Raw genomic sequence first — 57,671 nt, forward strand, 5'->3', positions numbered from 1 at the left:
AAAATAGCCAATTCATTATTAGGCAGTGACGACAACAAAAGAGATACGAAGCTTAAAATAAATTCATTAATTCGTGAAATTGATTACTGTATTGCACAGTTATCTGATTAAAACAGTATGAACGAAAAGCTTAAAATTAAAATATCGATTGCAGACCGCATCTATCCACTAACGGTAGATCCAAGTCAAGAGGAAGGATTGCAGAGTGCGTCAAAAAAAATCGATGTAATGATTAAGCAATTTGAACAAAATTATGCTGTTCGAGACAAGCAAGATGTATTGGCTATGTGTGCTTTACAATTTGCCTCTCAATTAGAGCAAAAACAAATCGAAAAAACGGAAGACAGTCAGGAATCATTAGAAAGACTGAAAACAATAAATGATTTATTAGCTACTTATCTAGAAAAATAAATACGTTCTTACATACTAATCAAGATACTGCCTACATTAGTTTCTATTTGATAAACTCAACACTAACAATTTAGAATGAGCAAATCGTCATTACTAAAGCATGCCTACCTTGTAGTAGGATCCTTGAACAATGCGTTAGCTCAAAACTTGTCCTTACGAGTTTATACAATCACCTAATGTAGGCTTTTTTTATATAATACCTTAACACAGAAAATGGAGATAAATATAATTGTTGGAATTATTGGCATCATAGCAGGATTTGCTACTGCAAAAATCATTGAGAAGAGCAATGTTTCAAACCTCATCAAAAATGCAAAAAAAGAGGCCGCAAACATTTTAAAAGATGCAAAAGTTGATTCTGAAAACCTAAAAAAAGACAAATTACTTCAAGCTAAAGAAAAGTTTTTAGAGTTAAAATCAGAGCATGAAAAAGAGATTTTATCAAAAGACAAAAGAATTGCAGAAGTTGAAAAAAGAACTCGAGATAAAGAATCGCAAGTTTCTAATGAATTAGCCAGAGCAAAGAAATCAGCCGATGAATTTGAAGCAAAAATTGCTGATTATGATAATCGTGTTGAACTATTAGATAAAAAACAAATTGAATTAGAAAAATTGCACAAAAGTCAAGTGCAACAACTGGAGGTTATTTCTGGTTTATCAGCAGAAGAAGCTAAAGAACAATTAGTGGAAAGCCTTAAAGCTGAAGCCAAAACAGAGGCCATGGCTCATATTCAAGACACTTTAGAAGAAGCAAAATTAACCGCTCAACAAGAAGCTAAAAAAGTAATTATTACCACTATTCAACGGGTGGGAACAGAAGAAGCAGTAGAAAATTGCGTCTCTGTTTTCAACATTGAATCAGATGATGTAAAAGGTCGAATTATTGGTCGAGAAGGTCGAAATATCCGTGCTTTAGAAGCAGCTACCGGCGTTGAGATTATTGTAGACGATACACCTGAAGCAATTATTCTTTCTTGTTTTGATCCGGTTCGACGAGAAATCGCTCGTTTATCCTTACATAAATTAGTAACAGACGGTCGTATTCACCCTGCCAGAATTGAAGAAGTAGTGGCCAAAACGACCAAACAAATTGACGACGAGATTATTGAAGTGGGTAAACGCACAGTAATCGATTTAGGAATTCACGGCTTACATCCTGAATTAATTAAAGTGGTTGGACGAATGAAATACCGTTCTTCTTACGGACAAAATTTATTACAACACTCGCGGGAAGTAGCAAAACTATGTGGTATTATGGCTGCCGAATTAGGATTGAATGTAAAATTAGCCAAACGTGCCGGATTACTTCATGATATTGGAAAAGTACCTGATGCAGAAAGTGAACTTCCTCACGCAATTTTAGGAATGCAATGGGCAGAAAAGTATGGTGAAAAAGAAGAAGTATGCAACGCCATTGGAGCTCACCATGATGAAATAGAAATGAAATATTTAATTTCGCCAATCATTCAAGTATGTGATGCCATTTCGGGAGCACGTCCGGGTGCGAGACGCCAAGTATTGGATTCGTATATTCAACGTTTAAAAGATTTAGAAGCCATTGCTTTTGGTTTTAACGGTGTAAAAAGTGCGTATGCTATTCAAGCAGGACGTGAATTACGTGTTATTGTAGAAAGTGAAAAAGTTTCTGATGATGAAGCAGCAAAGCTTTCGTTTGAAGTTTCTCAAAAAATTCAAACCGAAATGACTTATCCTGGTCAAGTAAAAATTACCGTGATTCGAGAAACAAGAGCAGTGAATATAGCGAAGTAGTTCCGTTTTCAGTCGCAGTTGACAGTAGCAATGTCAATAAAAATAAATGATAAAAAAGCAATTTCTAAATTAGAGTTGCTTTTTTTATTTTAACTCTAGGCTGTGACTGTAAACTGCGACTGTAAACTGAAACCTACTTCCTCGGATGAAATTGATTTACAATTTGAGTCAAATGTTGACGGTCTAAATGCACGTAAATCTCTGTAGTAGTGATTGATTCATGTCCGAGCATCAATTGGATAGAACGTAAATCGGCACCATTTTCTAGCAAATGTGTGGCAAATGAATGGCGAAAAGTATGTGGACTAATGGCTTTATTTAAATTTATTTTTTTAGCTAAGTCTTTGATTATGGTAAAAATCATCGCTCGTGTTAGTTGTCTTCCTCTTCTGTTTAAAAAAAGTGTATCTTCCTGTCCTTTCTGAATCGGAAGATGAGTTCGAATTTCCTTATGGTATAAATTAATATACTTTACGGTAGCCTTTCCAATTGGGACAAAACGTTGTTTATTCCCTTTTCCGGTAATTTTTATAAAACCCTCTTCAAAAAATAAATCAGAAATTTTGAGTGAAATTAATTCCGAAACTCGCAATCCACAACCGTATAAGGTTTCTAACATCGCTCGATTGCGTTCGCCTTCCGGTTTAGACAAATCAATCGCAGCAATTAAGGAATCAATCTCTTGAATAGAAAGTGTGTCGGGCAATTTTCGTCCAATTTTAGGCGTTTCAATCAACTCCATTGGGTTGTCCGTGCGATAATCTTCAAAAATTAAATAGGTAAAAAAACTTTTTAAGCCAGAAATGATTCGTGCCTGCGAACGGGGATTTACTTCTTTAGAAATGGAATAAATAAAAAGTTGAACTTCTTCTTCAGAAATAGTAATTGGATTTGTATCAATATTATTTTCCTCCAAAAACTGCGTTAATCGCTGTAAATCAAAGGTGTAATTTGCCAGTGTATTAGGGGATAATCCTCTTTCAATTTTTAAATACGATTGAAAACTTTTTATATAGGGTTGCCAATTCATCTTTCAAATATAATCTGTTTAAAAGACAAAAAAAACCTTTCTTAGTAAGAAAGGTTAAATATTTGAGTTTCTATTTTAATTTTTCTTCCATTTTCCACCACCAATATAAAAACCAAGATTTATGGCAAAATAGGAGTTTACAATAGTATCATCTGGAATTACACCGCCACCAGGAAAAGAGGTATAATATAGTCTTGATTCAGGCACAAAATTATACTCTACATTCATTCTGAATTTTCCCCATTCAAATCCGCCTCTTATTACACCACCAACACCAGTTTCAGGGTCTAAACCACTAATACTTTCATCGTCACTTGCTCTAACACTTAGTGCCGAAGCATATCCAATACCGGCTCCTACAAAAGGTACGAACGATTTTCCTGATGGAAAATAATAATCATATGTTCCAATATAAGAAGCAATTCCTGTAGCTGTTACAAAAGTTGTAGAACCAATCTCTTTAATATCTCGTGCAATTGCGGCCCCTCCTATTCGTAGTCCGACACTCATGTTTTCTTTTATATTGTATTTTGGCTCAATATCAAAAGAAACACCTACGCCACCACTGGCAGGAATTATTCCGAAATCCAAACCTACTCTAAAGCCACCTTCTCGTTGAGCTGTAGCCAAGTTAAAGGCAAACAGCATAAGGATTAACACCGTTAATTTTTTCATATTTATATATTAAATTGCATGCAATAATACTATAAAATTTCATGAAAATTATAGGTTTGAATATTTTTTTAAACTTAAATTTTAAACTGATTTGCTTTAAATAAAAAAGCTGCTCTATTTATTGTAAAATAAAGCAGCGGTAAATATTTATTTAGTTTAATTTAGAAAAAACAAGAATAATAAAGGAAAGATTAAACCGGCTAAGGCCAATTTCCAACCTCTTTGCTTAAAAGTTTGTTTGCCATGTTTAATCATCATAGTGCCCGTAACAGCAATAACAATTAGAGAAATTCCAAAAATATCAGAGAAATAAATCCACCAATTAGAGGTGCTTTTATGCAATTTCATCATTTGGCTAATTACTGGTGTTTTTATAAAAGTAACTACTTCGCCTTTTCCAGTTTCCAAATTGATGCTAACATCATTTTTTTCATAAGAAATTGTAAGTTCGCCTTTTTTTACTTTATGCCGTCTAAATTTATCCTCAATACCTAATTCTTGACCTATTTTTTGAGCTTTCTCCTCTGAAATTTCTTTACTTTCTAAACGTTTAATTTCGACAGCTTTTGTTTCAACCGTATATTTTTCTGGATGCCAAGCATCGCGATGATTCATTAATATCCCTGAAAACGCGAAGGTTATAATCAATCCTAAAAAGAAATAGCCTAAATCTCGGTGGAGGTCTCTCACTAATTTTTGTTTCATTTTTATACTATAAATAGATTCGAATTAAAACTTGTATCGTAACGAAGTCAATATTTGTCTTGGTGCGATTGGATTGACACTATAATTTTCATGAACTGTATAATTCAATTCGTTAGTAATATTTGATAATTTACACAGAATTGAAAATTTCTTCCATTCATATCCTGCAGATATATCAATTGTTGTATAGCTATCAAGCGGCACTTCACGGTCATAAATTCCGTTTGGTTTAGTAGGGTCAATTTGGTTATTCCATCCACCTACTCGATCTCCGATGTAATTTCCAAGAGCTCCAAAAGAAACATTTTTAAACATTCCGCTTTGTAAAGTATAGAAGAAACTTATGTTAGCCGTGTTTTGTGGCGTTCTCGTTAAACGATCTCCTTCAATATAACTCCCTTTTACTCCTGTTGTTTTGGTATAACGCATATCATTATAGCTATAACCGGCATTCATAGTAAAACCATTTACAGGTCTGTAACTAATGTCAATTTCTAATCCTTTACTAGTAGTTTCGCCACTTAGCTCTTTTATATTGGTATTTGTATTCACATTTCCATCTGCATCAAATTCGGCAGTTTGTGCTAAATTGCTATTGACAATATGGTAAAAAGTTAGGTTGGTTGACAATGTACCTTTTAAAAACTCATTTTTAATTCCCGCTTCATACTGATCGATGATTGATGGTTGCATCGCTTCGTTTGTAATGGTTACTCCTGAATTTGGTGTAAACGAGTTTGAATAACTAGAAAATAAAGTCAGCGTTTTTAACGGTTGATAAATCAATCCTAATTTTGGAGAAAAAGCTCTGTCATTTCTAATTTTTTCTACCACTTCTGTGTTTGCTATTTTATCATACGTCACTGGTTTTGCTTCTTGATACGTATAACGAAGGCCGACTAATGCTTTAATTTTTTCAGTAAATGAAATCAAATCTTGTGCATAAATTCCATATCGTCCCGTTTCTGTTTTCACAATTTTTGTTTCTTTTGAAGGTAAAACAAGCCCCTCATTTGCTTCTGCATATGATAAAGGATCAAAAATATTTACCATATCATAGGTGGCCACAAATTCTCCTGTAGTAGCATTATAAAATTTATATGTATAGGAATCGGCATCGGACAATTCTGTATCAATTCCAGTAAATAGTTGGTGTTTTATTTTTCCGGTTTTAAAATTTCCTTGAATGCTTATTTGATTGGCAATGATTTGTTCAACTGCTTTATTTCTTCCATAAGGACGATTCCAATCGCCATTTGCTGCAGGTTGAATACGCTCTGTAGCGGTAGAGATTCTATCATAATCTTGAAAAGAAGTATTAAAATTAAGTTTCCAAGCGGAATTAAACTCATGATTTACCAAGACGGAAGCGGAGGATTGCACGGTATTTCCCGTAGACCATTTTGCACCTAAGTAGGCGTTTCTTGGCACATCAGCAATCTCTTTCCCAATCATTCCTGTTCCAAAATCGGGTGTCCAATCATCATTTAAATAATCACCTTGAATAGTAATTTCTGTTTTATCACTAACTCTAACTAATAAGGAAGGATTAATATAATAGCGTTCTTTGGTCACATAATCTCGAAAACTTTCTGAGTTTTCATACGAGCCATTGAAGCGAAAGGCCACCGACTTGTTAAAAACTCCATAAACATCCACCGATGGTTTATAAAAACTATAACTTCCCGCTTGCATTATTAATTCACCACCCGTTTTAAAATTAGGGGTTTTAGTAACCATATTTAAAATACCACCTGGAGCAACATTTCCATATAATAAAGCGGTACTTCCTTTTAAGATTTCTACTTTTTCTAAAGAAGAAACTTCAGGAATAGAACCGCTAGAAAATCTAAACCCATTTTTAAACATATTGTTAGAGCTCATATCATAGCCCCTAGACCAAAATGATTCTTGGGCTCCACCACGTGCAGAACCAACATATACGCCGTTTGCATTTTTAATTACATCGCTTAAGCGAAGTGGTTGTTGTTGTTGTATCATTTCAACGCTAATTACTTGCACTGCTTGTGGCAAATCCATTGGTTTGATACCCGCTCTATTGACAGAAGATTTTGAAGGATTATTATCTGCTTCTAAAATAACTTCTTTCAATTTCTTAACGGTATCGTTTTCAATTTCATACTCGTCATACTGACTAAAATCTGATTCTTGGGCAAAAAGAAACGAAGAACTTAAAATAAACAAAGTAGCAAATACAATTTTTTTCATCTTTATTAAGAATTAATTAAAATAACGATGCAAAAATATTAAGCTAAATTAAATTTACAAAATTTATTTAGACTTATTTTAAATAAATATTTTAATTCGTTGTATAAGAAGGTTTTACAAGTATGAATTAAGTAAAATTTTAAAGAAAATTAGCTAGAAATAATATATCTAATTAGGTAAAAAAACTTAAATCTTTATAAATGAAAGCTTTAAGTAAACCGGTAATTATATCTTAAAGAACAAAATAAGCGACATTGAACTGAAGAATTCATAAATTGTACAAAGCTTTGTTTAAAAAAAAATCGAAGAGTGAATAATATCAAAAAAAAAACCATCCAATTGCATGGATGGTTTAGAAAAGTTTACATTATAATGATTACCATTTGTATAATAAACCAAATTGTGGTTGAGCAAAAATATTATTAAATAAATTCACTTCAACTTGTAAATCACTAGAGTTATCGCCATTTTCTGGACTAAAGCTATTATATTGTAAAATATTAGCTAAAGTAAATGTAGCAGCCCAATGATCTGTAAAGAAATAATTTAACCCAAGAGAAATAGTAGCATTCATGTTATTATCTGTAGATTTATCCATACCGTTTGGCTCAGTAGTAACAGCAGAATAACCGATTCCAGCTTCTCCAAAAGCGTTAAAGCTTTTATCTTCACCTAGCGTTAAGAAATAATAACGAGCAAACCCTGTAACGCCTAGCACAGATTGTTTGTCACCATCGTTATCTTTGTAACCACCAAAGTTCAAACGTCCACCAACTGCCCAATTCTCATCAAGCATATAGCCAATACTTGGATTGAATGCCCAACTGTCTACAACGTCTCCAGATCTGAAACTAAAGCTTCCTTCAGCAAACATATCTCCTTTTGAAAAACCCTCTCCTGAAGGAGTTTCTTCTTGTGCATTAGCTGTTCCAAAAGCGGCAACAGCCATAATTGTTAAAATAATTTTTTTCATGATATTTGTTTTAAAGTTTATTTAACAAATTTAACCACATTAAAGAAGCCTCGTTTTTAGGTCTCTTTGCAGTTGTTAACAAATTTATTAACACTTTTTATTTAAATTGTTAATAATTAAAACAAAAAAAGCCACACTTAAAAAGTATGGCTTTATAAAAACTTTTTTTATGATGTTAGAATCGGTACCCCAACCCTACTTGGAAAGCTGTTGTTCCTAAATCAAACATATCATTATCGCTGATATTTGCTAAACCTAAGTTATATCTAAGATCAAAAAATACACCAATAGGCAATTCATAAGCAGCTCCAAAACCTAAACCGTAATCTAATGATTTTGTGGCTTCATCCAAACCATCTTCACCACCAATTTTAAATCCTAACATTGGCCCAGCTTGTAAATTTAAGCCATCCATGACATAATACTTCGCCATTATTGGAATTCTAACAAAGTCTAATTCTGCATCTTTACCACCTTCCATCGAATATAATACTTCGGGTTGAACGTGAAACTTTTCAGAAACAGTAAAATCAGCTAAACCACCTATATAAAAACCTGTTCTTCCATCTACATCAGCATCACCAGTAAAATTTGAAAAGTTTGCTCCTGCTTTGACACCAAACTTAATGTCTTGAGCATTCGCTGTCCCAAATGCAGCAAACGCCATAATTGTTAAGATAATTTTTTTCATGATAATTGTTTTAATATTAATTAATCAAATATAAAACTTTATAAAAGCCTAACCCTTAATAGATTCAACAATTATTAACAAATTTATTAACACTTTTAGTTTAAATTGTTAATAATCAAAATTATGTAAATTAGACAAAATCTACTCCCAAAATTAGACACAAAATACTAATTAATTGACTACCTTCGTTATGTAGTAAACTTAACAACTACATAAAATAAAAAACTATGAAAAAATCAATTTTTACTACAGTTTTAGTGTGCTTGTTCTTTAGCAATACCAACGCACAATTTCTCCAATTAGGGGCTAAAGCAGGGATTAGCTTTTCAAATTTTGGAGGTGGAGATATTGAAGGGGTCGATTTTAAGACCCTTACGAATTATCATTTTGGTGTAGTTGCAGAACTAAAATTATTAGACAACTTAGCGTTACAACCTGAATTATTATATTCTACTCAAGGAGCTGAACTAGATGGTCTAGGAGTTCAATTCAAAAATGAATTAGGTTATATTGCTTTACCTGTTTTGATAAAATTTTATTTAACAGATAATAAACTAAGTTTAGAAGCGGGACCACAACTTTCCTTCTTAGTTAGCGAGAAAAATGAGGTTAATTTCGATGACTCTGAAACGTTTGATTTCGGATTTGCTGCTGGATTAAGTTATAAACTTACCAATAACATATTTGTGTCGGGGCGTTATATTGCTGGTTTAACAGAAGTAAAAAAAGACAGCGACATTAAAAATTCCGTTATTCAATTTTCTGTCGGAATCTTTCTATAAAAATATGCTGTCCATTTCTTTTAGCCCATTTCCAATTCTTGAATCAAAACGATTGCTTCTTCGAGCGGTTACCATAGAAGATGTGAATGAAGTTTTATCCTTAAGAGGAAATTCTGAAAACATGAAATTCATTCCACGTCCTTTAATAACTTCTAAAGAAATGGCGATGGAGCACATTGCGATGATTATTGAAAAAATTGAGCAAAATCTTGGTATTAATTGGGCAATCACCTTAAAAGGAAGTCCAAAAATGATTGGGATTATTGGTCATTATCGCATTCAGCCAGAAAATTATCGTTCAGAAATTGGATATATGCTTTTGCCCGAATTTCAAAATCAAGGCATAACCAGTGAAGCGATTTATTTAACGTTGGATTATGGTTTTAATCAATTGAATTTTCATTCGATTGAAGCAGTTGTAGATCCAGAAAATAGTATTTCTGCGAAAGTTTTAGAAAAAAATGGCTTTGTGAAAGAAGCTCATTTCTTGGAAAACGAATATTGGGATGGTAAATTTTGGGATTCAGTGGTTTATTCTATTCTAAAAAAGAATTTCAATAAATCAGGTTAATAAGTTTAGAAAAAAATTATTTAATCAATTACACAGTAGCTAAAATTAATTTTTTAGCTACTTTCGTTTATATATCTTTACAAAAAAAATAACTATGGATTTTTCTGCAAAAATGCTTCGTGACAATGCCTTAGAAGGCAAAGTAATTGTTGTAACAGGTGGTGGTAGTGGCTTAGGAAAAGCGATGACCAATTATTTTCTTGAATTAGGAGCAAAAGTAGCTATTACCTCACGAGATTTAGAAAAATTAAAAAACACTGCAGCCGAATTAGAAGCTAAAACAGGCGGTACTTGTTTACCAGTAGCTTGTGATGTTCGTTATTATGAACAAGTAGAAGCGATGCTACAAGAAGTTATTCAAAAATTTGGAAAAGTAGATGTTTTATTAAATAATGCGGCGGGCAACTTCATCTCCCCTACCGAACGTTTATCTGCTAATGCTTTTGATACCATTATCGATATCGTCTTAAAAGGTTCTAAAAACTGCACCTTAGCTTTTGGAAAACATTGGATTGATGCCAAAGAAGAAAATAAAGTTATTTTAAATATTGTGACCACTTATGCTTGGACAGGTTCGGCTTATGTAGTGCCAAGTGCCACTGCTAAAGCGGGTGTTTTGGCGATGACCAGAAGTTTGGCTGTAGAATGGGCAAAATATGGAATTCGAAGTAATGCCATCGCACCAGGACCTTTCCCAACCAAAGGAGCATGGGACCGATTATTACCCGGTGATTTGGCTGAAAAGTTTGATATGGCTAAAAAAGTACCGCTCAACCGAGTAGGCGACCATCAAGAATTAGCCAACTTAGCAGCGTATTTAGTTTCTGATTTTTCTGCTTATGTTAATGGTGAAGTCATTACGATTGATGGCGGAGAATGGTTAAAAGGTGCTGGTCAGTTCAATTTATTAGAAGCCATTCCAGAGGAAATGTGGGACATGTTAGAAGCAATGATTAAAGCTAAGAAAAACAAGTAAATTTGATTTTCATCTTGCCATTTTTTTTCACTTTTCACAACTGAAAAAGGTAAACAATTGACAACCATCACTATTAACATTTGTTAACAACTTGAAGTTGAAAAACCCACAAATTATCGTAATTTTACGGCACTAAATTTTTAAATTCAATGGGCAAAATAATTGCAATCGCAAATCAAAAAGGGGGCGTTGGAAAAACCACGACTACCGTTAATTTAGCAGCTTCTTTAGGTGTTTTAGAAAAAAAAGTACTGCTAATTGATGCCGACCCGCAAGCGAATGCTAGTTCGGGTTTAGGAGTTGATGTAGACTCGGTTTCTATTGGATCCTATCAGGTTTTAGAACACAGCTATTCCGCTAAGGAAGCAATCATACAATGCTCCGCCCCAAACGTAGACATTATTCCAGCTCACATTGATTTAGTTGCCATTGAAATTGAATTGGTTGACAAAGAAAATCGGGAATACATGCTCAAAGAAGCATTGGCACCGATAAAAGATCAGTATGATTATATTTTAATTGACTGTGCTCCTTCTCTAGGATTACTCACGTTAAATGCATTAACCGCAGCGGATAGTGTGATTATTCCTATTCAATGTGAATATTTTGCTTTGGAAGGATTAGGGAAATTATTAAACACAATAAAAAGCATTCAACGCCTTCACAATCCAGATTTAGATATTGAAGGATTATTATTGACTATGTTTGATTCGCGATTACGTTTATCAAATCAAGTGGTAGAAGAAGTACAAAAACATTTTAACGACATGGTTTTCAAAACCATTATTCAACGAAATGTAAAATTAAGTGAAGCTCCAAGTTTTGGAGAAAGTATTATTAATTTTGATGCGACAAGTAAAGGAGCAAATAATTATTTGAGTTTAGCAGAAGAAATTATCAAAAAAAATAGTTAGTATTTTATGGCACAAGCTATCAAAAAACAGGCTTTAGGAAGAGGATTATCCGCTTTGCTAAAAGATCCAGAAAACGACATCAAATCGGTTACGGATAAAAATGCAGACAAAGTCGTTGGCAATATCATTGAATTGGAATTGGATGTTATTGAAATCAATCCTTTTCAACCCAGAAGTAATTTCAATGAAGAAACATTACAAGAATTAGCAACATCCATCAAACAACTTGGTGTAATTCAACCCATTACTGTTCGGAAATTAGATTTTAACAAATACCAATTAATTTCAGGTGAACGCCGTCTTCGTGCTGCTAAAATTGCAGGTTTAAACGTTATTCCATCGTACATTCGAATTGCGGACGACAACGAATCATTAGTAATGGCTTTAGTTGAGAATATTCAACGGCACGATTTAGACCCAATAGAAATAGCTCTTTCTTATCAACGATTAATTGACGAAATTCAATTAACGCAAGAACAAATGAGCGACCGCGTAGGTAAAAAAAGATCAACGATTGCAAATTATTTACGCTTATTGAAGTTAGATCCCATTATTCAAACAGGAATACGAGATGGTTTCATTTCAATGGGACATGGTCGTGCTTTGATTTCAATTGAAGATGAAGATGTGCAAACTGCCATTTATCAAAAAATTGTAAGCCAAAATCTTTCCGTTCGAGAAACAGAATCCTTGGTAAAAACACATCAAGAAGGATTGAAACCAAAAGTTGGAAAAACGAGTAAATCACCTTCCCCCTTTTCAGTTTCAGAATCCGATAAAAAAGAAATTGCAACTACTTTAGGAGCAAAAATTGATGTTAAAATTGAAGCAAACGGAAAAGGGAAAATCACTATCCCTTTTAAATCAGAAGCGGACTTTCAACGTATTTTAGCCTTAATTAAAGGATAGTGCAAAGCGGTAGATTCATACTATATTTTATTTTCCTTTTGGGAACATTTTTTGGTACAGCCCAAATTCAAATTGAGGAAGCAGAAACTATCTTGGATACTACTCATTACAAACCAATTGATCCGTTGGCTCCTTCTAAAGCCGCATTTTATTCGGCTATCTTGCCTGGTTTAGGCCAAGCTTACAATAAAAAATATTGGAAAATTCCAATTGTTTATGGTGGATTAGCCGCAGGTTTTTATTTTTATAACGACAATAATAAATCGTATCATGAATTTCGCGATATTTACAAAAGACGATTAGAAGGTTATACCGAAGCTAAATATTTTGGTATTTATTCGAACGATGTGATTATTAATGCCCAACGAACTTATCAAAGAAATCGTGATATATCGATGATGATCATGCTTGGTGTTTATGCTTTAAATATTATCGATGCTAATGTAGACGCTCATTTATTGCAATTTAATGTAAATGAGAAACTATCTTTAAAACCTGATTTATATATCAACGACTTCAATAATAAACATAACATCGGACTCGTTTTAAATTATTCTTTCTAATGAAAATAGCTCTCTTAGGATACGGAAAAATGGGAAAAGCGATTGAACGAATTGCTTTAGAACGCGGTCATGAAATTGTAGTTCGCCGATCAGCTGATGGTCCTTTTCAAGGAATGGAACAAGCAGATGTAGCCATAGACTTTAGTATCCCAGAAGCGGCCGTAGAAAATATTTCTTACTGTTTAGAAAATAAAATTCCAATTGTATCTGGAACAACCGGTTGGTTAGAAAATTATCATAAAATGGTTACCCTTTGCGAAGCTAATCAAGCAGCATTTATTTATGGTTCTAATTTTAGTTTAGGTGTTAATTTGTTTTTTGAATTAAACGATTATTTAGCAAAAATGATGGCCAAATTCAAGGAGTATAATGTTGAAATGGAAGAAATTCATCATACACAAAAATTAGACAAACCAAGTGGAACTGCGATTTCATTGGCAAATTCTATCATCAATCATACGCAAAAAAATAGCTGGTCAATAGAAAACCCAGCAAAAGAAGATTTATTTATTGACGTCAAGCGGATAGATGCTGTGCCCGGAACTCATTCCGTTTTTTATTCTTCGGCAGTTGATACAATTGAAATTAAACATACCGCACATAGTCGTGATGGTTTTGCTTTTGGAGCAATTATAGCCGCTGAATGGATTATTGGAAAAACAGGTGTTTTTACAATGAAAGATGTCTTAGATTTAAAAAATTAAAAACATAATTAAACGTTAAAGCAGTAACAAATCTCTTTTTCGAGTAACTTATTACTGATAAAGCACAAAAATAGTATAAACTAAAATAGCGTACCATGACATTATATCAGTGGTTTCTTTTTTTCTTAGTCATTCAAATCGTTCATTATTTAGGAACATGGAAATTATATCAAAAAGCAGGTCGCCAAGCTTGGGAAGCGGCCATTCCGGTTTATAATGCCGTTATTTTAATGAAAATAATTAATCGCCCTTGGTGGTGGACTTTTTTATTATTCATTCCGATTATTAATTTGATTATGTTTCCGGTTATTTGGGTGGAGACGCTACGCAGCTTCGGTAAAAACTCACAACTTGATACTTTTTTAGGAATAATCACTCTTGGATTATACGTTTATTACGTCAATTATACACAAGATGTGCAGCACATTAAAGACCGTTCGTTGCATCCTAAAAATGCCACAGCCGATTTTGTGAGTTCTATTTTATTTGCCATCGTAGTGGCCACCACCGTGCATACTTATGTCATGCAACCCTTTACCATTCCGACTTCTTCCTTAGAAAAATCGTTATTGATTGGTGATTTCCTTTTTGTAAGCAAATTTCATTACGGAGCCAGAACACCAACTACTGCAGTTGCTTTACCAATGGTGCATGACAGTATCCCTTTTGTAAAATCCAAATCCTATTTAAGTTGGCCACAATTGCCTTCGTTCCGTTTACCGGGACTAGAAAATGTAGAAAGAAATGATATTGTAGTATTCAATTGGCCAAAAGATACTGTTTATAAATTCTTTGACCGTTCTGGCAGAAGAGCTGATAAACCTTTAGATAAGAAATCAAATTATGTTAAACGTTGTGTTGGAATTCCGGGTGATAGTTTACAAATTATAAAAGGTGATGTTTATGTAAATGGTAAAATGTTGCCACTTCATGATCGTCAGCGACTTCAATTTTCTTATGACGTTGAAACGGATGGCTCACAATTTAATGAAGAATATATTTTTAACGAATTACAAATCACAGATAGAATTCGTGTAAATTCTCAAAATTCATATACTTTTTCGGCCTTAACAGATGAAAACGTGGCTCGTTTACGCAACAATCCGATGGTCAAATCGGTAACGAAAGTCATTGATAACCAAGGAAATAAGTATGTGTTTCCGCATACAAAAGATTGGAACGCCGATAATTATGGTCCTATTTATATTCCGCAAGCGGGAAAAACGGTGGCGTTAACAAAAGAAACACTTCCGTTTTACAAAGAAATCATCACCGACTATGAAAAGAAAAATCTGCAAGTTAATGGAGATGAAATTAGAATAAATGGACAAGTAGCCAATTCGTATACCTTTGAAATGGATTATTACTGGATGATGGGTGATAATCGCCACAATTCTGAAGACAGCCGTTATTGGGGTTATGTTCCTGCTGATCACATTGTTGGAAAACCGGTATTTATCTGGATGAGTTTAGACCAAAATGTACCTTGGGGTAAAGCAATCGATAAAATACGATGGGAAAGAATGTTTACTACTGTTGGTGGTAGCGGAGAGCCTGTTTCCTACTTTATTTATTTTGTGATAGCTGTTGCGGCTTGGTTTGGTTTTGATATTTACAGAAAAAGAAAGAAAAAAACAGAAGAATAAGGTTTTTTAGCATGAACGCACTACTTTATCCCACGTATTTTCCATCGATTAGTCATTATGCGGCTATGGTTCAGGCGGAACAAGTAACTTTTGAAATGGAAGATCATTTTCAGAAGCAAACCAATCGGAACAGAACCTATATTTATAGTCCGAATGGGATTCAGTTATTGAATATTCCGATTGTACATTCCAAACAAAATCGTCAAAAAACGAGAGATGTTCAAATAGAATCGGCTTTTAATTGGCAAAAACAACATTTCAAATCATTGGAAGCAGGTTATCGATCTTCTCCATTTTTTGAATATTTTGAAGATGATATTCAACCGCTTTTTCAGCAAAATCATAACTATTTAATGGATTTGAATTTGGCGGTTTTTGAACTTGTCAATAACTGTTTAGGCATAGCCATTTCAGCAGAAAAAACAACAGAATATTTTCATGAAAACCTAGCATTTGTCGACTTTAGAGAGTTGGCCAATGGCAAAAAAGACATGACCGTTTGCGAACCTTATACGCAGGTTTTTGGAGAAAAACATGGATTTATTAATAATTTGAGTATATTGGATTTGCTTTTTAATGAAGGACGTTATGCCTTGGATTATTTAAAAAAAGTTCAATTATAATTTATTCTTTTGTTTTATAAGCCAAACGAGTCACGACAGGAAAATGGTCTGAATTAATAAAATCCGAAAATGTATAAAACTGCTTTACCGCAAATATTTTATCGGTGAAAATATAATCAATTCGACCAGGATAATACTTAAAATCATACGATTTTCCGAAGCCTGAACCTGCTTCTTCAAACGCATCTTTTAAATCACCTTTTATATTTCGGTAAACATAAGAAAACGCACTATTATTTAAATCGCCACAAATAATAACGGGATAGTTACAATCTAATTTGTGTTTTTTAATAATTTCTGCTTGTTGTTGTTGCGTTTTAAATGAAGCTGTCATTCTTCTTAAAATTCGTTTCGATTGCATTTGTGTCACACCCTGAATATTTTCATCAATTTCATGTACGTCTGGCGTAATTTTAATCGACTGTAAATGAATACTATAAACTCTTAGCGTATCTTTTCCTCTTTTGATATCGGCAAATACGGCATTGTTTGTAGAATTTGGAAATTTAATATTCCCTTCATCAACTATGGGATATTTTGAAAAAATAGCTTGACCAAGTTTCGTGTTTTTCCCTTCCACAAAAATGTATTTATACTTATATATTCTAAAATCGACTTCATTATTTTTAGAATATTCTTGAATACAAAGAATATCTGGATTTTGTTCTTTAATAAAAGTAGAAATTTCACTACTGATGTTGTCTCGTTTTATCCAATCATATAAATTGAAGAGTCGAACATTATAACTCATCACCACAAAATCCTGTTCTTCAATAGGTAAGTTAGTTTCAGAAAACTTATAGAATTTATTGACAAAAGTAATTCCCAACAATAAAACCAAGCCAGAAAGCAACATTTGTCTTTTAAATTGAATTACCCAATAGATAAAAAACAATAAATTTAAAATTAACATGAGCGGCAAAACCAATGTTAAAACCGAAAGTAAAGGAAATAATTTTGGAGCCAGAAAAGGTAAAACATAAGCAACAAAGGTCAATACAGTCAAAACTATATTAAGAAAAAACATTGCTTTATTAAACCAATTTAGGTTTTTCATTTCCGTTTATGTACTAAAATTTTAATTTTTTACAACTAATTTTTTCCTGCTTTAAATAAAAACTCTTTTTCCTCTTTCGTTAAGCTATCATAACCCGATTGGCTAATTTTATCTAAAATTTCGTCAATTTGCTGTTGTGATTTATCTTTTACGGCATGTTTTTGCTGTGTATAAGAGTTATTTTTATGAACTTTTTTGAACGGTGTCTTATGGTTTTGTTGAAATAAATTAACAACCCAATCCATAAACGAGGAAAAACCTTTGGTTAAATCATTTCCTTTCTGAAGTTGGCTCGCGTATAAATAACCAAATAACGCTCCACCAAGATGAGCAATATGACCTCCAACATTAGAAAACGAAAGACTTATCAAATCCACAACTACATAAAATACGGCAATATGCCAAAGTCGAATATTTCCGATAAGCAATAAACGAACCTGCATTTGTGGAGCATAAGTAGCAACTCCAAACAAAACAGCCATAATCGCACCAGAAGCTCCAATTAATGTGACTACTTGATTGGCCAAAGCTGGAAAAAACAAATAACTTAAAATATAAATTAAACCCGCAAAAATTAAGCCCATAAAATACAAACTCAATAATTGTTTTTGGGTGAAGAACGTTAAAAACAACCTTCCTACAAAGTTGAGAATGATTAAATTAAAAAGAATATGAAAAATATCCGCATGAAAAAAAGCGTAAGTAAATATAGACCAAGGCTTCCAAAGCAAATCAGTTGGATTGGACGATAAACTCACATAGTTCATGAATCCCAACTGAATTCCAAACAATGATAAAATACCCGTTAAGATCCATGGAATAGCAAAAAGGGTCACATTCCAATAAATTAGCTTTTCGGTTACACCACCAAGACGGTATTGTTGTTTTATTTCATCTAGAAAATTCATGTACTCTTTTAAATTAATTCCAACGTTTATCGTTAAATTGATTTTTTTTCCAAATCCACATCATAATTAAACCCGTCACTGCTCCACCAACGTGAGCAAAATGGGCAATTCCGCCTCCACCAAAAATTGAATCGCCTTTTAATCCCATAAATAAATCGCCTAAAACCAAAACGGGAACAAAGTATTTTGCTTTGATAGGAATTGGTAAAAACAGCAACATTAATTCGGCATTCGGAAACATGAAGGCAAAGGCCACGATAATTCCATAAAGAGCTCCAGAAGCACCCACTGCCCTACCATCGGCAATCACAGCGGCATCGAATAGAGCTTTGAAATTAGTATCGTTTAATAAATTATATTTTCCTAAAGGCTCTAAAATAGGTTTAATATTTTCGGCTAATTTCTGACCAGAATACATATTTCCATCCCGAAAAGGGACATTAATAATTTGGTGAATCGTTTCGTCTGACAATTGCAAATCGGCAGTTGCTTCTAGAATTTTTTGAAACGCAAAATACTCCATTCCCATGTGAATCAAGGCCGCTCCGAGTCCGCACGAGATATAAAAAAACAAAAACTTTTTCCATCCCCAAAAATGTTCTAAAGCAGAGCCGAACATGATTAATCCAAACATATTAAAGAAAATATGCATCAAATTAGGCATTTCTGCATGCATAAACATGTGCGTTAAAGGCTGCCACCAATGAAAACTATCGCTTAATGGAAAATGAATGGCTAATAAATCATTCGCGGCAATTGCAATGGTATTGGAAGCAATATAAAAAAGCACATTAATGATCACTAATTGCTTCACCGTATCGGTCATTCGCATCATATCATGAAATTTTTATCAATATCCTCCACACTAATGGTGATGAAAGTTGGTTTATTAAAAGGTGAAACGTTTGGGTCTTTACAAGCAAAGAGCCCGTTTACGATATTTTCTTGTTCTTTTTCAGTTAAATAAGTTCCCGTTTGAATAGCCAAACTCCGAGCCATTGATTTGGCAATGGTATCATTTTGACTAAAACCACTATCGGGAATTCCAAATTGCAAATCATGAATTAATTGGTCTAAAAGAATGGCAATTTCACTATCTTTTACTTGAATAGGTTTTCCAGAAATGCTGATTTTATCTTCTCCAATAGCATCAAAAATAAAACCTGTATGTTCTAACGCGACTTGTAATTCTTGAATCAATTGGATTTCATTGGTTGAAAAATATAATTCTAAAGGAAAAAGTAAATGTTGACTAGAAGCTTGCTGAACGGTAATATTATTGAGATACCGTTCGTACAAAATTCGTTGATGAGCCCGTTGTTGATCAACAATCATCATCCCCGACTTAATCGAACTGACAATGTATTTTTTATGAATTTGATATGTTCTGTTTTTAACTTCTTCTATATCAGAATATTGAAACAACGAACTAGTGACCGCTTCTTGTTCAAAAGTAATCGTATCTAGTTCTGCGGTATCGTTTTTTAGTCCAACGTATAAACTTTCCCAACTTGCTGTTTCTGGTTTTCGGTCACGATAAGTGGTCGAATCCCAAGAACTTTTAGTTTGTTTTTCTTCCGAAAACGGATTAAAACCGGAGTTCATTTGAATTAACGGTGAAGCTGCCTCTTTTCGCAAATAATCATAAGGTGTGTCTAAATTCGGGTCGCGTTCAAAATCTAAAACCGGAGCGACATTAAACTGCCCTAAACTGTGTTTAACGGTAGCACGAAGTATTGCATATAAAGCTTGTTCATCATCAAATTTGATTTCGGTTTTAGTTGGATGAATATTAATATCGATGGAGTTTGCGGGAACATCTAAAAAAATAAAATAAGCAGGTTGCATTCCCTCTTTAAGCAATCCTTCGTAGGCGGCCATAATTGCATGGTGCAAATAACCGCTTTTAATAAAACGATTATTTACAAAAAAGAACTGCTCACTCCTACTCTTTTTTGAAAATTCTGGTTTAGAAGCAAATCCATGAATCGTAACAATTTCTGTTTCTTCTGCAACGGGAACTAATTTTTCATTTGTTTTGCCAGAAAAAATAGCTACGATGCGTTGTCTTAAATTGGAAGATGGCAAATTATACAATTCACTTCCGTTGTGAATAAACGTAAAATGAATGTTTGGATGAGCCAATGCCACTCGTTGAAATTCGTCTAAAATATGACGGTGTTCTACGGTTTCCGACTTGAGAAAATTGCGACGAGCAGGAATATTAAAAAATAAATTTTTAACTGCAAAAGAAGTTCCTTTGGGTAAAACCGCAGGATCTTGAGCGATAAATTTACTTCCTTCAATGATGATGTGCGTTCCTAATTCTTCCTCCTCTTGACGGGTTTTGAGTTCCACATGTGCAATAGCGGCGATGGAGGCCAACGCTTCCCCGCGAAAACCTTTAGTTTGAATGATAAATAAATCTTCTGCTTGACGAATTTTAGAAGTCGCATGGCGTTCAAAACACATGCGAGCATCGGTAACGCTCATGCCGTTTCCGTTATCTATGACTTGAACCAGTGCTTTTCCGGCATCTTTTATAATTAATTTAATGTCGGTTGCTTTAGCGTCTACGGCATTCTCCAACAATTCTTTGACTACAGAAGCAGGTCGTTGAACGACTTCTCCAGCAGCAATTTGATTCGCAACATGATCAGGAAGTAATTGGATGATACTCGACATTATTTTTGGCTAAAAATGGAAAGATCGAAATCGATGATTACTAAAAATATAAAAATTAACACGAGTACAATGGCGAGTAATCGAAAATTAATAAGCCGATTTCCTCTGTGTCTGCTCTCATTTCGAGCATCCGACCAATGAGCTCGAAAATCATTGTAGTTTACTGTTTCGCGATTTTTATGAAACTTCGAATCAAAATCATAGATATTGCCTTGCTCCTTGCCTTCATAATAGCGTGGAGTATAATTGAAACTTTTGTTTCGTGGCAAATTAAATAGTGATTTCTTTATCATTGTTCCATACATTTAACGTTCAAAGTTAAGGAATTCTCAACGGACTATAAAATTTGATTGTGTGAAAGTTTTGTTAGTTTTCAACACCAAAAAGTATCAAAAAAGAGAATGGTTTTATCTTTTTAAGGAAAAATGACCTTTTACTGTTCGTCCATCAGCCATTTCTAATACAAACCAGTAGTCATCAGAGGGCAAAGCACTGCCATTAAAAGTACCATCCCAACTTTTCAAACTCGGTTTAAACTGATAAATTAATTTTCCGTAACGGTCGAAAACAGAAAGTTTAGAATCAACTTGATAAGCTGGTGAAATGCCGCGAATACTCCAAACATCATTGAATCCATCGCCATTTGGCGTAAAAAAAGTTTGAATTCCCAAAACTTGAATTTGTGCAGGTAAAACTCCACATTGATGTAAATCTTTGATATAAACTGTTAAAATACCTGGTTCTACATCATAAAAAACATTTGATTCTTGGTAATAGAAATCATCTAAACTATATACATAATTTCCAACACCAGCGACTAAGATGACCACTGAATTATCAGCTATTAAATCATTAATTTGTATATTTTCTAAGATTGCAATTTCAGAATCCACTACTTGTATCGTTCGGGTTTTGAGACAATCTTCGTCAGAAGTTACTTCAACCGTATAAATTCCCGATTGATTTGTAGTTATCGTATAATTTGTTTCGTTTTCTAAAGCTGTTTGATTTAAAAACCATTGATAAGAAAAGTCAGCTATCGTATTTTCATTCAGCAAACCAGCAGAAAGTGTCACCGTATGGGTTGAATCGTTTTTACAAACATAATGCAACGCATCATCCAATTGAATTTTTGGTGTTTCAAATACCATAAAAGGAAGTTGAACTGTAGCAAAACATGTTGTATTGTTAGGATTAATCACTTTGGCAGTAATGACTTGCGAAGTTGTTTCAAACGGATTAGGCAACGGACTAGACAATAGCAAATTATTTTCATCTCGATATTCTACAAGCATTCCCGTTTGGGTTCCTAAAATGGTTGTTTGAAATCCAGTCGTATTAAAAGCTAAAACTCCATCTTGAAAAAGCGGATCAACTTCATCATCACAAAGCTGAATTAATTCAATTGGAACCCCAATTGCTTTAGGTAAAACATCAACCACAAACTTAATTGTTGTTTGATATGAACAGGCCAAAGTCGTATTATTTGTAACAGTAGCTTGAATAATTTGTGATGTGGATAAGAAAGGATTAGGTAACGGGCTTGGTAAAACCACATTGTTTTCATCGAGATAAATAACTGAAACATTAGCTAGTCCGTTCAATAAATCACTTTCAATCGTCGAGGTATCAAAACTAAACAAACCATCATCATTATCATCACAAACGATAATTTCTATCGGATTAACAATTGGAATCGGTTCAACTAGTAAATCAATATGATGTCCTAAGCCTACGCATGCATTATTTAAATCACTTTCAATTCTAACAAAAATAGGCTGCCTAAAAGGTGAAAACGTATTGGTAAAATTAGTTGGGTCTTGAATGGCATTACTTTCGGATAAAGCGTCTTCAATCGAAGAATAATAACTCACTGTCAATTGTTGTCCAACAGGAAACAAAGTAAGAATATCTGTTGTAAAACCACTAAAATCAAAGGTTGCTATTCCGTCTTGGTTAGACCCCGAAGCTAAATCATCACATGCAATATAATTTTGCAATAACGTTAAAGGAATTAAAGTTGTGGTGACAATTAAATCTAATTTTTCAATTTTAAAACAACCAAATGTATTAGTGATTCGCACAAAAACTTGATCTAATCCTGCAATTTGATTCGTGTATTGTGTTGGATTGGTTATTACATTATTTTCTTGTTCAGCAGCTAGCAGTGTAGGATAATATTTAAACGTAAAACCCAACGGATTTGACATCAGCAAGGAATTTGCTTCCGTTAAATTAAAAGCACTGAGTCCATCTAAGTCATCATCACATTGTTTTAAACTAACATTTGTATTTACAATTGGTCTAGCTTTTACCTCAATTGTTAAAGAGGCTATCGAAAAACAATCACCATAAGTCACTCGAATACCAAATTCATGTAAACCAAGCGGTAAAATTGCAGTTGTATTGTTAATTTCATTCGTTAGGTTTTCAGCATCTAATACAGATGGAAAATAAGTAAAACTAACCGTTTGGCTTCCTTGATAAATTTGTGATTCATAATTGGTTAAATTAACGGTCGCTTCTAACGTAGGGTTGTTTTCACAAACCAAAATAATGACATTATTGACTTCAATTTCGCCCAAAATCACTTCAACAGTTCTTGTTTCAAAGCAAACCGTAAGCGTGTTAGTAATTCGAGCATAGTAAGTACCGTTGCTTACAGGAACCAATCCCGTTAATGGTAAATTATTAAAAACAGCATCTTCTTGAGTTTGATGATACGTGATTGTAAATTCGCCATTTGTACTCGCTAAATAATTGGCAGACAAAGTTGAAAAATCAAATAATTCACTATTATCATTTCCGTTATCACAAATTTCTACATCCTCAAAATCATCAAAAACATAATTTTGAAATGGATTTTGGATAATTGCAGTTCCTGTCCAATTTAACGTAAATGGTGAATTCCCAATAGGCCGATCAATTACAATAAAATAACTACTTCCGGTGGCTGCAGAAATGCTTCGAACAAAACTATCGCCATCTTCACCTGGTCCTTCAAAAAGATCTGAAGAAGAATTTTTTAACCCCGTATGATTATTCGCTTGCCCAGCTGCTGCTGGATTTGTTGTTGAACATCTAATGGGAGAGCCTAAATTACCACAAGTTACATTAGGACCAAAAATCCAAAAATCATAATCTTCTTCAATATCATCACTTTCCGGAATTATCTCAAAACTCAAAACACCAAACTGTTCAATATTGACCCGAAACCAAATAGAATTATTTTCTTGTGCGTCACAGGAGGGCGGAATTATTTCTTGAATTCCATAACCTGAAACATTGTAAGCAATGCTTTGATTATCGCAAACCTGAATATAATTGACACAATCGTTTGGTAAATTTTGACTAAAACTTACCATTGTGAGCAAAAACAAGTGGATATAAAGTATTTTTTTAATCAAAATAAATCAGTTGAATAATAAAATGAAAAGTTTACTTTCCGTTTTAGAAAGAATATATAAATGTAGGAAAATAAAAAGTTTGAATTAAGAAAACAACTGTTAAAATTGAGTCATTTTAATTGCAGCAACGGCAGCTTCCACGCCTTTGTTTCCGTGCTTTCCACCACTTCTATCTAATGATTGTTGCCTATTATTATCGGTTAGCACACAAAAAACAACAGGTATTTTACCTAAAACGTTTAAGTCTTTGATACCATGCGTCACGCCTTCACAAACAAAATCGAAATGTTTGGTTTCGCCTTGAATCACACTTCCAATAGCAATGATTCCAGATAAATGAGGGAATTTATCCATCATTTTTTTACAGCCATAGATGAGTTCAAAACTACCTGGAACATTCCAACGGAGGATATTTTGGGAATTTACATCGCAATCTAATAAAGTATCAATTGCTCCTTGATAAAGTCCTTCGGTAATGACATCATTCCATTCTGAAACAACAATCCCAAACGAAAGTTGACTAACGTTTGGGAGACTGTTTTTATCGTATTGAGATAAATTCTTATTTTCAGTAGCCATAGCTATTTATTGTGCCATTCCGATTAAGCCATCAATATTTTGAGCTTCTGGAGCCGTATCGTAATTATCTTTAATTTCATTAAAATATTTCAATGCATCTGCTTTATTCCCTAAAGTCAAAGCCGTTTGTCCAGCTTTTAGTAAATAAATAGGCGTTGTCATATCGTTCACGTTCATATTCGCTGCTTTTACATAATATTCTAATGCTTCTTTCAATTGATTTTTCTGAGCAAAAGCATCTCCGATTAAGCCCACCGCTTGGGTGCTTAAAATCATATCATCCGATTTGAATTTATCTAAATATTCAATCGCTTTGGTATTATCTCCCGTATTTAAAAAAGAAACACCTGCATAAAAATTAGCTAAGTTTCCTGCATCAGTTCCAGAATATTCATCTGCAATTTTGATGAAACCAAATTTTCCGTCTACTCCATTTAATGCTGCTTTAAACAAACTATCTTGAGCGGTAGTTCCATCTACTGCTTTTTGAAAATTTTGTTGAGCCGTAAACATTTCTTCTGCGGCATCATTTTCTTTTGGTTCAGTTACAAATTTTTGAAACATCAAATAACCAATCGTGATTAATGCAATTGCACCAACGATTCCAAAAATATACTTTTGATTTTGAACAACCCATTCTTCTGTTCTAGAAGCACCTTCGTCTAATGTATTAAAAACACCTGCTGTGGTACTGTCTTTTGCATCCACATCAATGTTTGCTTCAATATCTTCTACGTCTTTCGGTTTTGGTGCTTTAAAGCCTCTCTTGTTATAAGTTGCCATTTATATTAAATTTATTGAGCCGCAAAAATAAAATTTTTATTCCTATTTAAAAGGAATTTAGGAGATATTTTTGAATATTTTGAAAAGACACTATTTAAATCTCGTAAATCGAGTTACTTTTGTATTCTATTTTCTATCAATATTACAACACCAACAAATACGACACACCTTGTTTTTAAAGCGAATTTCACTTTTTAATTATAAAAATTTTTCTGAAACACAATTTGAATTTGATTCTAAAATCAATTGTTTTGTGGGAAGAAATGGCGTGGGAAAAACCAATGTTTTAGATGCCATTTATCATTTAGCTTACGGAAAAAGCTATTTTAATCCGTTGGCAATTCAAAATATCAAACATGGTGAAGATTTTTTTGTAGTAGAAGGCGACTTTGAAAAAAATGAACGGGAAGAGCAAATTGTATGCAGTTTAAAAAAAGGATTTAAGAAAATGTTGAAACGCAACGGTAAAGCGTATGATAAGTTTTCTGAACATTTAGGACTGATTCCGCTTGTAATTATTTCTCCTGCCGATAACGATTTAATTATTGAAGGAAGTGAAACCAGACGTAAATTTATGGATAGTGTTATTTCTCAATTGGATTTAACCTATTTAAATTTCCTTATTAAATATCAAAAAATTATTATTCAACGCAATGCCTTATTGAAATATTTTGCGTTAAATCAAACGTTTGATAATGATACCTTACAGATTTATAATGAGCAATTACAGGAGATAGGACAAACAATTTTTGAAAAAAGAAAAGAGTTTATTGAAGCTTTTTTACCTATTTTTAACAAGCACCATCATGCCATTACAAATTCGGCAGAACAAGTGAATTTAATTTACCAAAGTCAGCTGTTCGACAAACCTTTAATTGACCTTTTTGAGGATAATCTGGCAAAAGACAAAGCCCTGCAATACACCTCTGTGGGAATTCACAAAGATGATTTATCTTTTGAAATCGATGCGTTTCCCATCAAAAAATTTGGTTCACAAGGACAACAAAAGTCTTTTTTAATTGCTTTAAAATTAGCTCAATTCGAATTTTTAAAGAAAAAAAGTGGCCAGAAACCCGTTTTGCTTTTTGATGATATTTTTGATAAATTAGATGAATTTCGCGTAAGCAAAATTGTAGAAATGGTTAACCACGAAGAGTTTGGCCAACTTTTTATTTCGGATACTCATCCAGAAAGAACAGAACAAATTGTGAAATCGACTCACCAGAGTTACAAAATATTTAAATTATGATGCAAGTCAAAACACTTCATTTTTTAGAAGAGTTAAAAAATAACAATCAAAAAGAGTGGTTTCATGAGCACAAAAAAGAGTATGACCTTTTCAAAAAAGAATACCATGGTTTAATAGCTGCTTTGCTACAAGAAATGAAAGCACTTGACCATTCACTCGAACCTTTAGAAATAAAACATTGCACTTTTCGAATCAACCGCGACATTCGCTTTTCTAAAGACAAATCGCCATATAAAACCAATATGGGCATTTGGTTGTCGACCGATAAAAACAAAAAAAATGCTCCGGGTTATTATCTTCATTATGAAAAAGGAAAAAGCTTTATTGCCGGTGGCGTTTATTGTCCTGAAACGGAAGATTTGAAAAAAATTCGCAAAGAAATTGCTTTTTTTCAAGAAGATTTAGAAGAAATATTAGAAAATACAATATTCAAAAAAGTGTATGGCGAATTAGATCGGGAAGCACAGAATGTATTGAAAAAAGCACCCAAAGATTATGAGCCTACTCATCCTGCTATTGAACATTTAAAATTAAAAAGTTTTACGGCTACGCATGCGATAGAAGACACTATTTTTACCGATACCGATTTTGCAAAAAAAATAGCACAAAAATTAATCCTCTTAAAACCATTGAACGTATTTTTGAACCGTGCAATGGAAACAATTGACTAACGACATAAATCTCATGGAAATTCTAGAAAATTTTTCATTAAAAAACTACAATACGTTTGGTATAGAAGCAAAAGCGAAAGCCTTTGTTGCTGTTCAAACAGAAGCAGAATTGGTAGCTGTGTTAAAAAAATACGCTCAAAAAGAGAAATTCATTTTGGGCGGAGGCAGCAACATGTTACTCACACAAGACCTCAACGCTTTAGTAATTCATATTGATTTAAAAGGAAAAAAAATTATCGCTCAAAATGACGATTTTACTTGGGTGCAAAGTCAAGCTGGAGAAAATTGGCATGAATTTGTTTTATGGACATTGGAGCAAAATCTAGGTGGTTTAGAAAATTTATCCTTAATTCCAGGAAATGTTGGCACCACACCAATCCAAAATATTGGTGCGTATGGCGTAGAAATCAAAGATACTTTTGAATCTTGTGAAGCAATTGAAATTGAAACACAAGAAAAAGTAAAATTCACTAATCCAGAATGTCAATTTGCTTACCGCGAAAGTGTTTTTAAAAACGAAGTGAAAGACCAATTTGTCATTACCTCAGTGACTTTTAAATTGACCAACAGGAATCACAAACTCACGACTTCTTACGGAGCAATTGAAGCCGAATTAGCTTTGCAACAAATTACAAACCCAACTGTAAAAAACGTGAGCGATGCGGTGATTGCCATCCGACAAAGTAAATTGCCAGATCCTAAAGAGTTAGGAAATAGTGGAAGTTTTTTTAAAAATCCAATAATTTCAAAGCAAGATTTTGAAGGAATTCAACAAAAATTTCCATTAATGCCTTTTTATGAAATTTCGGAAACCGAAGTAAAAGTCCCAGCGGGATGGCTGATAGAGCAAGCGGGTTTTAAAGGAAAACGGTTTGGTGATGCGGGAATTCATAAAAACCAAGCTTTGGTTTTGGTTAATTATGGACAAGCAACTGGACAAGAAATTTTGGAAGTTGCGAAAACGATTCAAAAGACAATCACGGCACTTTATGGTATTTCGATAGAAACGGAAGTGAATATAATTTAATTTTGAATAACAAGACAAACTGTTAAATTTCATCTTAATAAGACTGCTTTAAATCAACTCTTTTTTGTACCTTTGCGTACTGAAAAATACATGCAAAAATGAAATTGATATTACTTACAATTGGACTTCTAGCAGTTGCATTTGCTGGAATTGCTATTAAAATTTGGCTTAAAAAGGACGGCAAGTTTTCGGGAACTTGTGCCAGTCAAAGTCCGTTTTTAAATAAAGATGGTGATAATTGTGGCTATTGTGGAAAAACCCCTGAGCAAATGAAAGATTGTTCAGAACCTACTCAATCCTAATTTAATTCATCACGATGTTCGACCTTTTATTTTATAGTTTGATTGGAGTAGTTTTCATTCAATTACTCTATTATGTAGCAGTTTTTGGTAATTTTTCTTTTTCAAAAGTGGTCAAAACCAATCCGAAAAGAATTCCAATTTCTGTGATTGTCTGTGCTAAAAATGAAGCAGAAAACATCAAAAAATTTGTTCCTCTTTTATTAGAACAAGATTATCCTGAATATGAAATTGTCTTGATTGACGACTCTTCCACCGATGAAACATTAGATTTATTAGAAGAATTTGAAAAGCAAAATTCTCGTATCAAATTAGTAAAAGTAGTTAATAATGAAGCCTTTTGGGGAAACAAAAAATTTGCTTTAACCCTTGGAATCAAAGCCGCCAAATACGAATATCTCTTATTTACGGATGCTGATTGTTATCCGAATTCCAACAATTGGATTAAAGAAATGAGCTCGCAATTTACCATGAAAAAATCCATCGTTTTAGGATACGGAGCTTATGAAAAAATACCCCATTCGTTTTTAAATAAACTCATTCGTTTTGAAACCTTATTGACTGCCACACAATATTTTGGATGGGCAAAAACCGGAAAACCGTATATGGGTGTTGGCCGAAATTTAGCCTACAAAAGAGAAGTGTTTTTTAATGTAAATGGTTTTATTGACCATATAAAATTGCGGTCGGGTGACGATGATTTATTTATTAATCAAGCCTCCAACAAAGAAAACACAACAATTTGTTTTTCAAAAGATAGTTTTACCTATTCGATGCCAAAAACCTCTTTTGCAGCTTGGTTTACACAAAAACGCCGTCATGTTTCTACCGCAACCTATTATAAGTCGTTTGATCGCATGCAACTAGGACTCTTTTTCCTATCGCAATTCACCTTTATCATGCTTTCCATTATTTTGTTAATTAGTCAATTTCAATGGCTTTTCGTGTTGGGAATCATCGCAGTTCGGTATGCATTTGCTTGGACATCGATGGGATTTGCTGCGAGTAAATTGAACGAAAAAGATACTATTTACTGGTTTCCAATTATGGAAATCGCATTGCTTTTCACGCATTTAAATGTGTTTTTCACTAATCTATTTTCAAAACCGGTGCATTGGAAGTAACTAAAATAATTGAAAAAGCCATTACAGGCGACCAAGTTGCCTTTACTTCTTTATTGGACAAGTATTGGAATGAGGTCTATGGATTTATGCTTAAACGTACTGAAAATGAAACCGATGCCGAAGACATTACCATTGAAACCTTTGCAAAAGCGTTTGACAAAATTGCGAGCTACAATCCAGAATATCAATTCAACACTTGGTTAATTGCTATTGCTAAAAACGTGCATATTGACATGCTTCGGAAAAAGAAAATTTCTTTTTTTGTCGAACTTAACGATGAAGAAAATCAACACGCCTATACCATTGCAGACACAACCCCTTCTGCAGAAGACAAACTCATCACCGAGCAAAATCTTTCGCGTTTGCTTCGCTACATCAAAGAATTAAAGCCACATTATCAAGAAGTGATACAGCTCCGTTATTTTCAAGAATTAACTTATCAAGAAATTGCAGAACAAGTCCATGAACCGCTGAGCAATGTAAAAATTAAGCTGCTTCGAGCAAAAAAATTATTAGCCGCCATTATTCAAGGCAAAAAATAATTTCTTTCTCGTTTTATACTGAAGTGCTCCTTTTGCCCTAATTTTTTTTTGATTTAATCAGTACGGCTGTTTCATTAATCTTTATTACCTTTGTTTTTCATAAAAATTGCACCATGAATACTGTTTTAGAAACCGTTCAACCGCCAATTGGAAAGCCAAAATGGTTACGTGTTAAACTACCAACCGGAAAAAAATATACTGAACTTCGCGGTTTGGTAGACAAATACAGTTTAAACACCATTTGCACTGCGGGCAGTTGCCCAAATATGGGCGAATGTTGGGGAGAAGGAACGGCAACCTTTATGATTTTAGGTAATATTTGTACGCGTTCTTGCGGTTTCTGTGGCGTAAAAACAGGACGTCCTGAAACGGTAGATTGGGATGAGCCTGAGAAAGTAGCTCGTTCTATCAAAATTATGAACATCAAACATGCCGTAATCACGAGTGTGGACCGGGATGATTTAAAAGACATGGGTTCTATCATTTGGATTGAAACCATTGAAGCGATTAGACGAATGAATCCAGAAACGACTTTGGAGACCTTAATTCCAGATTTTCAAGGAAACGAACGTAACATCGACCGAATTATTGAAGCTAATCCTGAAGTGGTTTCGCATAATATTGAAACCGTGCGTCGACTAACGCGTGAAGTCCGCATTCAGGCAAAATACGATAGAAGTTTAGAAGTCTTGCGTTACTTAAAAGCACAAGGCATTAAACGAACCAAATCAGGAATCATGCTTGGCTTAGGTGAAACCGAAGACGAAGTGATGGAAACGATGCGAGAACTCCGTGCTGTAAATGTGGATATTGTGACCATTGGTCAATACTTGCAACCGAGCAAGAAACATTTGCCCGTGAAAGAGTTTATTACGCCTGAACAGTTTAAGAAATATGAAGTATTCGGCAAAGAACTTGGTTTTAGACACGTGGAAAGTGGTGCCTTAGTGCGTTCTTCTTATCATGCTCAAAAACATATTTTGTAGATTCACTATAAACAAATGGTAAAAGTAACAATCAATGGTTTTGGTCGCATCGGAAGAAATGTTTTCCGATTATTGTTAAATCATCCCACGATAGAAGTTGTGGCCATCAATGATTTATCGGATGCTAAAACGATGGCACACTTATTAAAATATGATAGCATTCACGGAATTTTACCTGAAACCGTTTCCTTTGATGATCATCATCTCATCGTAAACAAAAAAAAATACCGATTTTATTCTGAAAAAGCGATTGAAAATCTAGATTGGAATGGAATTGATTTTGTCATTGAAGCGACGGGAAAATTTAAAACCTACGAAGCGGCTAAGGCTCACCTTAAAGCGGGAGCAAAAAAAGTCATTTTATCTGCTCCACCCGAAGATGATAAAATTAAAACGGTGGTTTTGGGTGTCAACGAATCTATTTTAGACGGAACGGAATTGATTGTTTCCAATGCGAGTTGTACGACTAACAATGCGGCTCCAATGATAAAAATCATCGATGAACTTTGCGGCATAGAACAAGCTTATATTACGACGGTTCACTCCTATACCACTGACCAAAGTTTGCATGACCAACCACACAAAGATTTGCGAAGAGCTCGCGGTGCAGCACAATCTATCGTGCCTACGACAACTGGAGCGGCAAAAGCATTAACCAAAATTTTTCCGAATTTAGAAGGAAAATTAGGAGGAAGCGGAATTCGCGTTCCCGTTTCGAATGGTTCTTTAACCGATATTACATGTTATGTATCACGCGAAGCCTCGATTGAAAAAATAAATCAACGTTTTAAGTCAGCTGCCGAAAAAGAATTATACGGAATCTTAGCCTATACAGAAGATCCCATTGTTTCTGTTGATATTATTGGCAATTCAAATTCGTGTTTATTTGATGCTCAATTGACTTCTGTTATAGATAAAATGGTTAAGGTTGTAGGATGGTATGATAATGAAATTGGTTATTCTTCAAGAATTATCGACTTAATACGGTATATTTCAAATAAATAATTAAATTTATACTTTAATAAAAAGCGTCCCTTCTTTTATGAAGCAATTCCTTGTACTTTTTCTTTTTCTTTCTGTAGCAGTTCATGCTCAAAAAAAAACTAATGCGACTGAGCCATTAGACAGCACTAACTATTACATTGAACTGGCCAATTTTCATAAAAAAAACAACAACTTTAGAAGTTCACAAGATTACATCCAAAAAGCCATTGAATTTGCCGAAAAGAAACAAGATATTCAAGCACAGGCTGATGCTTATTCATTTTTAGGAAGCGTCTATTTTGAGCTTAAAAAAATTCAAGATGCCATACAAACCTATGACAAAAGCATTCAGTTGTATACCACGCAAAAACCGTCTTCCAATCAGGCGTATGCTTTATATAATCTAGGGGTTTGTTATGTAGAAATCAAAGATTATTCAAAAGCCGAATATTATTTTAAACAAGCCGAAGATATTTATGAAACGATTGAAATTGCAGAAGCTAAAGAATTAGTAAATCTTCAAAAAGGAATAGTTTATCGAGCAAAAGGCGAAAATCAATTGGCTTTATCCATCTTTAATACGATAGTTGTAAAACCAGATGAAGAAGACCATTTTAGAACTAAAGCACAAGCTTTATATCAGATTGGCCTAATTGAAGCAGAGGGAAATCGTAATAACCTGGCCTTAAACTACATGAATCGAGCAATGGATTTGAGTGTCAAAAACAAAAATTATGAACTTCAGGCCAATGTAGCTAAATCCATGAGTGAAGTGTATGAAAAAATGATTGACATTCCCAATTCATTTAAATACATCAAGCAGCATTTACGCATTCGCGACAGTATCAAAGAAATCAATAGTAAACGCGTTGGAACGGAAGACTTTTTAAGCTTTAAACAAGCCGAGCAATTAAAGTCGATAGACCAAATGAATCGGGAAAACAAGGAACAACAGCGTGCCAATAAATTCTCTAAACTAATTAGTATTTTGAGTATTGCCTTGATTTCAATCTTGTCTTTATTGAGTTTGTCGTTGTATAAAAACAACATTATTCGAAGTCAATCAAACAAACAACTGCAAGATAAAAATCAAGAATTACAAATTTCTAAAGACAAAGCAGAAAAAGCTTCTAAAGCAAGAGCTGAATTTTTATCGACCGTGAGTCATGAATTGCGAACACCTTTAAATGCCATTAATGGAATTACCCATTTATTGATAGAAGAAAATCCGAAAAAATCACAACTGCAATATTTAACGTCTTTAAAATTCTCTGGCGATTATTTATTAACTTTCATCAACGACATTTTAGAAATTAACCGTGTTGAAAGTGACAACATTGAAGTTGAACAAATCAACCTCAATATCAAACAGTTACTACAAGATATTTTTAATTCCTTTAAAGATTTAGCCAGAAAAAACAACAATGATTTTAATATTGAATTGAATGGTGAAATTCCAGAAAATTTAATTGGCGACCCAACCAAACTCTCTCAGATTTTTATTAACCTAATTAACAATGCTTTAAAATTCACAAAAGATGGCAAAGTAACAATTACAACTACGGTAATAAAAACAGAAAATGAAATTACTACGCTTCTTTTTGAAATTACGGATACCGGAATTGGTATTCCTCCTGAAAAACAACTCTCTATTTTTGAAAGTTTTGCACAAGGTTCGGTTGAAATTAATCGAAAATATGGCGGCACAGGTTTAGGCTTAGCCATTGTAAAAAGATTAGTGAGTTTATTGGGCGGAAAAATTAAACTAACGAGTTCAGAAGGAATTGGCTCTACTTTTTCATTTATTGTTGATTTTAAACTAGGTCAACAAACCATTGTGGACAATAAAAAACAATATGACGAATCGATTTTTGTGGGTAAAAAAGTTTTAGTAGTAGAAGACAACAAAATCAATCAAATGATTACCAAAAAAATGCTAGAAAATAAAGGTATGGTTTGCGAGTTGATTGATAATGGCGAAAACTCCATTGAAATGGTTCGAAGCACGCCGTATGACTTAATTTTGATGGATGTGCATTTACCTGGAATTAACGGAACAGTTGCAACACAAAGAATCAGGGAGTTTAATAAAGTTATTCCTGTAATTGCTTTAACGGCGATATCCTTAAATGAAAATAGAGAGATGTTACTTTCTTTTGGAATGAATGATGTCGTAACAAAACCATTTAATCCTGATAATTTCTATAAAGTAATTGCTAATCAATTGGCATAAAAAAACACTTGAAATTCAATCATCGCAAGTGTTTTTTATTCGTTTTTTTTTAAAAGCTTACTATAAATTCTTTTATCAATTTCCGAACATTTGGCTCGGCTTTTTTAGCTGCTTCAAGCACTTCCTCGTGACTAACTTCATCTATATTGTGTTCATCGCCCATGTCGGTAATTACCGATATCCCAAGACATTCTAGTTCCATGTGACGGGCTACAATAACTTCTGGCACGGTAGACATTCCCACACAATCGGCACCCACAATTTTAACCATTTTATATTCGGCCAAGGTTTCAAAAGTTGGCCCTTGTAAACCTAAATAGATGCCTTCTTTTAAATCAATTCCATGTTGCAAAGCAATTTCTTTTGCTTTTTTCTGTAGGATTCTTGAATAAGGCTCACTCATATTCACAAACCGCGGTCCAAAACGTTCGTCATTAGTTCCCCGCAAAGGATGGTCGGGAAACATATTAATGTGATCTTTTATTAATACCACGTCACCCACTTTGTAATTCGGATTAACACCGCCTGAAGCATTAGACACAATCATTGTATTAATCCCTAAATATTTCATCACACGAACAGGAAAAGTTACCGTTTTCATATCGTACCCTTCATAATAATGAAACCTTCCTTGCATGGCTACAACCTGTTTGTTCCCAATTTTACCAAAAACCAAAGCTCCTTGATGTCCTTTAACGGTAGAAACAGGGAAATTTGGAATGTCGGCATACAAAATCGTATGTTCTATAACCATATCATCAGTAAATGAACCTAGACCAGAACCCAAAATAACACCAAATTCAGGTGAATAATTCGTTACTTCTTTTAAAAACTTAGCTGTCTCTTGTACTTTCTCCCACATGACTAATTTCTTTTTAATTTTCAATAAATATTCAAACATTCGCACGCAAAATAAAAGCTCAAACTGATTTTACTCATTGAGCTTTATTTTTTGTTTTTCAAAACACTTAATTTTTCAAATGTAAAACAAATAATGAGAGTTATAGTCTTTTTAGTAAAAAAGAAAAAACACCATTAATCAGTTTTAAAAACTGAACAAATTAAAGCATTGTTTTTAAACCTTTTAATGGTGCTTCCCTGATTTTTAAAATGTTATTTTTTTTCGAAATTTCCTTCGTTAACGTCTTTTATAAATTTAATTAATCCTGTGAAATACGTTTTTGGATCATCATACAAAGCACAATGACTGCCATTTGGACAAAGCAAAAAAAGTCCGTTTTGAACTTCATTAACAACCCATTCCATGTGTTTTGGATCCATCGTATCATAGGTTGCTCCGATGACAAGCGTTGGTGTTTTAATGTTTTTTAGTTGTCCTGTTATGTCCCAATTTTTTAAAGTTGCTTTATCAGTCATTCCAAATTCACTGTGACCTTGCATATAAATATAAATTTTTGAGTTTAAATGAGTAAACATTCTAGTGGCTGGTTCTGGCCATTTTTCGAGTGGTATTCGCAGAATATGTTCGGTATAATAGTTTGTCATCAGTAATTCGCTATACCTTGGATTTGCATAATCATGTTTTGCTTCTAACTCTTTTATTTCTTTTAAAACTTCAGGTTTTAATTTTGGATCAAGAACTTCGTTAGCATATTTTCCATAAGCTGGAGCACTCATCATCATATTGGAAATGATTAATCCTTTTAGATTATCCTGATATTTCAACGCATATTCAGCCGCTAAGATTCCACCCCAAGAATGTCCTAGAAGATAAAAATTATCTTTCGTTAAGTTTAATGCTTTTCTAACTTGTTCTACTTCTTCTACAAAATGCTCAAGTGTCCAAAGTGTTGAATCGTTTGGTTTATCACTGTAATGGGAATCCAATTGGTCGTAATAAATATATTCAATCTTCATTGGGCAAATAGCCATCAAATGCTTCAAACGCTTCGTGTGTTCCACCTGGACCGCCGTGTAACAACAATACTCTCATTTTTGGGTTATTTCCAACTCGTTTTGTCCAAACTTTGAATGTTCCTTTTGGAGTTGTAATTGGAATCATTTTAATTCCGCCAGTTAGTTGGGTCGTCACTATTGTAATAATCAAAATAGGTTGATTTAGAAAACGTTTCTGTTTCTTTTTTCTCGTTACAGCTTATCAATAAATTTATTGAAATAAGCAAAAGGTAAATTGTATTTTTCATATCATACTATTTATTATTATTCTTTTTTAATTTCATATTCACCCGAACCATCTTTTTGTTTCATTGCTGTTACTTTGCCATCTTCTAGTACAAATTCTATGGTGAAATCGGCAAATTCTTTTATTTTAAAAACATTTGGTTTATAAGGTATTAACTCTAAATCTGGTGAACCTTGAATAAATAGTTGGTTTTTGTTTTTCAAAACAAGATTTATAATTGTTGTTCCTATTTTATATTTTCCGGTATATTTGGTCAAGATTTCTGGTGTGCTTAAACTTGAATCTGATTTTCTTGTAAAAGTTACTTCTCCTTCATCTAATGAAATTAAAAATTGGTCAATTTCACCTTGAGGATTGGTTTGATAATTTATTGAAAAAAATCCGGCTTCTTCATCATTTGTAGTATCAAAACGGTCGTAATGAAAATGATTTAATGGCAACTGAATAGCATTCAATTTAAAAAACATTTGATTTTCTTTTTGAGTAATACTTATTATTCCGTAAGCTTTGTCTTCAAATTCTCCCAAATAATCGCTTATAGGATGTGATGGTTTTGTGTCTTTTATTTGTCCTTGTTGTGCATTTTTTCTACCATCTTTTTCTATTTTTTTTCGAGCATCTCTATTTTTTAAACCTCTTTCGCTCCATGGAGTTATAGAAAGTCCTAATAAATGCTCATAAATATTATATGTAATTGAATTATACGAAAAACCATGATCGCCAATTACAAAAACAATTACGCCAATATTGTCTTGTGGCATATAGGATATTTGCGAGTGAATTCCGTCAAAATCTCCGCCATGCAATAGCAATTGATGTCCTCGATAAGAAGCAGTTTGTCTTCCCATACCATAAAAAGGATTAAGCACTTCGGTAAAACCTTGCTCTAACAATGAGTTATTTAAGGCAATTGATGGTGCTTTTGTAGCATTGACAACGGCTTCTGGAATTATTTGTTTTTCATCAAATTTTCCTTTATTCATTAATGCTATAAGCCAATTGGACAAATCATTAATATTTGAAATCATTGATCCGGCTGGACCTAAACCGTCAGTTTGTTCTAAATAAGGAATTTTATACAGTATATTGGTATCTCTTTTTTCATTAAATGGAACAAAAATGTCTTGTTGTTTTTTCATATCTGCAATGCTGAAAAACGTATTATTCATTTTTAACGGATTCAATATTTTTTCTTGCACATAAGTTTCCCATTTTTTTCCTTCAATTAAATCAATAATATGTCCAGAAGCTGCATACATTAAATTATTGTATAAAAAACCTTGACGTAATGGCTGAGCTGGTTCTAAATATTTTAATTTATCAAACAATTGGCTTCTGTTAAAATCTGATTTATACCATATTAAATCATGTCGAGTTACACCTGTTCTATGGGCAAGCATGTCTCTAACAGTAATGGTATTGTTTAATTCATTATTATAAAATTGAATAGATGGCACAAAAGTTTTTATTGGTTTATCCCAATCTAATTTTCCTTGATCAACTAAAAATCCTACTGCGGTAGCCGTAAACAATTTGGTATTAGAAGCTATTTGAAACAGCGTATTTCCTGTAATTGGTAATTTTTTTTCATAATCGCGATAGCCATATCCTTTCATAAAAACAAGTTTGCCGTTTTTAACGACTCCAACACCAACACCAGGCATATTCCAGTCTTTCATGACTTGCTCCATCTGTTTGTCGAAATTTTTCAACTTCTTTTGAACTTCAGCATCTTGAGCAAAACCAATGTTTATACTAACCAAATAAAGCAAAAGGCAAATTGTATTTTTCATAAATTAAATTGTTTTTGAATCATTAAATATACATTAGTGTAGTTTTCTAAAATAATTATCTAATTGTACAATTTTGCCGTTTTTTATTACAAAATCATTGACGGCATCAATAGAATCTGTAACTCCTTTTTCGTCTTTCCAACTTTCTCTGTAAAAAACAGTTACATAAGCTTTACTTTTATCTTTAGATTGAACCGACTTCCAATCTATCATGGAAATTTTAAATGTGCTATTCCAAATCTGACCGAAAAAAACTTTTAGTTGATCATTAGACATTTTCTGGTCCATTCCATCAAATCGTACTTGAATCGAATCTCCAAAATAACTTACTGCTTCGTCCATTTTACCAGTTTCCCAAGCTTTTAATGCCGTCAATGCCAATTGTGTATTTTCTTTACTACCAGTTTCCCAATTATCAGGTTTGTCAATCGTATAAGGATAATTTGCAACTGTTGTTTCAGTTGTTTTGTTTTCAACAGTTGTTTTGTTACTGTTATTACAACTGCTTAAAATCAGCAAAGTTGTGAAGAACGAAAAATATAAAAATTTTGTCATAATAAAATTATTTTTTAATTTATTTATAGAATTAAAAGAAATATAAAATTCTATTCATGTTTGTATTTACTTAAATGAGATTAATTTATTTTTTAACCTTATAACTCAAGTTGTCATTTGACCAACTATATAAAATTTCCTTTTTTGAAGCCATCATAAATAATTCATCTATAGATTTATTCACATCTTCTCCAACAATTTTGTCATTATCTTCATACATCTTACTAACATGAGCTTCATCTTTCCCACTCAATACAACTGCATAATATTCGTTAGGAGTTCCGATTCCACTTCGATAAATAGTAAAATTGGCAATAGCTCCTTTTTTAGTAAATGAATCTTTTATTGATTTAATTTTGTCATATACTTTTTTACCCTCACCTGGATTTATGTATAAAAAATATATTCTTGCAAAATCATGTCCTTCAAAAGTTTCTCCTTTAGGTCTATAACTCAAATCATCTTTGTAATGAAGAATAAATCTCGTGATATTATCTAAACATTTATCATGATCTTCACTCATTTTACTAAATTTAGCAACACCTACTTTTTCAGAAAATTCTTTGTATGGATTATTGTCTAAATCTGCGAAACTTTTAATTCGAGATAATGAGATTGAGCTACCGTCTGATAGAAAAGAAAAGCTTGAAGAATAGGGAAATTTATGCTTTTCAAATTCATTCAATATTGATTTTCTTGCCGTCATAAACTCATTTCTTTTAGAAGGTTTTACCCAATATTGTTCTACATAAATCAATGCATCTTGTGCAAAACTTACTGAAGTAGTAAACATAAATAACATCGCCAAAAGCAAAGTATTTTTAAATAATCGTTTTTTTGTTTTCATGATTTTGTTTTTTTTAGTTAATAGTTTTTGAATAAAAAATCTTTAAAATTTTGAATTAATAATTAATTTGCTTCTCGTTGAATTGTATTTATTTAGTATATATTATAATATTACTTGGTTAATGATTTAGTTTATAGAACTGATTTGTATAAATAGAATTATCAAAAATTCTATTTGCGTAATTTTTTCCAATAAATTATCGTATCAATTAAATAGATGAAAAGAAATTACGCATCTAAGTAATTGATAACTGCTATGAAAATAAAGTGAGTTAGGACGAAATAGACAAAATTGTGTCCGTAGAGTGCTTTTTATTTACCGAAGAAATTATGCAGACTTTTTAATTTTAAAGTCAAAAACTAATGTAGTTCCATTTCTGTTTTCTTCTTTCATGGTTCCATTTAACTGTTGGGTCAACAACGAAATCAACTGACCGCCAAAACCTGTTCCGTGTACTGTTGCAGATTTTCCTATACCGTTGTCGCTAACTCTTAATTGAAGTGTATTATGGTTTTGCTTTTGAAGTTGTATGGTTATCGTCCCGATTTCATTTTTCGGAAAAGCATATTTTACTGCGTTAGTAAGTAGCTCATTAACTATTAACCCTAAAGGAACAGCAGTATCAATGTCTAAATCTAGATTATCCATTGCTAATTTTAAATCAATTCTCTGTGATGCACCAAAAGTATCAAGAATATTTTCTCCTAAATTTAAAAAATAGTCTTTCATTTCTATCGCACCAAGATTAGTTCCTTGATAAAGTTTTTGATGTACAATTCCGATGGAATTAACTCTGTTTTGACCTTCAGTCATGGCTGCTTTAGTTTCTGTGTCGTCAATTTGTGCAGATTGCAATGCTAACAAACTCGATACAATTTCAAGATTATTTTTTACTCTATGATGAATTTCTCTAAGAAGAAGTTCGTTTTCTGCATTTTTCTGAGCTAAAAGTCGATTACTTTTACTTCTATTTTTATAACTTATATATGCAAAAATAAGCAATCCCAAAAGTAGCACTACAACTACAATTCCTAGGTATTGTACTAATTTTTGTTGTTCTATTTTAGATTCTTGAAATGAAATTGTTTCTTCTTTTTTTTGAGTTTCGTATTTAGTCAAAAGCTCCGACATTTTAGCATCACTTTCAATAGAATTTATACTATCTTTTAAATCATAAGCCTTTTGCTTGTAGGAAAGTGCGGATTCAAAATGATTTAAATTTTTATAAATTGTACTAAGGTGATTATAATTTTCAATTAAATTGGTAATATCATTATTGATTTCTTGCAATCGAATTGTTTCTAACTGATATTTAAGTGCTTCTTTATAATTACCAATTAACATATTAATTTCTCCTAAATTAGCTGTTACAGTATTAATACCATTTTGATAATTTGCTTCTCTTGCTATTTTTAAACAATTTGCATATAAACGAATAGCTTCCTCATATCTACCTAATTTTTTAAGTGCATTTCCCTGACTATTTCCAATATCTACTAAAGATACTTGTCCGAAATTTTGCTCTTTAGCAATGGCTTTAGCTTTAGTAAAATAATCTAATGCTAATTGATTTTTTTTCATTGCAATTGCAACTTCTCCAGCATTATTATAAACATAAAAAAACTCAGATACTAAGTTGTTATCCTCAGCCATTTTAATCGCTTTTTCAGCATAAATAAATGCTTCTTTCAATCTATTTTGCTTAGTTAAGTCCCAAGATACATTTGTCATTGCATTACAAATACCTGCCTTATCATCAATGCTTTCCATTAACTTTAATGCAGTAATGTCCTCTTTCATGGCTTTTTCATATTCGCCATTTTTTTTAAAAATCCACGCTAATTTGAAAGATGTAGTTGCTTGCCCTTTTACATTTTTTACAGCTTTATGACCTTTCATTGCTTTGTCAAAATACAAATTTGCTGAATCTAATTGAAGTAAGTTAGCGTGCATTGTTCCTTTTATTTCATAAAACTTTGGTTGCCAATTTTTCTCTTTTAAATCATCGGCTAACTTAGATCCTCTTTGAGCTAAAACTAATGCTTGTTCTAAGTCATTTTGAGAAACAACTTTAACCATTTCATAAAGAATTTCCAGTTTTTTAAGCTGATTTTTCTCTGATGATAGTCTTCTCTCTAAATCTGTTATCTTAGAGTTTTGACTATAAATAATAAAAGGTAGAAATAAAAATACAAGCAATTTTAATTTATTCATCTTCTTTTAAAATTATACTTTTTGGATGTGAAGTAATAATTGTTTTTTCAATTCAGCTGTAATAGGAATAGCTTTTTTCGCAATAACAATATGAGTAGAGGCAATTTCATCAATGTGTTGCATATTAATGATAAAAGATCTGTGAATTCTCATTAAGTTATTTACATTCAACTTTTCTTCTAAATCTTTTAATGTACTCACAATTAAATGTTGCTTTTCTTTGCAATGAATTTTAGAATAATTACGTTCTGCTTCTATAAAAAGAATGTCATTGATATTAATTTTAATCATTTTATCATGACTTCTTACGAATATCGAATCACTCATGACGAATGTTTCTGTTTCATGAAGATCCTGTTTTTTTTCTTCTTCTATACGAAGTATTACGAGTTCAATTGCCCTTTGCAAATCTATTTTTTTAAAAGGTTTGCTTAAAAAAGCATACGGATGGGTAAACTTTGCTCTATTGAAATGATGCTCATCAGAATTTGCAGTCAAGTAAATTATAGGAATATTGAATTCTTTTTGAATAAGATGTGCGAGCTCAATACCGTCTAAATCACCTTTTAAATTTATATCCAATAGGATAATTTTAGGCTGCTGCAATCTTATTTTAGGTAAAACCTCTTCACCTCTCGGAATGATTCCAATTACCTCATAACCAAGATTTGTAAGTTGCAATGAAATATTTGCTCCAATAATCATTTCGTCTTCAACCACTAGTATGGTAATATTATCATTCATTTGCAGAAATTTGTATACGGATAATCAATATCTAAAAAGTGTTTTTTATAAAAAAAAAAATACAACTTAATCTCAACAAATATAACCAATTAAATAACTTTTTAATAAAATAATTAACTATAAAAAGCAACTAATATTAAACTTTTTCATAAAGAAATTATACCACGATTATTTATTAAGTAAATTGAAAATGGTTGAATCAAAATCATCACCATTACCAACAAAAGAACTTTTTATAGGAAGATAAAAAAGTTGTTCTTTTGGTAGCATTCCGCTTAAACGCACAAAATCTTTTTCGGTAGTAATAATTATTTTATTTTGTACTTTACTTTTAATTTCAGCAATATCTGTTGATGAAAAATGATGATGATCTGGAAAAGTTAACACAATGTCGTTTTCTTTTTTTAAATAGTGATAAAAAGAAGCTGGTTTTGCAATTCCAGTAAGTAAAACTTTTGGCTCATTTTCAATAGCAGCAACTTTTAAAGTCAATTCCTCCGAGTAAACCGAATCATCATAAGCAATCGTACTAAAGTAAAGCTCTTGACTTTTATTTAAACGCAATTTTAATTGTAGTTGTAGCATTTCTTCTTTAGAAATAGTTGGCGGACATTTGGTCACCACCACTACGTGAGCTCTTTTTGCACCACTTCGAGCTTCTCTTAAGTTTCCAGTTGGAAGTAGATAATCATCAACATACAAATCATCGTAAGCTGTCAAAAGAATATATAAACCTGCTTTGACTTTTCGGTGTTGAAAAGCATCATCTAAAAGAATGACAGTTGGCTTATTTTTTTGAGCAAGCAAGTTTTCGATTCCGTTTTTCCGATTGGCATCCACAGCGACTTGAATTTTTGGAAATTTTTGGTAGATTTGAAAAGGTTCATCGCCTAAGGTTTCTGGCGTATCTTTTTTTGAAGCCAACAAAAAGCCTTTTGATTTACGTTTGTATCCTCTACTTAAGGTGGCAACTTGAAAGCTATCTTGAAGTAATCGAATTAAATATTCAATTTGCGGTGTTTTTCCAGTTCCGCCAACGCTTAAGTTTCCAACGGCAATAATTGGAATATCAAATACATCAGCTTTAAAAATACCACTATCATAACACCAATTTCGAATTGAAGTGATGAAACCATATAAAATAGCAAACGGAAATAGTATTTTTCGCAAGAAAATCATGTGACGAAAGTAGGGATTTTTTATCTTTGAAAGAAATATTACTATATTCGATTTTTAGAACCCACTATTTATGAAACTCAATACTATCTTAGAAGAACTTGAATTACTCGCTCCCTTAGCTTATGCCGAAGATTTTGATAATGTGGGATTATTAACAGGTAATATTGAGCAAGAAATAAACGGAATTCTCGTTTGCCACGATGTGTTAGAAAATGTAATTGACGAAGCTATCGAAAAAAAATGTAACCTCATTGTGTGCTTTCACCCTATTTTATTTAGTGGTTTAAAAAAAATTACGGGGAAAACGTATGTTGAACGTGTCATTATTAAAGCAATCCAAAATCACATAGCTATTTTTGCGGTGCATACGGCTTTGGACAACCATCAAAATGGGGTTAATAAAATTATTTGTAATCAATTGGGATTAAAAAACACACAAATTTTAGTTCCAAAAGAAAAGTATATTCGAAAATTAGTGACCTATACGATTTTAGAAAACCATGAACAACTGCGAAACGCTTTATTTGAAGCCGGAGCGGGAAACATCGGAAATTATGAAGATTGCAGTTTCAACTCGAAAGGTTTAGGAACGTATATGGGAAATGAAAATAGCAATCCAGAAATTGGACAACGTTTTGAATTTGTTGAAAATGAAGAGATTAAACTAGAAGTTACGTTTGAAAAACATTTAGAATCAAAAATTCTGAAAGCGATGTTTCAAGCCCATTGCTATGAAGAAGTGGCGTATGAAATTTATGAATTACAAAATCAACATCAAAATATTGGATTAGGAATGATTGGCGAATTAGAAACAGCACTTTCTGAACTCGATTTTCTGCAAATGGTCAAAGAAAAAATGCAGTGTGGAGCAATTCGTCACAGTGCTTTTTTGGCTAAAAACATCAAAAAAGTTGCTGTTTTAGGAGGTTCAGGAAGTTTTGCGATTAGTCAAGCTAAAAAAATGAAGGCCGATGCTTTTCTAACGGCCGATTTGAAATACCATCAATTTTATGAAGCTGATAATCAGCTACTTTTAGCAGATATTGGTCATTATGAAAGTGAACGATACACAAAAAACTATATTGTTGAATTTCTTATTAAAAAAATGCCTAATTTTGCAATCATTTTATCAGAACAAAATACAAATCCAGTTAAGTACTTTTAGATTATGACAAACGTAAAAGAAATGAGTGTAGAAGAAAAGTTAAGAGCACTCTATGACTTGCAGTTAATCGACTCAAGAATTGATGAAATCCGAAATGTAAGAGGAGAATTGCCACTTGAAGTGCAAGATTTAGAAGATGAAGTTGCCGGTTTAAAAGCACGTAATGAAAAATTAAAAGCCGATTTAGAACAAATTGATGAGCAAATCAAGGGCAAAAAAAATGCTATTGAAGCCCACAAAGAAGGCATCAAAAAATATACAGAACAACAAAAAAATGTTCGTAACAACAGAGAATTTAATTCGCTAACCAAAGAAATTGAATACCAAGAATTAGAAATTCAATTGAATGAGAAGCACATTAAAGAAATGAAAGCTTCTGTTGAATATAAAAAACAACAAGTTGCCGATTCGCAAGAACGTTTTAATGCTAAACAATCGCATTTAGAACACAAAAAAGCTGAATTAGGTGATATTATGGCTGAAACGCAAAAAGAAGAAGAATACTTAACAAAGTTATCTAAAGAGTATGCAGACAAAATCGAAAGCCGATTATTAGCTGCTTACACGCGTATTAGAACAAGTGTTAGAAATGGTTTAGCTGTCGTTTCGATTGAAAGAGGAGCTTCTGCTGGTTCTTTCTTCACGATTCCTCCACAAACACAAGTGGAAATTGCCGCTCGCAAAAAAATCTTAACCGATGAGCATAGCGGAAGAATTTTGGTTGACAACGTTTTAGCCACTGAGGAAAAAGAAAAAATGGAAAGCATTTTTGCAACTATATAATTAATCTAAACCCCGAATAAAATCGGGGTTTTTTTATGAATACAATGCTCAAAAACATCCTTACAAAATCAATTGGTGCCTATATCAATTTGTTAAGTTATCTTTCTCCTAAAAAGGCAACGCAATTGGCTTATCGTTTTTTTAGTGAGCCCCGTGAAGGAAAACTCCTTGAGCATAATTTGCCTTCGCTTTTAAAAAATGCCGAACGAGAAGTCATGATTTTAGACAACCAACAATTTCCGATTTATACTTGGCAAGGCAATGCTACCAAAATTTTATTAGTTCATGGCTGGGAGAGTAATGCCGCTCGTTGGGAGCCGCTTTTCCCCTATCTGCAAAAAACAGGAAGTACAATTATAGCACTCGATGCTCCTGCTCATGGTTTGGCCGAAGGCAAAGAATTTAGCGTTCCAAATTATGCCGCTTTTATACATGAAGTGGTAAAAAAAAGTAAACCTCAAGTGATGATTGGTCATTCAATTGGCGGCTCTGCCTGTTTGTATTTTCAAAATCGTTATTCTACTTTATCTATCAAAAAAATGGTTTTACTTGGTGCTCCAGCTGATTTAGGAATTTTGCTCAGTAATTACGCAAAGTTATTAGGATTAAATTCCAAAATTATACCTTTATTAGATGCCTATTTTCTGGAGCGTTTCAAAACCAATTCAGCTGCATTTGTAGGCGAAAAATTAGCAAAAACACTCCAAGTACGCGGCATTATTTCACACGATGTAGCCGATGAAGTCGTTCTTTATGAAGAAAGTCAGAAAATTGCTAAAGGTTGGAAAGATTCAATTTTTATTGAAACCAATGGTTTTGGTCACAGTATGCACGATCCTGCTTTATATCAAAAAATTGAAAATTTTATCGTGCAGTCTTGATAATTTTCTTGGTAGTGGATTGATTCCCATCGGTTACTTTTACAAAATAAATACCATTTGACAAAAAAGAAATGTCCAATTGCAATGTAGAAGGCATTGGATTTTGAAAAACCTTTTGTCCCAGACTATTTATAATTTCCAACGAGGCAGTTGTTGAAAAATTCTCCGACAATAAAAATCTCAATTGGTCTTGAACTGGATTTGGAAAAACGCTAAATTCTGTTTTGTTTTGAGAAGTTAAACCTAAGACATACTCATCATAAATCCGTTGAATAGCTGCTTCCATATTTGGCAATGGTCCGATATTTCCTGCTACTCCTGTTCCTTGAGCAATTCCGGTTTCTTTTAAAATACTTCGTAATGCTGGCCCAGACAGATAATTTCCCGTTAAGGTTTTATAATACGACTGCATGACAATGGCACAAGCAGCCACTAAAGGAGTTGCCGAACTTGTTCCAGAAAAATTGGTATAGCCTTGATTAAAATCGTCTCCTACCATCACAAAATCACCATAACCACAAGCAAATACATTTTGTGCCCAACCTTGCACATCAACTCTAGTGCCATAGGTGCTTCCCCACCACCCACTTTGATAAAATCGGTTATGGTTTATATCGGGTGTGCCCGCTCCAACTAATATTGCACCACTATTTCCTCGATTTAAATAGGATAAATATAAATTTCCATCTAAATCTTGATTTCCATTACCTGCCGCTGCAACAATCACAATTCCTGCATCGGTAGCTGCTTTCGTTAAATCCCAGATAACATTATTATATTCTGCAGGCACATAATCAGTATAACCGGATACTGGTCCATCTTCTTGCATCTCAAAAAGAATAACATCACCGAGCGTTGAGTTTTGAATGGATTGATTGACCGCAAATATTCGATTATAACCCGACTGTTGCCATTCTGGAAACAAAACCATTTCTGTCACTTCATGTGCCAATCCTGTAATTCCGTACGAACCTCCATCGGCCATAATGATTCCAAAAACGGGTGTTCCATGCTCGGTATACTCGGTTGTTGCTGCGGAAGAAATCGTCATTCCTTCTGCCACAAAAGCATTCACTTCGTTTAAATCTTCGTGGTTTTTATTGAATCCATATTCTACATCACGCACACGAATACCGTTTCCTTTTATTCCTAAATCCCAAGCATATTGCATATTTAAACCTGGATTTGGCCCTATATAGGTTTGATTTGGTTGAAAATTAGGTGTCACTGGAGCGATATCAAAAGGAGGCTTTATCGGTGTTAAGGAAATTAAACTCGCGTAATTCACCTTTTCCAATTTCTCAAAAGCAGCTGCTAAATTCAGTAATTTTTCGTTCGTTGGATTATCTACTATAATTTTAAAAATGTTTTTTAACCCTATAACAGAAGTTGCCTCTCCTTTATTTAGAATCGCATTTTTCTCCATTTCTAACCATTTATCCTCTGAAAAATGAATTGTTTTTTCAAAATCCAATTGAAATTCTTTTACTAATTCAATTAGTTGCGGGAATTGAATTAGCAAAGCAGCTTTATCTGTTATCTCAAAAGGAGCCTGAAATGAAACATGTAAATCGTGTTTCTCACCTTTAGAATTTAACTGAAATTGATTTTTACGAGATTGACCGTGAAAAACAATAGAAAAAAGTAACACAAAAAATAAAACTAGCTTTTTCATCTTGGCAGTAAACAACTGAGTATTAGTAATTTTAAAAGATACGAGAATATTAATCAAAAGTAATTAAAAAAACAATTCATTTGAAATCCGTAAAATAAAAATTACTTTTGCAGTATGGAAGAAGTAGGAAAACGCATCAATAAATTTTTATCCGAGACAGGATTTTGCTCACGACGAGAAGCCGATAAATTAATTGGAGAAGGTCGCGTCACCATCAACGGAATTGTCCCAGAAATGGGAACAAAAATTTTTGAAACCGATGAAATTCGCGTGGACGGGAAGCTCATACGAGAAAAGAGAGAAAAACCAATTTACTTGGCCTTTAACAAACCTGCTGGAATTGAATGTACAACCAACCGAAGTGTACGAAATAATATTATTGATTACATCAATTATCCGGAACGTATTTTCCCTATTGGCCGTTTGGATAAAGCCAGTGAAGGATTGATTTTTATGACAAATGATGGGGATATTGTGAACAAAATTTTACGTGCTCGAAATAACCACGATAAAGAATATATCGTAACTGTTGATAAAGTTATCACCGATACGTTCTTAAAAAAGATGAGTAGTGGTGTGCCAATTTTGGATACGGTAACCAAAAAATGTAAGGTAGAACCCTTGAATAAAAATTCCTTTAAAATTATCTTGACGCAAGGATTAAATCGTCAAATTAGAAGAATGTGTGAATACTTAGAATATGAGGTGGTAGCCTTAAAACGCATTCGGATTATCAACATTTCATTGGATATTCCGTTGGGTCGTTACCGCGATTTAACCGAATCTGAGATTACAGAATTAAATCAATTGATTGAGCCATCTATTAAAACGGAAGAAGCCAGTTTGCCAAAATTAGAAACAAAAAAAATGGCTCCGAAATTGAAACCATTTAAAAGACAGTAATTTACTACTGCTATTTTTTAGCTAATTCTCTCATTCGTTGTTGTTCTCTCGCTAAAAGTGTATTTTTTAGTAACATCGCAATCGTCATTGGTCCTACTCCTCCTGGAACTGGAGTGATAAAGGATGCTTTTTTACTTACGTTTTCAAAATCAACATCACCAGTAATGCGGTATCCTTTTTCGCAAGTTTCATCTAAAACGCGTGTAATTCCCACATCAATTACCACGGCATCATCTTTAATCATTTCTGCTTTTAAATAATTAGGCACACCTAAAGCGGTTATGATAATGTCTGCTTGGGTTGTAATTTGAGCAATATTTTTAGTATAACTATGGGTTAAGGTTACGGTTGAATTTCCGGGAAAACCTTTTCGTCCCATCAAAATGCTCATCGGACGCCCTACAATATGACTTCTTCCAATAACAACAGTATGTTTTCCTTGTGTTTCTACACCATAACGTTCTAATAATTCTAGAATTCCAAATGGAGTTGCTGGAATAAACGTACTCATATCCAACGCCATTTTTCCAAAATTCTCTGGATGAAATCCGTCTACATCCTTACTTGGATTAATAGACATAATCACGTGTTGTGTATCGATTTGTTTTGGCAACGGCAACTGAACTATAAATCCGTCAATGTTGTCATCTTCATTTAATTCTTTAATTTTTTTAAGCAACTCGGTTTCAGAAGTGGTACTTGGCAGTTTTATTAAAGTACTTTCAAAACCCACTCGTTCACACGATTTTACTTTGCTTCCTACATAGGTCAAACTCGCTCCATCATTTCCCACAATAATTGCAGCCAAATGTGGGACTTTTTCGCCGTTGTCTTTCATTTTTTGAACTTCAGCAGCGATTTCGTTTTTAATGTCCTCCGAGATTTTTTTTCCGTCTAGTAGTTCCATTATTTGCTATTTCAGGTTTAAGTCTTATTTTTAATTCATTCCTTTCATACCGCCCATCATTCGCATGAGGTTTTTACCTCCTCCACCTTGCATCATTTTCATCATTTTGCTCATTTGGTCAAACTGTTTCATGAGTTGATTTACTTGTTCCACTTTTGTACCAGAGCCTTTTGCAATTCGTATTTTTCGTTTTCCGTCAATGACAGTAGGTTTTGAACGTTCTAATGGTGTCATCGAGTGAATTATAGCTTCAATATGTTTAAAAGCATCGTCTTCAATCTCCACATCTTTTAAGGCTTTACCAGCCCCAGGAATCATTCCGACTAAGTCTTTCATGTTACCCATTTTCTTAATCTGCTGAATTTGAGAAAGGAAATCATCAAAACCGAATTCGTTTTTCGCAATTTTCTTTTGCATTTTACGAGCTTCCTCTTCATCATATTGTTCTTGAGCTCGTTCTACTAAGGAAATTACGTCACCCATTCCTAAAATTCGATCGGCCATACGAGCAGGATAGAACACATCAATGGCTTCCATCTTTTCGCCTGTTCCAATAAATTTAATAGGTTTATTGACAACTGATTTAATCGAAATCGCTGCTCCACCACGGGTATCACCATCTAATTTCGTTAAAATTACACCATCAAAATTCAATCGTTCATTAAAAGCTTTGGCTGTATTTACCGCGTCTTGTCCCGTCATCGCATCGACTACAAAAAGAGTTTCTTGTGGCTGTATCGCTTTATGCACATTGGCAATTTCATTCATCATTTGCTCATCGATTGCCAAACGACCAGCGGTATCGACAATGACGACATTAAAGCCATTTGCTTTGGCATATTTAATGGCATTTTGAGCAATATCAACTGCATTTTTATTTTCTGGCTCCGAATAGACTTCGACACCAATTTGATCACCCACAACGTGCAATTGATTAATTGCCGCTGGACGATAAATATCACAAGCAACTAAAAGCGGTTTTTTTCCTTTTTTAGTTTTTAAAAAATTAGCTAACTTTCCAGAGAACGTTGTTTTACCAGAACCCTGAAGTCCAGACATCAAAATGATGGAAGGCGTTCCTGATAAATTAATACCAACTTCTGAACCACCCATTAATTCGGTCAATTCATCTTTGACCAATTTCACCATCAATTGACCAGGTTGTAACGAAGTTAAAACGTTTTGACCAATCGCTTTTTCTTTGACTGCATTGGTAAATTCTTTAGCAATTTTAAAATTGACATCGGCATCCAATAAGGCTCGACGAACTTCTTTTAAAGTTTCTGCTACGTTAACTTCGGTAATTTTACCGTGTCCTTTTAAGATATGAAAGGCTTTGTCGAGTTTATCGCTTAAATTACTGAACATAATTTGTGTTTTCTAGAATTGAAAGGCAAAGATAATATAATCCGATGCAGCATCAAAAAATGATTTTAGCTAATTTTAAAAAGTAAATTTTTAAAACTGAAAATAAATAAACGGTTGTGGTCCCGCAGAAGAAGTTGCATAAACAATCCAAAAGAAAAAGGCCAAAATAATTGCTTTCACAACGAGTGGTGTGGCATCAAATGACTTTTGAAGTAGCTGAATAACTCTATTTGGAAGAAAATGCCAACAAAAACCAATTGCTAAAAGAATGAATACGTTTTGATAAGCTTGTATCACAATCCACCATTGATGCAGATTAAATGTAAGATTTCCAATATTTTCTATAATTTGAAAAGCGGTAGTAAAGTCTCTCGCTCTAAAAAACAACCAACAAAATGTCACAAAATGAAAAGTCAATATGATTTGTATGCTTTTTACAAATACGTTTTTAGGTAATTTGATTAGATTTCCGAAAAAGCGTTCAAAAGCGAGAGCTAAACCATGTAAGGTTCCCCAAAAAACAAATTTCCATGAAGCTCCGTGCCATAATCCACCGAGTAACATCGTCAAAAATAAATTGATATAGGTTCTCACTTTTCCTTTTCTATTTCCACCAAGCGAAATGTATAAATAATCACGCAACCATGTAGAAAGTGAAATATGCCAACGTCGCCAAAACTCGGTAATCGATGCCGATTGATACGGTGTTCTAAAATTGGCAGGAAGCCAGAATCCCATGAGCAAAGCCAAACCAATTGCCATATCTGAATAACCTGAAAAATCACAATATATTTGAATAGCATAGCCATACGAAGCCATCCAGTTTTCAAAAGGTGTATAACTCATCGGAGCATCAAAAACCCGATCGACAAAATTGATAGAAATATAATCTGAAATGACTGCTTTTTTTAAAAGACCACCCATTATTAAAAACAAAGCAACATTAAATTCCTCTTTGGTTAATTTTAGTCGCTGATAAATTTGCGGAATAAAATCACTTGCTCGTACAATTGGACCTGCCACCAATTGCGGAAAAAAGGAAACGAAAAACAGAAAATCCATGAAACTTTTAGTGGGTTTCAATTCTTTTCTATACACGTCTATCGTATAACTTAAGGTTTGAAAAGTATAAAACGAAATACCGACAGGAAGAATAATATCTTGGAATTTGAACTTCTCATCAAAAATCAAATTGGTATTATCAATAAAAAAATTAGTGTACTTAAAATAACCTAATAAGCCCAAATTAGCAACCAGACTAACTACGAGATAGAATTTTCTATAAAAATTGCTTTTTTCTTCATAGATCAATTTGGCGATTACATAATCTAAAACAGAGGAAAAAATAATGAGTAAAAAGAAGATTCCGCTGGATTTATAGTAAAAAAAAAGTGAAAAAGCGACTACGTAAGCAATGCGAAGTCGATGTGTTTTTTGAATTAAAATATAAATCAAATAAAACACCAAAAACATACCAAGAAACAAAGCACTATTAAACAAAATAGGCTTTTGAGCATCAAACACAAACCAACTTTGAACTTGCTCCCAAGAGATGTTCGTTACCAGTTGGTTTATCCAAGTATTGCTATCGAAAAGTGGTATCACTCGTTTACTTTTATTTTAAATTCGTTATACGATTCTAACAAAGCCTCTGTTAACAATTGTCCTTGCCGTTCATAACCTGTTTTAGTATAATGCACTCTGTCACTTCCAATTAAGCCTTCCTTTGCTAGTTGATTAATACCGAAAAGCCCGCCAAAATTGGAGAACAAATCCCAAACGGCATAATTTTTTTCTTCTGCTTGACTCACAATTTGTTTGGAATAATCTGCCACAAATGTATTTGGAAACTTTCGTTTAAATTGGGATGGCGGTGGCGTTGTAACTAAAATAGCTACCGCTGGATTTTTGTCTAAAATCGAATTAATCATTAACAATAACTGTTGATTAAAATCGGCTGTGATTAGTTTATCAAAACTTTCATTTGTTCCTAACGAAATGATTATCAAATCGGGTTGCAAAACGGATAATTGTTCAAAAAACAAGGGGTATTTAGAATAATCCGAACATTTTGCTCCGTTAACTCCAATAGAATGATATACAATTCCGGGATTATTATTCTCTAAAACTAATCCGTTTAAAGCAAAATCAGTTTGTTCTAAAGCTGGAATGATATAGATTTTTTTTACTAAGGAATCGCTGATAAATTCGTGAAAACCTTCATGCGTTGCCGTTTCCAAAGGAATAAATTCAGAGCGTTCAACTACTTTTTTAGCTTTTTCTTTAGATGGAATTTTTAATTTCTTACCTGCTCGAATTTGAGTTGATTTTAAGCCATTCTCTCTTTTTATCTCGGAAATTGAAACATTATATTTTTCAGAAATCACCGACAAACTCTCGCCATTTTTAATCGTATGCAAGATGTTCTTCGGAATCTCAGATTCAATTTTAATTGTTTTGGAAGTCAACGCTACCTCAAATAATTTCTTATTTTCTGGCGTAATCAATTTCAATTTATTAAAGGCGTAAGCTGCGTTTCGAACTTGTATTTCAATGGCAAAATCAGTTGCTTTTGTAAATAAAGCAATACCACTTAAACCGACGGGATTTCCGTTATCGGGATAAATGTTTCGTTGACTTTCCCAACTTTGATTGGACGAAAACCGAATATCATTCGAACCATTGGTTTTGGCTAAATTATAGGGGAAAACAAAACCGCGACCCGCATTTCCAAATTGTTCCTGTAATTTTGCACGAACCATTCCAGAAAACAAATCGGCTTGAATATGCGAATCGCCAAGATGCACTATATTAATTTTTCCTTTTTTTGACGATTGTAAATCGGATAATTTTTGATAAAAAGGTTGAAGAGCTTGATTATTTGAAATCATATTTAGAGCAACCACAACTTGGGTTGTGTCAATTTCAACATAGAGTGAATCGGTTTGAGCTGATAAAGAAATGCTCAAAAGCAGAAAACAACTACACCATACAATTTTAAGGTTTTTCATCAATCGGTTGCGTTTTGGCTTGAACTGAATCTGTCGTTGTCTTTTTTGGAACGACAATTCTAGTACTTCGCATGCGTTTATATTGAGCATAACCAGTTTGAATTTGGTCATACAAAAGGCCAGCTACTTTTTGAGCACCTTTATAATTAAAATGCGTATAATCTTTATTAGCTAATGGCGGATCTTCCTCAGCCCATAAAGCCATAGAACCTTCGCCGCCCATCGCTTTATACAAATTGAAATAACCTGCCTTTGCTTGAACTGCATATTTGCGTTGGGCATTCGTTAAAGGAACGACAGCCGAATCGGTTTTCATTTCTAATTCATATTTGGTTGCTTTATCTGCCGAAGAAATGACTAGAATAGTTACACCTGGGAAACATTCTTTGAGATGATTAACTACTTTTGTCATACTTTTTTCGTACCAATCATAGTTATAGGTTCCGTAATTTAAAACATTGGTTCCATAATGAAGGATAATTAAATCATAGTCCAATCGTTCTTGAAATTGTCGCATCATGGTGGTAGAAAAAGTAGAAATTGGCAAACCTGAATTGCCTCGATTCGAAAAATTATCAACGTGAACACCTTTTCCATCGTCAAAATTAAAACCATAAATCGGAATAGAATCAGCTTCTTTAAAACTCGCTTTAAAACTTTTGATGTTTACATTTGAAATAGGTAAAGCATTCAATGTTTTCTCTCCGTTTAATTTTTTGTATAAAGTATCAGCACCTATTTTTACTACAAGTTCAGCCTTTTCGTTCTTGGTTTTTCCATAAAAAAGTGTGGGATGATTCAATTGAGAAGTGAATTTTCCGTAACCTGCTTTATATTGAACCCAAGTAGTTGAAAGCGTATCATTTGCAAAAAACACATGCCCATTTACGCCAAAAGGCTTTAAAGGTCGTTTTACATTTAAATACGACTGGGTTTTCCAATTATCAGAAAATTGATGCGAAATAGAACCCCGTGATTTAGCCGATTCAGACGTAATCGAAACAAAACCAACACCTTGTCCGCCAAATTGTGCTTGCATCGCATAACGAAAATCTTGTACGATTAAATCGCCATCCGTCATGGAATCACCAAAATAGGCAATTCGAACATCACCATCATTTTTAGTTTCGAGTTGGTATAGTTTTTCAAAAAACGGAATTAAATATTGAAATCCTTTATATTCCTCGTATTCTTCGGGCGGATAAACGATACCATCCATTTTTTCGAATACAATTTTTTTTCGAAAAAAAGTATCAACAACCGGTTCCTTTTTTACTTCTTCTTTCTGTTGAGCAACTGATTCTAAGAGAAAGCTATCCACAACCACATTTTTAGTTGGCACTTTCGTTTCAGCAAAAATAAGTTTAGGTAAGACTTCTTTCAAGCCTAAAAAGCAAACCGCAGCTATTAAAATAGCCATAAAAGATTGAAAAAAATACGAATGTTGCTGTTTCACTGTACTTAAAATTACATTCGCTCTGGCACTTCAATTCCAAGTAAAGCAAAAGCCGACTGAATGGTTTCACCAACTTTTTGAGAGAGTTGGACACGAAATTTCTTCAAGTTTAAGTCGGATTCAGGTAAAATAGGAACAGCTTGATAAAAAGAATTGTATTCTTTTACTAAATCATAGGTGTAATTAGCCACCAAAGCTGGACTGTGTTGCGTTGCCGCTTGTTGAATTAAGGTTGGATATAAAGCCAAGTTTTTCAATAATTCTTTTTCTTTGGGATGCAAAGTAATAGCAGTAATTGATTCTGAAAATTCAAAATTTGCTTTGCGTAAAATCGATTGAATTCGGGCATACGTATATTGAATGAAAGGCCCTGTATTTCCTGCAAAATCAACCGATTCTTCCGGGTTGAAGAGCATCGATTTTTTAGGATCGACTTTCAACATAAAATATTTTAAAGCACCGAGTCCAATAATTTTATATAATTTTTCTTTTTCTTCCTCAGAATAACCATCTAACTTTCCTAATTCTTGTGAAATTTTAGCTGCGGTAAGTGTCATTTCTTCCATTAGATCATCGGCATCGACTACCGTTCCTTCCCGCGATTTCATTTTTCCAGAAGGTAATTCCACCATCCCATACGATAAATGATAGAGATTTTCTGCCCATTCAAAACCTAATTTTTTTAGAATTAAAAACAAAACTTTAAAATGATAATCTTGCTCATTTCCAACGGTGTAGACCATTCCGCCTACATCTGGAAAATCTTTTACTCGCTGAATTGCCGTACCAATATCTTGCGTCATATAAACCGCAGTACCGTCTGAACGGAGTACGATTTTTCGGTCTAATCCGTCTTCCGTTAAATCAATCCAAACTGAGCCATCTGAATCTTTTTCGAAAATTCCTTTTTCTAAACCATATTGAACAACTTCTTTTCCAAGTAAATAGGTATTGCTTTCATAATAATAGCTATCGAAATCAACCCCTAAATTTTTATACGTTGTTTCAAAACCATCATAAACCCATTGATTCATAGTTTTCCATAATTGGATTACTTCAGGTTTGCCAGCTTCCCAATCGAGAAGCATTTGTTGTGCTTCTAAAATAGAAGGAGCCATCTTTTTTGCCTCCTCTTCTGTTTGTCCCTTTGCTATTAATTCACTTATTTCACTTTTGTATTGCTTATCAAAAGCTACATAAAAATTTCCAACTAATTTATCCCCTTTTAACCCTGTGGATTCTGGTGTTTGAGCGTTTCCGTATTTTTTCCACGCCAACATCGACTTACAAATATGAATTCCTCTGTCGTTAATAATTTGG

The 57,671-nt window shown here is 33.3% G+C and carries 51 protein-coding genes, 1 other RNA gene and 1 pseudogene (1 of these 53 running past the window's edge); 25 read left to right on the plus strand and 28 right to left on the minus strand.

The window, feature by feature from the left end; translation table 11 throughout:
- Positions 1 to 117 precede the first annotated feature (117 nt).
- From PHR76_RS05145 to rny, 3 genes are all read left to right on the plus strand, one after another.
- Positions 118 to 411 (plus strand): cell division protein ZapA, encoded by a 294-nt coding sequence (locus PHR76_RS05145; protein WP_300059245.1) that lies wholly within the window; start codon positions 118 to 120, stop codon positions 409 to 411.
- A 54-nt stretch (positions 412 to 465) separates the two neighbouring features.
- Positions 466 to 574, plus strand: a non-coding RNA gene (gene ssrS, locus PHR76_RS05150) — 6S RNA.
- Positions 575 to 624: 50 nt separating this feature from the next.
- Positions 625 to 2,181 carry a ribonuclease Y gene (gene rny, locus PHR76_RS05155; RefSeq protein WP_300059247.1) on the plus strand — a complete coding sequence of 519 codons (1,557 nt, stop codon included), beginning with the start codon at positions 625 to 627 and terminating at the stop codon, positions 2,179 to 2,181.
- Positions 2,182 to 2,314: 133 nt separating this feature from the next.
- Here rny and xerD read toward each other — a convergent pair whose 3' ends face one another.
- The 6 genes from xerD to PHR76_RS05185 all read right to left on the minus strand — a co-directional run bounded on the left by xerD (position 2,315) and on the right by PHR76_RS05185 (position 8,484).
- Complete coding sequence (gene xerD / locus PHR76_RS05160) at positions 2,315 to 3,211, minus strand: site-specific tyrosine recombinase XerD (protein WP_300059249.1); 897 nt, start codon at positions 3,209 to 3,211, stop codon at positions 2,315 to 2,317.
- Positions 3,212 to 3,286: 75 nt separating this feature from the next.
- Positions 3,287 to 3,886, minus strand: coding sequence for an outer membrane beta-barrel protein (locus PHR76_RS05165; protein ID WP_300059251.1), 600 nt, complete (start codon positions 3,884 to 3,886; stop codon positions 3,287 to 3,289).
- Positions 3,887 to 4,042: 156 nt separating this feature from the next.
- The gene (locus PHR76_RS05170) at positions 4,043 to 4,591 is read right to left on the minus strand and encodes a PepSY-associated TM helix domain-containing protein (RefSeq protein WP_300059253.1); all 549 of its coding nucleotides are present in this window, start codon (positions 4,589 to 4,591) and stop codon (positions 4,043 to 4,045) included.
- A 24-nt stretch (positions 4,592 to 4,615) separates the two neighbouring features.
- Positions 4,616 to 6,820 carry a TonB-dependent receptor gene (locus PHR76_RS05175; RefSeq protein WP_300059255.1) on the minus strand — a complete coding sequence of 735 codons (2,205 nt, stop codon included), beginning with the start codon at positions 6,818 to 6,820 and terminating at the stop codon, positions 4,616 to 4,618.
- Between the two features lie 376 nt (positions 6,821 to 7,196).
- Positions 7,197 to 7,793, minus strand: coding sequence for an outer membrane beta-barrel protein (locus PHR76_RS05180; protein ID WP_300059257.1), 597 nt, complete (start codon positions 7,791 to 7,793; stop codon positions 7,197 to 7,199).
- A 175-nt stretch (positions 7,794 to 7,968) separates the two neighbouring features.
- Positions 7,969 to 8,484 carry a porin family protein gene (locus PHR76_RS05185; RefSeq protein WP_300059258.1) on the minus strand — a complete coding sequence of 172 codons (516 nt, stop codon included), beginning with the start codon at positions 8,482 to 8,484 and terminating at the stop codon, positions 7,969 to 7,971.
- A gap of 227 nt (positions 8,485 to 8,711) precedes the next feature.
- On the opposite strand from PHR76_RS05185, the gene PHR76_RS05190 reads away from it, so the two are divergent.
- From PHR76_RS05190 to PHR76_RS05230, 9 genes are all read left to right on the plus strand, one after another.
- A complete protein-coding gene (locus PHR76_RS05190) occupies positions 8,712 to 9,266 on the plus strand; it encodes a porin family protein (RefSeq protein ID WP_300059260.1) in 555 nt (184 codons plus the stop codon).
- Positions 9,267 to 9,270: 4 nt separating this feature from the next.
- Entirely contained in the window at positions 9,271 to 9,837 is a 567-nt protein-coding gene (locus PHR76_RS05195; protein WP_300059262.1) for a GNAT family protein, read from the plus strand.
- A gap of 94 nt (positions 9,838 to 9,931) precedes the next feature.
- Positions 9,932 to 10,813: an SDR family oxidoreductase gene (locus tag PHR76_RS05200; protein WP_300059264.1), complete on the plus strand. Its 882-nt coding sequence runs from the start codon at positions 9,932 to 9,934 to the stop codon at positions 10,811 to 10,813.
- 149 nt (positions 10,814 to 10,962) lie between these two features.
- Entirely contained in the window at positions 10,963 to 11,727 is a 765-nt protein-coding gene (locus tag PHR76_RS05205) for an AAA family ATPase (RefSeq protein ID WP_300059266.1), read from the plus strand.
- Between the two features lie 6 nt (positions 11,728 to 11,733).
- On the plus strand, positions 11,734 to 12,636 hold the full coding sequence (locus PHR76_RS05210; RefSeq protein WP_300059268.1) for a ParB/RepB/Spo0J family partition protein: 903 nt from the start codon (positions 11,734 to 11,736) through the stop codon (positions 12,634 to 12,636).
- 38 nt (positions 12,637 to 12,674) lie between these two features.
- Complete coding sequence (locus PHR76_RS05215; RefSeq protein ID WP_300059270.1) at positions 12,675 to 13,199, plus strand: DUF5683 domain-containing protein; 525 nt, start codon at positions 12,675 to 12,677, stop codon at positions 13,197 to 13,199.
- A complete protein-coding gene (gene dapB, locus PHR76_RS05220) occupies positions 13,199 to 13,903 on the plus strand; it encodes a 4-hydroxy-tetrahydrodipicolinate reductase (protein ID WP_300059272.1) in 705 nt (234 codons plus the stop codon). Before PHR76_RS05215 ends, dapB begins: the two co-directional genes overlap by 1 nt.
- A 95-nt stretch (positions 13,904 to 13,998) precedes the next feature.
- Positions 13,999 to 15,549: a signal peptidase I gene (gene lepB, locus PHR76_RS05225; protein WP_300059274.1), complete on the plus strand. Its 1,551-nt coding sequence runs from the start codon at positions 13,999 to 14,001 to the stop codon at positions 15,547 to 15,549.
- An 11-nt stretch (positions 15,550 to 15,560) separates the two neighbouring features.
- On the plus strand, positions 15,561 to 16,172 hold the full coding sequence (locus tag PHR76_RS05230; RefSeq protein WP_300059275.1) for a WbqC family protein: 612 nt from the start codon (positions 15,561 to 15,563) through the stop codon (positions 16,170 to 16,172).
- 1 nt (position 16,173) lies between these two features.
- Here PHR76_RS05230 and PHR76_RS05235 read toward each other — a convergent pair whose 3' ends face one another.
- The 7 genes from PHR76_RS05235 to PHR76_RS05270 form a co-directional block, all read right to left on the minus strand.
- On the minus strand, positions 16,174 to 17,229 hold the full coding sequence (locus PHR76_RS05235) for an endonuclease/exonuclease/phosphatase family protein (protein WP_300059277.1): 1,056 nt from the start codon (positions 17,227 to 17,229) through the stop codon (positions 16,174 to 16,176).
- Between the two features lie 35 nt (positions 17,230 to 17,264).
- Positions 17,265 to 18,137 (minus strand): rhomboid family intramembrane serine protease, encoded by an 873-nt coding sequence (locus PHR76_RS05240; RefSeq protein WP_300059279.1) that lies wholly within the window; start codon positions 18,135 to 18,137, stop codon positions 17,265 to 17,267.
- Positions 18,138 to 18,150: 13 nt separating this feature from the next.
- Entirely contained in the window at positions 18,151 to 18,972 is an 822-nt protein-coding gene (locus PHR76_RS05245) for a rhomboid family intramembrane serine protease (RefSeq protein WP_300059281.1), read from the minus strand.
- The gene (mutL, locus tag PHR76_RS05250; protein ID WP_300059282.1) at positions 18,969 to 20,822 is read right to left on the minus strand and encodes a DNA mismatch repair endonuclease MutL; all 1,854 of its coding nucleotides are present in this window, start codon (positions 20,820 to 20,822) and stop codon (positions 18,969 to 18,971) included. The genes PHR76_RS05245 and mutL overlap by 4 nt, the downstream gene beginning before the upstream one ends.
- 407 nt (positions 20,823 to 21,229) lie before the next feature.
- Positions 21,230 to 24,187 carry a T9SS type B sorting domain-containing protein gene (locus PHR76_RS05260; RefSeq protein WP_300059284.1) on the minus strand — a complete coding sequence of 986 codons (2,958 nt, stop codon included), beginning with the start codon at positions 24,185 to 24,187 and terminating at the stop codon, positions 21,230 to 21,232.
- A 141-nt stretch (positions 24,188 to 24,328) separates the two neighbouring features.
- Positions 24,329 to 24,808, minus strand: a complete 480-nt coding sequence (ribH, locus tag PHR76_RS05265) for a 6,7-dimethyl-8-ribityllumazine synthase (RefSeq protein ID WP_300059286.1) — start codon at positions 24,806 to 24,808, stop codon at positions 24,329 to 24,331.
- Between the two features lie 6 nt (positions 24,809 to 24,814).
- Positions 24,815 to 25,591 carry a tetratricopeptide repeat protein gene (locus PHR76_RS05270; protein WP_300059288.1) on the minus strand — a complete coding sequence of 259 codons (777 nt, stop codon included), beginning with the start codon at positions 25,589 to 25,591 and terminating at the stop codon, positions 24,815 to 24,817.
- 169 nt (positions 25,592 to 25,760) lie between these two features.
- Between PHR76_RS05270 and recF the strand changes: the two genes are divergently transcribed.
- The 9 genes from recF to PHR76_RS05315 all read left to right on the plus strand — a co-directional run bounded on the left by recF (position 25,761) and on the right by PHR76_RS05315 (position 34,706).
- Entirely contained in the window at positions 25,761 to 26,840 is a 1,080-nt protein-coding gene (gene recF, locus PHR76_RS05275) for a DNA replication and repair protein RecF (protein WP_300059384.1), read from the plus strand.
- The gene (locus PHR76_RS05280) at positions 26,837 to 27,511 is read left to right on the plus strand and encodes a DUF2461 domain-containing protein (protein ID WP_300059290.1); all 675 of its coding nucleotides are present in this window, start codon (positions 26,837 to 26,839) and stop codon (positions 27,509 to 27,511) included. Before recF ends, PHR76_RS05280 begins: the two co-directional genes overlap by 4 nt.
- Complete coding sequence (gene murB, locus PHR76_RS05285) at positions 27,504 to 28,538, plus strand: UDP-N-acetylmuramate dehydrogenase (protein ID WP_300059386.1); 1,035 nt, start codon at positions 27,504 to 27,506, stop codon at positions 28,536 to 28,538. The genes PHR76_RS05280 and murB overlap by 8 nt, the downstream gene beginning before the upstream one ends.
- Positions 28,539 to 28,636: 98 nt before the next feature.
- The gene (locus tag PHR76_RS05290; protein WP_300059292.1) at positions 28,637 to 28,840 is read left to right on the plus strand and encodes a membrane or secreted protein; all 204 of its coding nucleotides are present in this window, start codon (positions 28,637 to 28,639) and stop codon (positions 28,838 to 28,840) included.
- A 14-nt stretch (positions 28,841 to 28,854) separates the two neighbouring features.
- Positions 28,855 to 29,961: a glycosyltransferase gene (locus PHR76_RS05295; RefSeq protein WP_300059294.1), complete on the plus strand. Its 1,107-nt coding sequence runs from the start codon at positions 28,855 to 28,857 to the stop codon at positions 29,959 to 29,961.
- A complete protein-coding gene (locus PHR76_RS05300) occupies positions 29,952 to 30,503 on the plus strand; it encodes a sigma-70 family RNA polymerase sigma factor (RefSeq protein WP_300059296.1) in 552 nt (183 codons plus the stop codon). The genes PHR76_RS05295 and PHR76_RS05300 overlap by 10 nt, the downstream gene beginning before the upstream one ends.
- Before the next feature lie 113 nt (positions 30,504 to 30,616).
- Positions 30,617 to 31,489 carry a lipoyl synthase gene (gene lipA / locus PHR76_RS05305; RefSeq protein WP_300059298.1) on the plus strand — a complete coding sequence of 291 codons (873 nt, stop codon included), beginning with the start codon at positions 30,617 to 30,619 and terminating at the stop codon, positions 31,487 to 31,489.
- A 15-nt stretch (positions 31,490 to 31,504) separates the two neighbouring features.
- Positions 31,505 to 32,494, plus strand: coding sequence for a type I glyceraldehyde-3-phosphate dehydrogenase (gene gap / locus PHR76_RS05310; RefSeq protein ID WP_300059300.1), 990 nt, complete (start codon positions 31,505 to 31,507; stop codon positions 32,492 to 32,494).
- Between the two features lie 37 nt (positions 32,495 to 32,531).
- Complete coding sequence (locus tag PHR76_RS05315; RefSeq protein ID WP_300059301.1) at positions 32,532 to 34,706, plus strand: ATP-binding protein; 2,175 nt, start codon at positions 32,532 to 32,534, stop codon at positions 34,704 to 34,706.
- A 49-nt stretch (positions 34,707 to 34,755) separates the two neighbouring features.
- Here PHR76_RS05315 and PHR76_RS05320 read toward each other — a convergent pair whose 3' ends face one another.
- From PHR76_RS05320 to lpxK, 8 genes and pseudogenes are all read right to left on the minus strand, one after another.
- The gene (locus tag PHR76_RS05320) at positions 34,756 to 35,568 is read right to left on the minus strand and encodes a purine-nucleoside phosphorylase (RefSeq protein ID WP_300059303.1); all 813 of its coding nucleotides are present in this window, start codon (positions 35,566 to 35,568) and stop codon (positions 34,756 to 34,758) included.
- A gap of 251 nt (positions 35,569 to 35,819) precedes the next feature.
- Positions 35,820 to 36,871 (minus strand): annotated as a pseudogene (locus tag PHR76_RS05325) (proline iminopeptidase-family hydrolase).
- Between the two features lie 16 nt (positions 36,872 to 36,887).
- The gene (locus PHR76_RS05330) at positions 36,888 to 38,663 is read right to left on the minus strand and encodes a serine hydrolase (protein WP_300059305.1); all 1,776 of its coding nucleotides are present in this window, start codon (positions 38,661 to 38,663) and stop codon (positions 36,888 to 36,890) included.
- Positions 38,664 to 38,696: 33 nt separating this feature from the next.
- The gene (locus tag PHR76_RS05335) at positions 38,697 to 39,218 is read right to left on the minus strand and encodes a hypothetical protein (protein WP_300059307.1); all 522 of its coding nucleotides are present in this window, start codon (positions 39,216 to 39,218) and stop codon (positions 38,697 to 38,699) included.
- Positions 39,219 to 39,303: 85 nt separating this feature from the next.
- Positions 39,304 to 40,065: a hypothetical protein gene (locus tag PHR76_RS05340; protein ID WP_300059309.1), complete on the minus strand. Its 762-nt coding sequence runs from the start codon at positions 40,063 to 40,065 to the stop codon at positions 39,304 to 39,306.
- 327 nt (positions 40,066 to 40,392) lie between these two features.
- A complete protein-coding gene (locus PHR76_RS05345; protein ID WP_300059311.1) occupies positions 40,393 to 42,279 on the minus strand; it encodes a histidine kinase dimerization/phosphoacceptor domain -containing protein in 1,887 nt (628 codons plus the stop codon).
- 12 nt (positions 42,280 to 42,291) lie between these two features.
- Positions 42,292 to 43,023, minus strand: coding sequence for a LytTR family transcriptional regulator DNA-binding domain-containing protein (locus tag PHR76_RS05350; RefSeq protein WP_300059313.1), 732 nt, complete (start codon positions 43,021 to 43,023; stop codon positions 42,292 to 42,294).
- A 168-nt stretch (positions 43,024 to 43,191) separates the two neighbouring features.
- Positions 43,192 to 44,202, minus strand: coding sequence for a tetraacyldisaccharide 4'-kinase (gene lpxK / locus PHR76_RS05355; protein WP_300059315.1), 1,011 nt, complete (start codon positions 44,200 to 44,202; stop codon positions 43,192 to 43,194).
- Positions 44,203 to 44,272: 70 nt separating this feature from the next.
- On the opposite strand from lpxK, the gene PHR76_RS05360 reads away from it, so the two are divergent.
- The 3 genes from PHR76_RS05360 to PHR76_RS05370 are packed head-to-tail and all read left to right on the plus strand — an operon-like array spanning position 44,273 to position 47,031.
- Positions 44,273 to 45,367, plus strand: a complete 1,095-nt coding sequence (locus PHR76_RS05360) for a Nif3-like dinuclear metal center hexameric protein (protein ID WP_300059317.1) — start codon at positions 44,273 to 44,275, stop codon at positions 45,365 to 45,367.
- 3 nt (positions 45,368 to 45,370) lie between these two features.
- The gene (locus tag PHR76_RS05365) at positions 45,371 to 46,150 is read left to right on the plus strand and encodes a hypothetical protein (RefSeq protein ID WP_300059319.1); all 780 of its coding nucleotides are present in this window, start codon (positions 45,371 to 45,373) and stop codon (positions 46,148 to 46,150) included.
- Between the two features lie 35 nt (positions 46,151 to 46,185).
- Positions 46,186 to 47,031 (plus strand): alpha/beta hydrolase, encoded by an 846-nt coding sequence (locus PHR76_RS05370; protein ID WP_300059321.1) that lies wholly within the window; start codon positions 46,186 to 46,188, stop codon positions 47,029 to 47,031.
- Here PHR76_RS05370 and PHR76_RS05375 read toward each other — a convergent pair.
- Entirely contained in the window at positions 47,015 to 48,706 is a 1,692-nt protein-coding gene (locus PHR76_RS05375) for a S8/S53 family peptidase (protein WP_300059323.1), read from the minus strand. The genes PHR76_RS05370 and PHR76_RS05375 overlap by 17 nt on opposite strands.
- A 114-nt stretch (positions 48,707 to 48,820) precedes the next feature.
- Between PHR76_RS05375 and rluF the strand changes: the two genes are divergently transcribed.
- A complete protein-coding gene (gene rluF / locus PHR76_RS05380; RefSeq protein WP_300059325.1) occupies positions 48,821 to 49,609 on the plus strand; it encodes a 23S rRNA pseudouridine(2604) synthase RluF in 789 nt (262 codons plus the stop codon).
- Positions 49,610 to 49,619: 10 nt separating this feature from the next.
- Here the strand turns inward: rluF and PHR76_RS05385 are convergent, their stop codons facing one another.
- The 6 genes from PHR76_RS05385 to argS all read right to left on the minus strand — a co-directional run.
- Entirely contained in the window at positions 49,620 to 50,516 is an 897-nt protein-coding gene (locus PHR76_RS05385; RefSeq protein ID WP_300059327.1) for a tetrahydrofolate dehydrogenase/cyclohydrolase catalytic domain-containing protein, read from the minus strand.
- A gap of 30 nt (positions 50,517 to 50,546) precedes the next feature.
- Positions 50,547 to 51,884, minus strand: a complete 1,338-nt coding sequence (gene ffh, locus PHR76_RS05390) for a signal recognition particle protein (RefSeq protein WP_300059329.1) — start codon at positions 51,882 to 51,884, stop codon at positions 50,547 to 50,549.
- A 90-nt stretch (positions 51,885 to 51,974) separates the two neighbouring features.
- Positions 51,975 to 53,489 carry an MBOAT family protein gene (locus PHR76_RS05395; RefSeq protein WP_300059331.1) on the minus strand — a complete coding sequence of 505 codons (1,515 nt, stop codon included), beginning with the start codon at positions 53,487 to 53,489 and terminating at the stop codon, positions 51,975 to 51,977.
- Complete coding sequence (locus PHR76_RS05400; protein ID WP_300059333.1) at positions 53,486 to 54,895, minus strand: GDSL-type esterase/lipase family protein; 1,410 nt, start codon at positions 54,893 to 54,895, stop codon at positions 53,486 to 53,488. The genes PHR76_RS05395 and PHR76_RS05400 overlap by 4 nt, the downstream gene beginning before the upstream one ends.
- Entirely contained in the window at positions 54,882 to 56,315 is a 1,434-nt protein-coding gene (locus tag PHR76_RS05405) for a GDSL-type esterase/lipase family protein (protein ID WP_300059334.1), read from the minus strand. The genes PHR76_RS05400 and PHR76_RS05405 overlap by 14 nt, the downstream gene beginning before the upstream one ends.
- A 47-nt stretch (positions 56,316 to 56,362) precedes the next feature.
- On the minus strand, positions 56,363 to 57,671 hold the 3' portion of the coding sequence (argS, locus tag PHR76_RS05410) for an arginine--tRNA ligase (RefSeq protein WP_300059336.1). Its footprint extends 470 nt past the window's final position; the window shows 1,309 of its 1,779 coding nt (coding positions 471-1,779); the start codon falls outside the window, past its right edge; the stop codon is at positions 56,363 to 56,365.

It is taken from the genome of Flavobacterium sp. (genome assembly GCF_028689845.1).
GTDB lineage: Bacteria > Bacteroidota > Bacteroidia > Flavobacteriales > Flavobacteriaceae > Flavobacterium.

Excerpts from the sequence above, each read along its gene's own strand:
- lipA (WP_300059298.1), top strand. The coding sequence starts at position 30,617 with ATGAATACTGTTTTAGAAACCGTTCAACCGCCAATTGGAAAGCCAAAA.
- PHR76_RS05190 (WP_300059260.1), top strand. The coding sequence starts at position 8,712 with ATGAAAAAATCAATTTTTACTACAGTTTTAGTGTGCTTGTTCTTTAGC.
- PHR76_RS05295 (WP_300059294.1), top strand. The coding sequence starts at position 28,855 with ATGTTCGACCTTTTATTTTATAGTTTGATTGGAGTAGTTTTCATTCAA.
- PHR76_RS05375 (WP_300059323.1), bottom strand. The coding sequence starts at position 48,706 with ATGAAAAAGCTAGTTTTATTTTTTGTGTTACTTTTTTCTATTGTTTTT.
- PHR76_RS05245 (WP_300059281.1), bottom strand. The coding sequence starts at position 18,972 with ATGATGCGAATGACCGATACGGTGAAGCAATTAGTGATCATTAATGTG.
- gap (WP_300059300.1), top strand. The coding sequence starts at position 31,505 with ATGGTAAAAGTAACAATCAATGGTTTTGGTCGCATCGGAAGAAATGTT.
- PHR76_RS05405 (WP_300059334.1), bottom strand. The coding sequence starts at position 56,315 with ATGGCTATTTTAATAGCTGCGGTTTGCTTTTTAGGCTTGAAAGAAGTC.
- ribH (WP_300059286.1), bottom strand. The coding sequence starts at position 24,808 with ATGGCTACTGAAAATAAGAATTTATCTCAATACGATAAAAACAGTCTC.
- PHR76_RS05385 (WP_300059327.1), bottom strand. The coding sequence starts at position 50,516 with ATGGAACTACTAGACGGAAAAAAAATCTCGGAGGACATTAAAAACGAA.
- mutL (WP_300059282.1), bottom strand. The coding sequence starts at position 20,822 with ATGTCGAGTATCATCCAATTACTTCCTGATCATGTTGCGAATCAAATT.
- ffh (WP_300059329.1), bottom strand. The coding sequence starts at position 51,884 with ATGTTCAGTAATTTAAGCGATAAACTCGACAAAGCCTTTCATATCTTA.
- PHR76_RS05205 (WP_300059266.1), top strand. The coding sequence starts at position 10,963 with ATGGGCAAAATAATTGCAATCGCAAATCAAAAAGGGGGCGTTGGAAAA.
- PHR76_RS05340 (WP_300059309.1), bottom strand. The coding sequence starts at position 40,065 with ATGAAAACAAAAAAACGATTATTTAAAAATACTTTGCTTTTGGCGATG.
- lepB (WP_300059274.1), top strand. The coding sequence starts at position 13,999 with ATGACATTATATCAGTGGTTTCTTTTTTTCTTAGTCATTCAAATCGTT.
- PHR76_RS05350 (WP_300059313.1), bottom strand. The coding sequence starts at position 43,023 with ATGAATGATAATATTACCATACTAGTGGTTGAAGACGAAATGATTATT.
- PHR76_RS05230 (WP_300059275.1), top strand. The coding sequence starts at position 15,561 with ATGAACGCACTACTTTATCCCACGTATTTTCCATCGATTAGTCATTAT.
- PHR76_RS05200 (WP_300059264.1), top strand. The coding sequence starts at position 9,932 with ATGGATTTTTCTGCAAAAATGCTTCGTGACAATGCCTTAGAAGGCAAA.
- PHR76_RS05260 (WP_300059284.1), bottom strand. The coding sequence starts at position 24,187 with ATGGTAAGTTTTAGTCAAAATTTACCAAACGATTGTGTCAATTATATT.
- PHR76_RS05170 (WP_300059253.1), bottom strand. The coding sequence starts at position 4,591 with ATGAAACAAAAATTAGTGAGAGACCTCCACCGAGATTTAGGCTATTTC.
- dapB (WP_300059272.1), top strand. The coding sequence starts at position 13,199 with ATGAAAATAGCTCTCTTAGGATACGGAAAAATGGGAAAAGCGATTGAA.
- PHR76_RS05345 (WP_300059311.1), bottom strand. The coding sequence starts at position 42,279 with ATGAATAAATTAAAATTGCTTGTATTTTTATTTCTACCTTTTATTATT.
- PHR76_RS05145 (WP_300059245.1), top strand. The coding sequence starts at position 118 with ATGAACGAAAAGCTTAAAATTAAAATATCGATTGCAGACCGCATCTAT.
- PHR76_RS05240 (WP_300059279.1), bottom strand. The coding sequence starts at position 18,137 with ATGAATTTTCTAGATGAAATAAAACAACAATACCGTCTTGGTGGTGTA.
- PHR76_RS05330 (WP_300059305.1), bottom strand. The coding sequence starts at position 38,663 with ATGAAAAATACAATTTGCCTTTTGCTTTATTTGGTTAGTATAAACATT.
- PHR76_RS05235 (WP_300059277.1), bottom strand. The coding sequence starts at position 17,229 with ATGAAAAACCTAAATTGGTTTAATAAAGCAATGTTTTTTCTTAATATA.
- PHR76_RS05335 (WP_300059307.1), bottom strand. The coding sequence starts at position 39,218 with ATGACAAAATTTTTATATTTTTCGTTCTTCACAACTTTGCTGATTTTA.
- rluF (WP_300059325.1), top strand. The coding sequence starts at position 48,821 with ATGGAAGAAGTAGGAAAACGCATCAATAAATTTTTATCCGAGACAGGA.
- PHR76_RS05365 (WP_300059319.1), top strand. The coding sequence starts at position 45,371 with ATGACAAACGTAAAAGAAATGAGTGTAGAAGAAAAGTTAAGAGCACTC.
- xerD (WP_300059249.1), bottom strand. The coding sequence starts at position 3,211 with ATGAATTGGCAACCCTATATAAAAAGTTTTCAATCGTATTTAAAAATT.
- PHR76_RS05370 (WP_300059321.1), top strand. The coding sequence starts at position 46,186 with ATGAATACAATGCTCAAAAACATCCTTACAAAATCAATTGGTGCCTAT.
- PHR76_RS05180 (WP_300059257.1), bottom strand. The coding sequence starts at position 7,793 with ATGAAAAAAATTATTTTAACAATTATGGCTGTTGCCGCTTTTGGAACA.
- PHR76_RS05320 (WP_300059303.1), bottom strand. The coding sequence starts at position 35,568 with ATGTGGGAGAAAGTACAAGAGACAGCTAAGTTTTTAAAAGAAGTAACG.
- PHR76_RS05290 (WP_300059292.1), top strand. The coding sequence starts at position 28,637 with ATGAAATTGATATTACTTACAATTGGACTTCTAGCAGTTGCATTTGCT.
- lpxK (WP_300059315.1), bottom strand. The coding sequence starts at position 44,202 with ATGATTTTCTTGCGAAAAATACTATTTCCGTTTGCTATTTTATATGGT.
- PHR76_RS05185 (WP_300059258.1), bottom strand. The coding sequence starts at position 8,484 with ATGAAAAAAATTATCTTAACAATTATGGCGTTTGCTGCATTTGGGACA.
- PHR76_RS05165 (WP_300059251.1), bottom strand. The coding sequence starts at position 3,886 with ATGAAAAAATTAACGGTGTTAATCCTTATGCTGTTTGCCTTTAACTTG.
- PHR76_RS05280 (WP_300059290.1), top strand. The coding sequence starts at position 26,837 with ATGATGCAAGTCAAAACACTTCATTTTTTAGAAGAGTTAAAAAATAAC.
- PHR76_RS05315 (WP_300059301.1), top strand. The coding sequence starts at position 32,532 with ATGAAGCAATTCCTTGTACTTTTTCTTTTTCTTTCTGTAGCAGTTCAT.
- PHR76_RS05195 (WP_300059262.1), top strand. The coding sequence starts at position 9,271 with ATGCTGTCCATTTCTTTTAGCCCATTTCCAATTCTTGAATCAAAACGA.
- PHR76_RS05360 (WP_300059317.1), top strand. The coding sequence starts at position 44,273 with ATGAAACTCAATACTATCTTAGAAGAACTTGAATTACTCGCTCCCTTA.
- PHR76_RS05175 (WP_300059255.1), bottom strand. The coding sequence starts at position 6,820 with ATGAAAAAAATTGTATTTGCTACTTTGTTTATTTTAAGTTCTTCGTTT.
- PHR76_RS05210 (WP_300059268.1), top strand. The coding sequence starts at position 11,734 with ATGGCACAAGCTATCAAAAAACAGGCTTTAGGAAGAGGATTATCCGCT.
- PHR76_RS05400 (WP_300059333.1), bottom strand. The coding sequence starts at position 54,895 with ATGAAAAACCTTAAAATTGTATGGTGTAGTTGTTTTCTGCTTTTGAGC.
- rny (WP_300059247.1), top strand. The coding sequence starts at position 625 with ATGGAGATAAATATAATTGTTGGAATTATTGGCATCATAGCAGGATTT.
- PHR76_RS05270 (WP_300059288.1), bottom strand. The coding sequence starts at position 25,591 with ATGGCAACTTATAACAAGAGAGGCTTTAAAGCACCAAAACCGAAAGAC.